General features: G+C 35.0%; 57 protein-coding genes (2 of these 57 cut by a window edge). 37 read left to right on the plus strand and 20 right to left on the minus strand.

Annotated features, from left to right (window positions below; genetic code table 11):
• A protein-coding gene (gene hisS, locus IEV50_RS02865; RefSeq protein ID WP_188411726.1) for a histidine--tRNA ligase crosses the window boundary here: on the minus strand, positions 1–46 show its 5' end (the start). Its footprint begins 1,487 nt before the window's first position; only the first 46 of its 1,533 coding nucleotides appear in the window; the start codon lies at positions 44–46; its stop codon lies beyond the left edge, outside the window.
• 479 nt (positions 47–525) lie between these two features.
• Between hisS and fumC the strand changes: the two genes are divergently transcribed.
• From fumC to IEV50_RS02895, 6 genes are all read left to right on the plus strand, one after another.
• Entirely contained in the window at positions 526–1,923 is a 1,398-nt protein-coding gene (gene fumC / locus IEV50_RS02870) for a class II fumarate hydratase (RefSeq protein WP_188411727.1), read from the plus strand.
• A gap of 284 nt (positions 1,924–2,207) precedes the next feature.
• Positions 2,208–2,759: a fumarate hydratase gene (locus tag IEV50_RS02875; protein ID WP_188411728.1), complete on the plus strand. Its 552-nt coding sequence runs from the start codon at positions 2,208–2,210 to the stop codon at positions 2,757–2,759.
• A gap of 1 nt (position 2,760) precedes the next feature.
• Positions 2,761–3,567 carry a S1/P1 nuclease gene (locus IEV50_RS02880; protein WP_188411729.1) on the plus strand — a complete coding sequence of 269 codons (807 nt, stop codon included), beginning with the start codon at positions 2,761–2,763 and terminating at the stop codon, positions 3,565–3,567.
• Positions 3,568–3,671: 104 nt separating this feature from the next.
• Positions 3,672–4,103, plus strand: coding sequence for a hypothetical protein (locus IEV50_RS02885; RefSeq protein ID WP_188411730.1), 432 nt, complete (start codon positions 3,672–3,674; stop codon positions 4,101–4,103).
• A gap of 207 nt (positions 4,104–4,310) precedes the next feature.
• Positions 4,311–4,745: a low molecular weight protein-tyrosine-phosphatase gene (locus tag IEV50_RS02890; protein WP_188411731.1), complete on the plus strand. Its 435-nt coding sequence runs from the start codon at positions 4,311–4,313 to the stop codon at positions 4,743–4,745.
• Between the two features lie 43 nt (positions 4,746–4,788).
• On the plus strand, positions 4,789–5,532 hold the full coding sequence (locus IEV50_RS02895; RefSeq protein ID WP_188411732.1) for a ThuA domain-containing protein: 744 nt from the start codon (positions 4,789–4,791) through the stop codon (positions 5,530–5,532).
• A 46-nt stretch (positions 5,533–5,578) separates the two neighbouring features.
• On the opposite strand, the gene IEV50_RS02900 is transcribed toward IEV50_RS02895, so the two are convergent.
• Positions 5,579–6,262, minus strand: a complete 684-nt coding sequence (locus IEV50_RS02900; RefSeq protein WP_188411733.1) for a hypothetical protein — start codon at positions 6,260–6,262, stop codon at positions 5,579–5,581.
• A 278-nt stretch (positions 6,263–6,540) separates the two neighbouring features.
• Here IEV50_RS02900 and IEV50_RS02905 point away from each other — a divergent pair, with 278 nt between their 5' ends.
• Positions 6,541–6,996 carry a PA2169 family four-helix-bundle protein gene (locus IEV50_RS02905; RefSeq protein WP_188411734.1) on the plus strand — a complete coding sequence of 152 codons (456 nt, stop codon included), beginning with the start codon at positions 6,541–6,543 and terminating at the stop codon, positions 6,994–6,996.
• A gap of 65 nt (positions 6,997–7,061) precedes the next feature.
• Here IEV50_RS02905 and cphA read toward each other — a convergent pair whose 3' ends face one another.
• Positions 7,062–9,677, minus strand: coding sequence for a cyanophycin synthetase (cphA, locus tag IEV50_RS02910; RefSeq protein ID WP_188411735.1), 2,616 nt, complete (start codon positions 9,675–9,677; stop codon positions 7,062–7,064).
• 293 nt (positions 9,678–9,970) lie between these two features.
• On the opposite strand from cphA, the gene IEV50_RS02915 reads away from it, so the two are divergent.
• From IEV50_RS02915 to IEV50_RS02930, 4 genes are all read left to right on the plus strand, one after another.
• On the plus strand, positions 9,971–10,846 hold the full coding sequence (locus IEV50_RS02915; protein WP_188411736.1) for a cyanophycinase: 876 nt from the start codon (positions 9,971–9,973) through the stop codon (positions 10,844–10,846).
• A 137-nt stretch (positions 10,847–10,983) separates the two neighbouring features.
• Positions 10,984–11,826: an isoaspartyl peptidase/L-asparaginase gene (locus IEV50_RS02920; RefSeq protein WP_188411737.1), complete on the plus strand. Its 843-nt coding sequence runs from the start codon at positions 10,984–10,986 to the stop codon at positions 11,824–11,826.
• 29 nt (positions 11,827–11,855) lie between these two features.
• On the plus strand, positions 11,856–12,536 hold the full coding sequence (locus tag IEV50_RS02925; RefSeq protein WP_188411738.1) for a tetratricopeptide repeat protein: 681 nt from the start codon (positions 11,856–11,858) through the stop codon (positions 12,534–12,536).
• Positions 12,537–12,855: 319 nt separating this feature from the next.
• Entirely contained in the window at positions 12,856–15,045 is a 2,190-nt protein-coding gene (locus tag IEV50_RS02930) for a carboxy terminal-processing peptidase (RefSeq protein ID WP_188411739.1), read from the plus strand.
• Positions 15,046–15,177: 132 nt separating this feature from the next.
• Here IEV50_RS02930 and IEV50_RS02935 read toward each other — a convergent pair whose 3' ends face one another.
• Positions 15,178–16,119, minus strand: a complete 942-nt coding sequence (locus tag IEV50_RS02935; RefSeq protein ID WP_188411740.1) for an SPFH domain-containing protein — start codon at positions 16,117–16,119, stop codon at positions 15,178–15,180.
• A gap of 90 nt (positions 16,120–16,209) precedes the next feature.
• Between IEV50_RS02935 and IEV50_RS02940 the strand changes: the two genes are divergently transcribed.
• Both IEV50_RS02940 and IEV50_RS02945 read left to right on the plus strand, forming a co-directional pair.
• Positions 16,210–18,252 carry a M13 family metallopeptidase gene (locus IEV50_RS02940; protein WP_188411741.1) on the plus strand — a complete coding sequence of 681 codons (2,043 nt, stop codon included), beginning with the start codon at positions 16,210–16,212 and terminating at the stop codon, positions 18,250–18,252.
• A gap of 151 nt (positions 18,253–18,403) precedes the next feature.
• Positions 18,404–18,589 carry a hypothetical protein gene (locus IEV50_RS02945; RefSeq protein WP_188411742.1) on the plus strand — a complete coding sequence of 62 codons (186 nt, stop codon included), beginning with the start codon at positions 18,404–18,406 and terminating at the stop codon, positions 18,587–18,589.
• A gap of 66 nt (positions 18,590–18,655) precedes the next feature.
• On the opposite strand, the gene IEV50_RS02950 is transcribed toward IEV50_RS02945, so the two are convergent.
• The 3 genes from IEV50_RS02950 to IEV50_RS02960 form a co-directional block, all read right to left on the minus strand.
• Positions 18,656–18,835 carry a hypothetical protein gene (locus IEV50_RS02950; RefSeq protein ID WP_188411743.1) on the minus strand — a complete coding sequence of 60 codons (180 nt, stop codon included), beginning with the start codon at positions 18,833–18,835 and terminating at the stop codon, positions 18,656–18,658.
• A 34-nt stretch (positions 18,836–18,869) separates the two neighbouring features.
• The gene (locus IEV50_RS02955) at positions 18,870–19,967 is read right to left on the minus strand and encodes a CapA family protein (protein WP_188411744.1); all 1,098 of its coding nucleotides are present in this window, start codon (positions 19,965–19,967) and stop codon (positions 18,870–18,872) included.
• 96 nt (positions 19,968–20,063) lie between these two features.
• Positions 20,064–20,621, minus strand: coding sequence for a C40 family peptidase (locus tag IEV50_RS02960; RefSeq protein WP_188411745.1), 558 nt, complete (start codon positions 20,619–20,621; stop codon positions 20,064–20,066).
• A gap of 476 nt (positions 20,622–21,097) precedes the next feature.
• Here IEV50_RS02960 and pdhA point away from each other — a divergent pair, with 476 nt between their 5' ends.
• The 3 genes from pdhA (at position 21,098) to IEV50_RS02975 (ending at position 25,978) form a co-directional block, all read left to right on the plus strand.
• Positions 21,098–22,093: a pyruvate dehydrogenase (acetyl-transferring) E1 component subunit alpha gene (gene pdhA, locus IEV50_RS02965; protein ID WP_188411746.1), complete on the plus strand. Its 996-nt coding sequence runs from the start codon at positions 21,098–21,100 to the stop codon at positions 22,091–22,093.
• Positions 22,094–22,124: 31 nt separating this feature from the next.
• Positions 22,125–23,843, plus strand: a complete 1,719-nt coding sequence (locus IEV50_RS02970) for a dihydrolipoamide acetyltransferase family protein (protein WP_188411747.1) — start codon at positions 22,125–22,127, stop codon at positions 23,841–23,843.
• 356 nt (positions 23,844–24,199) lie between these two features.
• Positions 24,200–25,978, plus strand: coding sequence for a DUF885 domain-containing protein (locus IEV50_RS02975; protein WP_188411748.1), 1,779 nt, complete (start codon positions 24,200–24,202; stop codon positions 25,976–25,978).
• A gap of 78 nt (positions 25,979–26,056) precedes the next feature.
• Here IEV50_RS02975 and IEV50_RS02980 read toward each other — a convergent pair whose 3' ends face one another.
• Positions 26,057–27,025 carry a S41 family peptidase gene (locus IEV50_RS02980; RefSeq protein WP_188411749.1) on the minus strand — a complete coding sequence of 323 codons (969 nt, stop codon included), beginning with the start codon at positions 27,023–27,025 and terminating at the stop codon, positions 26,057–26,059.
• Positions 27,026–27,186: 161 nt separating this feature from the next.
• Between IEV50_RS02980 and IEV50_RS02985 the strand changes: the two genes are divergently transcribed.
• The 4 genes from IEV50_RS02985 to IEV50_RS03000 all read left to right on the plus strand — a co-directional run bounded on the left by IEV50_RS02985 (position 27,187) and on the right by IEV50_RS03000 (position 30,205).
• Positions 27,187–27,738 carry a cupin domain-containing protein gene (locus tag IEV50_RS02985; protein ID WP_188411750.1) on the plus strand — a complete coding sequence of 184 codons (552 nt, stop codon included), beginning with the start codon at positions 27,187–27,189 and terminating at the stop codon, positions 27,736–27,738.
• A gap of 67 nt (positions 27,739–27,805) precedes the next feature.
• A complete protein-coding gene (locus IEV50_RS02990) occupies positions 27,806–29,035 on the plus strand; it encodes a serine hydrolase domain-containing protein (protein WP_188411751.1) in 1,230 nt (409 codons plus the stop codon).
• Between the two features lie 125 nt (positions 29,036–29,160).
• Positions 29,161–29,463 carry a YbaB/EbfC family nucleoid-associated protein gene (locus tag IEV50_RS02995; RefSeq protein ID WP_188411752.1) on the plus strand — a complete coding sequence of 101 codons (303 nt, stop codon included), beginning with the start codon at positions 29,161–29,163 and terminating at the stop codon, positions 29,461–29,463.
• Between the two features lie 64 nt (positions 29,464–29,527).
• Positions 29,528–30,205 (plus strand): metal-dependent hydrolase, encoded by a 678-nt coding sequence (locus IEV50_RS03000; protein WP_188411753.1) that lies wholly within the window; start codon positions 29,528–29,530, stop codon positions 30,203–30,205.
• Positions 30,206–30,258: 53 nt separating this feature from the next.
• Here IEV50_RS03000 and IEV50_RS03005 read toward each other — a convergent pair whose 3' ends face one another.
• From IEV50_RS03005 to polA, 3 genes are all read right to left on the minus strand, one after another.
• Entirely contained in the window at positions 30,259–30,582 is a 324-nt protein-coding gene (locus tag IEV50_RS03005) for a hypothetical protein (RefSeq protein WP_188411754.1), read from the minus strand.
• Between the two features lie 97 nt (positions 30,583–30,679).
• Complete coding sequence (locus tag IEV50_RS03010; protein WP_188411755.1) at positions 30,680–31,537, minus strand: energy transducer TonB; 858 nt, start codon at positions 31,535–31,537, stop codon at positions 30,680–30,682.
• A gap of 2 nt (positions 31,538–31,539) precedes the next feature.
• The gene (polA, locus tag IEV50_RS03015) at positions 31,540–34,350 is read right to left on the minus strand and encodes a DNA polymerase I (RefSeq protein WP_188411756.1); all 2,811 of its coding nucleotides are present in this window, start codon (positions 34,348–34,350) and stop codon (positions 31,540–31,542) included.
• A gap of 156 nt (positions 34,351–34,506) precedes the next feature.
• Between polA and IEV50_RS03020 the strand changes: the two genes are divergently transcribed.
• Positions 34,507–35,190: a hypothetical protein gene (locus tag IEV50_RS03020; RefSeq protein WP_188411757.1), complete on the plus strand. Its 684-nt coding sequence runs from the start codon at positions 34,507–34,509 to the stop codon at positions 35,188–35,190.
• 55 nt (positions 35,191–35,245) lie between these two features.
• On the opposite strand, the gene IEV50_RS03025 is transcribed toward IEV50_RS03020, so the two are convergent.
• Positions 35,246–35,590, minus strand: coding sequence for a carboxymuconolactone decarboxylase family protein (locus IEV50_RS03025; protein WP_188411758.1), 345 nt, complete (start codon positions 35,588–35,590; stop codon positions 35,246–35,248).
• A 59-nt stretch (positions 35,591–35,649) separates the two neighbouring features.
• Here IEV50_RS03025 and IEV50_RS03030 point away from each other — a divergent pair, with 59 nt between their 5' ends.
• Positions 35,650–36,012: a hypothetical protein gene (locus IEV50_RS03030; protein WP_188411759.1), complete on the plus strand. Its 363-nt coding sequence runs from the start codon at positions 35,650–35,652 to the stop codon at positions 36,010–36,012.
• On the opposite strand, the gene IEV50_RS03035 is transcribed toward IEV50_RS03030, so the two are convergent.
• Together IEV50_RS03035 and trmB are read right to left on the minus strand one after the other, a co-directional pair.
• On the minus strand, positions 36,002–36,334 hold the full coding sequence (locus IEV50_RS03035; RefSeq protein ID WP_188411760.1) for an MGMT family protein: 333 nt from the start codon (positions 36,332–36,334) through the stop codon (positions 36,002–36,004). The genes IEV50_RS03030 and IEV50_RS03035 overlap by 11 nt on opposite strands.
• Positions 36,334–36,984, minus strand: coding sequence for a tRNA (guanosine(46)-N7)-methyltransferase TrmB (trmB, locus tag IEV50_RS03040; protein ID WP_188411761.1), 651 nt, complete (start codon positions 36,982–36,984; stop codon positions 36,334–36,336). The genes IEV50_RS03035 and trmB overlap by 1 nt, the downstream gene beginning before the upstream one ends.
• A gap of 115 nt (positions 36,985–37,099) precedes the next feature.
• Between trmB and fcl the strand changes: the two genes are divergently transcribed.
• A complete protein-coding gene (fcl, locus tag IEV50_RS03045) occupies positions 37,100–38,026 on the plus strand; it encodes a GDP-L-fucose synthase (RefSeq protein ID WP_188411762.1) in 927 nt (308 codons plus the stop codon).
• Between the two features lie 75 nt (positions 38,027–38,101).
• Here fcl and IEV50_RS03050 read toward each other — a convergent pair whose 3' ends face one another.
• Together IEV50_RS03050 and IEV50_RS03055 are read right to left on the minus strand one after the other, a co-directional pair.
• Positions 38,102–38,884: a GLPGLI family protein gene (locus IEV50_RS03050; RefSeq protein ID WP_188411763.1), complete on the minus strand. Its 783-nt coding sequence runs from the start codon at positions 38,882–38,884 to the stop codon at positions 38,102–38,104.
• A 5-nt stretch (positions 38,885–38,889) separates the two neighbouring features.
• On the minus strand, positions 38,890–41,679 hold the full coding sequence (locus IEV50_RS03055; protein ID WP_188411764.1) for an outer membrane beta-barrel family protein: 2,790 nt from the start codon (positions 41,677–41,679) through the stop codon (positions 38,890–38,892).
• 298 nt (positions 41,680–41,977) lie between these two features.
• Between IEV50_RS03055 and IEV50_RS03060 the strand changes: the two genes are divergently transcribed.
• On the plus strand, positions 41,978–42,616 hold the full coding sequence (locus IEV50_RS03060; protein WP_188411765.1) for a GIN domain-containing protein: 639 nt from the start codon (positions 41,978–41,980) through the stop codon (positions 42,614–42,616).
• A gap of 99 nt (positions 42,617–42,715) precedes the next feature.
• Here IEV50_RS03060 and amaB read toward each other — a convergent pair whose 3' ends face one another.
• Both amaB and IEV50_RS03070 read right to left on the minus strand, forming a co-directional pair.
• Positions 42,716–44,257 carry an L-piperidine-6-carboxylate dehydrogenase gene (gene amaB / locus IEV50_RS03065; RefSeq protein WP_188411766.1) on the minus strand — a complete coding sequence of 514 codons (1,542 nt, stop codon included), beginning with the start codon at positions 44,255–44,257 and terminating at the stop codon, positions 42,716–42,718.
• Between the two features lie 45 nt (positions 44,258–44,302).
• A complete protein-coding gene (locus tag IEV50_RS03070) occupies positions 44,303–44,761 on the minus strand; it encodes a nuclear transport factor 2 family protein (RefSeq protein ID WP_188411767.1) in 459 nt (152 codons plus the stop codon).
• Positions 44,762–45,011: 250 nt separating this feature from the next.
• Between IEV50_RS03070 and IEV50_RS03075 the strand changes: the two genes are divergently transcribed.
• The 7 genes from IEV50_RS03075 (at position 45,012) to IEV50_RS03105 (ending at position 51,090) form a co-directional block, all read left to right on the plus strand.
• Complete coding sequence (locus IEV50_RS03075; protein ID WP_188411768.1) at positions 45,012–46,415, plus strand: tetratricopeptide repeat protein; 1,404 nt, start codon at positions 45,012–45,014, stop codon at positions 46,413–46,415.
• 60 nt (positions 46,416–46,475) lie between these two features.
• Entirely contained in the window at positions 46,476–47,243 is a 768-nt protein-coding gene (locus IEV50_RS03080; RefSeq protein ID WP_188411769.1) for a phosphosulfolactate synthase, read from the plus strand.
• A 110-nt stretch (positions 47,244–47,353) separates the two neighbouring features.
• Positions 47,354–48,115 (plus strand): shikimate dehydrogenase family protein, encoded by a 762-nt coding sequence (locus IEV50_RS03085; protein ID WP_308785469.1) that lies wholly within the window; start codon positions 47,354–47,356, stop codon positions 48,113–48,115.
• A gap of 47 nt (positions 48,116–48,162) precedes the next feature.
• A complete protein-coding gene (gldD, locus tag IEV50_RS03090) occupies positions 48,163–48,750 on the plus strand; it encodes a gliding motility lipoprotein GldD (RefSeq protein ID WP_188411770.1) in 588 nt (195 codons plus the stop codon).
• Positions 48,751–48,776: 26 nt separating this feature from the next.
• Positions 48,777–49,418: an MBL fold metallo-hydrolase gene (locus IEV50_RS03095; protein WP_188411771.1), complete on the plus strand. Its 642-nt coding sequence runs from the start codon at positions 48,777–48,779 to the stop codon at positions 49,416–49,418.
• 56 nt (positions 49,419–49,474) lie between these two features.
• Complete coding sequence (locus IEV50_RS03100; RefSeq protein WP_188411772.1) at positions 49,475–50,707, plus strand: ABC transporter permease; 1,233 nt, start codon at positions 49,475–49,477, stop codon at positions 50,705–50,707.
• Positions 50,708–50,709: 2 nt separating this feature from the next.
• Complete coding sequence (locus IEV50_RS03105; protein ID WP_188411773.1) at positions 50,710–51,090, plus strand: hypothetical protein; 381 nt, start codon at positions 50,710–50,712, stop codon at positions 51,088–51,090.
• Between the two features lie 132 nt (positions 51,091–51,222).
• Here IEV50_RS03105 and IEV50_RS03110 read toward each other — a convergent pair whose 3' ends face one another.
• Positions 51,223–52,911, minus strand: coding sequence for a sodium/sugar symporter (locus IEV50_RS03110; protein WP_188411774.1), 1,689 nt, complete (start codon positions 52,909–52,911; stop codon positions 51,223–51,225).
• 181 nt (positions 52,912–53,092) lie between these two features.
• Between IEV50_RS03110 and IEV50_RS03115 the strand changes: the two genes are divergently transcribed.
• The 5 genes from IEV50_RS03115 (at position 53,093) to IEV50_RS03135 (ending at position 55,527) form a co-directional block, all read left to right on the plus strand.
• On the plus strand, positions 53,093–53,428 hold the full coding sequence (locus IEV50_RS03115; RefSeq protein WP_188411775.1) for a tRNA-binding protein: 336 nt from the start codon (positions 53,093–53,095) through the stop codon (positions 53,426–53,428).
• Positions 53,429–53,442: 14 nt separating this feature from the next.
• Positions 53,443–53,919, plus strand: a complete 477-nt coding sequence (locus IEV50_RS03120) for a nucleoside deaminase (protein ID WP_188411776.1) — start codon at positions 53,443–53,445, stop codon at positions 53,917–53,919.
• Between the two features lie 205 nt (positions 53,920–54,124).
• A complete protein-coding gene (locus IEV50_RS03125) occupies positions 54,125–54,733 on the plus strand; it encodes a superoxide dismutase (protein ID WP_229746598.1) in 609 nt (202 codons plus the stop codon).
• Positions 54,734–54,824: 91 nt separating this feature from the next.
• On the plus strand, positions 54,825–55,259 hold the full coding sequence (locus tag IEV50_RS03130) for a hypothetical protein (RefSeq protein WP_188411777.1): 435 nt from the start codon (positions 54,825–54,827) through the stop codon (positions 55,257–55,259).
• 82 nt (positions 55,260–55,341) lie between these two features.
• Positions 55,342–55,527 (plus strand): hypothetical protein, encoded by a 186-nt coding sequence (locus IEV50_RS03135; RefSeq protein ID WP_188411778.1) that lies wholly within the window; start codon positions 55,342–55,344, stop codon positions 55,525–55,527.
• Here the strand turns inward: IEV50_RS03135 and IEV50_RS03140 are convergent.
• Entirely contained in the window at positions 55,524–56,456 is a 933-nt protein-coding gene (locus tag IEV50_RS03140) for a hydrogen peroxide-inducible genes activator (protein ID WP_188411779.1), read from the minus strand. The genes IEV50_RS03135 and IEV50_RS03140 overlap by 4 nt on opposite strands.
• 570 nt (positions 56,457–57,026) lie before the next feature.
• On the opposite strand from IEV50_RS03140, the gene IEV50_RS03145 reads away from it, so the two are divergent.
• Positions 57,027–57,671: the start of a tagaturonate reductase gene (locus tag IEV50_RS03145; protein WP_188411780.1), read on the plus strand. 867 nt of this gene lie beyond the right edge of the window; the window shows 645 of its 1,512 coding nt (coding positions 1–645); the start codon lies at positions 57,027–57,029; its stop codon lies off the right edge, out of view.

Here is a 57,671-nt window from a genome sequence, read left to right on the forward strand (position 1 = left end):
TAAAATCGCGTGTACCTTTTGCTAATGAGGGTTTAATAACTGACATAGCCAGCAAAAGTACAAAAAGGTTTATTAACCACGGAGGGCACAGAGAATTTCACAGAGAATTGTTGAGGTTTCATTCTCTTAGAGAATAGCCGATTAAGAGGGCAGCATCAATTCCTTGCCGTTGGTTTCAACCAACGGAATTTAAAATTAACATTAAGGGCTTTAGCCAAAATTTGCATCAAACAAATTTTATTACCTGCTGTTTCTTAGCCACATAAACCCGATGGCAGCGGAAATACTTTTGCAAACCTTATAGGTTTAATAGCGCAATGTAAAATAAAACCTATAAGGTTTAAGGAAAAGATTGCAGCGAATCAGCGGGACCGAACCCAAGCTAAAAACCACTTCAATACCTTTCCAAAATAAAAACTTAGCATATCTAAAAAATCTTCAAATCATACCTTGGTAAATATCTAAGATAATACCTTGCTTTATAGGCAAAAAACTTAAATTTGCGACAACAAAAATCAAAATATAATGAGTTTCAGAATAGAACACGATACCATGGGCGAGGTTCAAGTGCCTGCCGATAAATACTGGGGTGCACAAACCGAACGCTCACGCAATAATTTTAAAATCGGACCAGAAGGTTCTATGCCTAAAGAAATTATTCATGCTTTTGGCTATTTGAAAAAAGCAGCAGCTTTGGCTAATACTGAACTTGGTGTACTTTCTGCAGATAAGGCAGAACTGATTGCTAAAGCTTGCGATGAGATTATTGCAGGTCAGTTAGATGACCAGTTTCCACTAGTGATTTGGCAAACCGGTTCTGGTACACAAAGTAACATGAACGGAAACGAAGTAATTGCAAACCGTGCCCACGTAATAAATGGCGGTGCATTGGCTGATGATAAAAAAGTACTTCACCCGAATGATGACGTGAATAAATCGCAATCATCTAACGATACATACCCAACTGCAATGCACATTGCAGCATACAAATTAACAGTAGAAAATACCATTCCTGGTTTGGAGAAATTGCGAAATGCTTTGGCTTCAAAAGTTGAAGAGTTTAGTTCGATTGTTAAAACTGGTCGTACGCATTTTATGGATGCAACGCCGTTAACCTTAGGACAAGAATTTTCGGGTTACGTACAACAAATTGATAATAGCATTAGAGCGATTAAAAATGCTTTAGTTATGGTTGCTGAGTTGGCTTTAGGCGGAACGGCAGTTGGAACGGGCTTAAATACACCAAAAGGTTATGATGTTTTAGTGGCACAAAAAATTGCTGAGTTAACTGGTTTACCTTTTGTAACGGCGCCAAATAAATTTGAGGCTTTGGCTGCTCATGATGCAATGGTTGAACTCTCTGGCGCTTTAAAACGTACTGCAGTTGCCTTGATGAAAGTAGCAAATGATGTACGTATGTTAAGTTCTGGTCCGCGTTGTGGCATTGGCGAAATCGTAATCCCTGATAACGAACCAGGTTCTTCAATTATGCCGGGAAAAGTTAACCCAACTCAGCCAGAAGCTTTAACCATGGTTTGTGCACAAGTTATGGGTAACGACGTTGCAGTTTCAATTGGCGGCATGTCTGGCCATTTTGAATTGAATGTTTTCAAGCCATTAATTGCTGCAAACGTATTGCAATCAGCTCGTTTAATTGGCGATGCATGCGTTTCTTTCACCGAAAAATGTGCAGAAGGCATCACTGCCAACTTACCAGAAATTGAGAAACATTTACAAAACTCATTGATGTTGGTTACAGCATTAAACCCCCATGTGGGTTATGAAAACGCCGCTAAAATTGCAAAAAAAGCACATAAAGAGAATAAAACTTTAAAAGCAGCAGCGGTAGAGCTGGGCTTATTAACGAACGAACAATTTGATGAATGGGTTCGTCCGGAAGATATGGTTGGAAGTTTGAAATAATAGCCACACCTATCGGAGGAATACCTTTCTAAGCTGATAGGAAAAGTCGCTTTAGAGATTTTATGAAAGCAGGGCTATTCGTTCTTCGGCTCCGATAGCCCCGCTTTTTGCTTCAAGTTTTTTCAACTTCTGTTATGCTGAGGCACAAGTCATCTGTTTCATCGGTTGCAGATGCTTCGTGCCTCAGCATGAATTATTTAAAGTTAGTGCAATAAAAAGCTTTACGCTGCAATCGGGTTTATTTAACTCAAAACTTGCTTAAAAATTAATCGCTCTGCGAACAAATGACAATATCAATAAATAAACTTCTTGATTTAAGAATAACCAAGCATTACTCAAGGTTAAGGTTTTTGTACATCATCCTTTTTACCTTTTCCATCTTACAGCTGGCTTGTTCCCCTCGCCCCAACATTCAAGGCAAAGGTGCAGATTTTTTACAGGGTGTTTGGAATGAAGATTCTGTTGCTTTTAGCGATAAATTAAACAATTACACCCAACACCATTTTAAGTTTACCTGTGATTCCGTTTACATTGATTTAGTTACCCATAGCAAAGTAAATTTTTATGAAGATTCTTGCTACAACAATGGTGTTTGGAAAGAATATGCAAAAGGTGTTTACGCTATTAAAGGAGATACATTATTTGTAGGCGCAACTTTTACCCATGCAAATTATAAACAAAAGATTTCTGGCTGTTACCGCATCGGCAGATATGATAAAGGCTTCCTGATTAAGAATAAAACTTCTGATACGTTACATTTGGAAAGCCTTAGCGATAGACGAGATATTAAATTGGCATTAAAAGAAAAAATTATCTGCGTACAAAAAGAACTATAATATGATATTGAAATCAATTAAAAAAAAGATAATTACAGTTGGAGTAATTGGCTTACTAGCTTATCTACCAATACAGGCAAATGCATGGGGAATGATTGGTCATCGAGTTGTGGGTGAAATTGCCGATAGTTATTTGAAAGCCAAAACACGCAAAGCCATCCAAGGCATATTAGGATATGAAAGCCTGGCGATGTCTGCAAACTGGGGCGATTTTATAAAATCCGATTCAACTTATAACTATATGTACAACTGGCACTTTGTAAATCTTCCGGGTGGATTAAACAAAGATGGCATTTACAGTATTTTAGAAACAGAAAAAGGAACCAATCTTTACAATAAAATCCCCGAATTAATTGCCATATTAAAAAATGGAAGCAGCACAGCTGATGAAAAAAAATTAGCATTGCGCATGTTGGTACATTTAGAAGGCGATTTATCTCAGCCGATGCATGTTGCCCACAAAGATGATTCAGGTGGAAACCGGGTTTCTGTTTTATGGTTTAACGAAAAATCTAATCTTCACCGCGTATGGGATGAGCAATTAATTGAATATCAGCAATTAAGCTATACAGAATTTGCTAAAGCAATAAACCATCCTTCGTCAGTGCAATTGTACAATTGGCAAAACACAAGTTTAAAAGATTGTATATACGAATCATACTTAATTTGCAGCAAAATTTACGACAAAACCAAACCCGATTCTAAATTAAGTTATCGCTACAATTTTGATTGGGTTGATACTTTAAACGAACAATTACTTAAAGGTGGTATCAGGTTAGCTAAAGTGTTAAATGATATTTACGGATAGCTATCAGCTCAATTAATTTAAACGCCTCAATATTGAGGCGTTTGTTTTTATACATGTAGCGTTAATTAGTCTCACCACGTTTTAGGATTAAAAACCAAAACATCATGAAAAAACTGTTCCTTATTTTAGTACTCTTTACTGCATTTGGCTGTAAAAAGAAATCCATTAACCCGGAAGATATTACACAATATAACTGGTTGTTGTCGTCTGCTACCATCAGCCCAGCAATGGTCGTTAATGGAAAGCCTGAAACCAATTTTAAAACAATGGCTGGCCCATCGGGCTGCTTAAATAATAATTACACCCTTTCTTTTTCCAAAGATGGCACTTATGCTTTTAGTTCAAATGGGCCACTTTGTGATATGATTTCTTACAAAAATGCAAAGTATGCCCGCAATGGAAATGAAATTATCCTGAATGATGGCTTGAATCACAGCAGCATTTATATTTTAAGTGGCAATAGCATTACTAATAAATATACATTTGAGCAAAATAACGTGAGTTATACCGTTACTTATATTTACAATCCGAAATAATTGAGTTTTTACTCCTTGATTTGAACTTTGTGGTAAAAAATTGCCGTCATTTCTTTTACTGCGCATATTTCGCAGGTAAGAAAATTCAAAACTATTTAGCTACTGATGCGATTTGTACATTTAATGGAAATCTTCTAACTTACGGGCTAATATATCCGGGCACGGTACATTAGCCCGGTTCTTAAAAGTATAATACAATAACATATTTTGAAAATTTTGATGGTTTGCCTGGGCAATATCTGCCGTTCACCTTTGGCTGAAGGGATAATGCGCCATTTGGCTAGTGAAAAAAAATTAAACTGGGAGATTGCATCTGCAGGCACTGGGAACTGGCATATTGGCAAAGCACCCGACCATAGAAGTGTTGCCGCAGCAAAGGCAAATGGTTACGATATAAGCAGTCAGCGGGCGCAGCAATTCAGCCATAGTATGTTTGCCGGATATGATTTGATATTCGTGATGGACAGGAATAATCTTGATGACGTACAGGCATTGGCAAAAACTCCGGAAGAGCGTAAAAAGGTGAAGTTATTTTTAGATAACGATGAAGTTACAGACCCATATTGGGATAATGCTTTGTTTGAGCCGGTTTGCAAGCAAGTGGAAGAACGATGTAAAGAAATTATCAAACAACTTTCTTAAATTAGTGCATCATTCAAGAACATAATCACGCTAACCACTTATCATGAAAAATCTATTTTCAATTTGCTTGTTAATTATTGTAGTTTCTTTCTTTCAGAGTTATACCGTTGTTAAGAAAAATCCAAAAGTATTAGTTTTTTCTAAAACCAAAGGTTATCGCCACGCATCTATCGAAAAAGGTAAAATAGCACTTATAAAATTAGGTGTTGAACATAATTTTTCAGTTGATACGACAGAGAACTCAGCTTTATTTACCGAAGAAAATTTAAAGAAATATGCTGCTGTGATTTTTTTAAGCACAACTGGTGATGTTTTGGATGATAAACAACAATCTGCGTTTGAAAAATACATTCAAGCGGGAGGCGGTTATGTTGGTGTACATGCAGCAACAGATACAGAATATGATTGGCCTTGGTATGGAAAACTTGCTGGTGCTTATTTCTTAAGCCATCCAGAACAGCAAAATGCCAGATTTGTAATTAAAGATAAGAAACATCCTTCTACAAAATTTTTTACTGATTCTGTTTGGATGCACCGTGATGAACTGTACAATTTCAAAGATATTAATCCTGACATTAAGGTTTTAATAACCATTGATGAATCATCTTACAAAGGTGGTAAAAATGGAAATTTCCATCCATTTAGCTGGTATCATAACTTTGACGGAGGCAGATCATTTTACACCTCAATGGGCCATACCGATGAGTGCTGGGTTGACAATTTGTTTTTAAAACATTTATACGGTGGTATTAAGTATGCAATGAGCCGACAAAAGAAATTGGATTAATCCAAAGCACATTCTAAATTGCCTTAAATCTACGATTACTTTTAAGCTACTTCTTAATTTTAAACTGATTATTAGAATTAACCAGGTAAATATAATTTAGCATACAAAACGATGCTATGGCACCGAAAGTATGCCACAGGAAATGTGTACCAACAATTAATATTTCCCACTTATCTGCAATACGAAAAGTTAAGGCAAATATAAATGCAATCAAGGCAAAGCCAACCCACTTTCCATTTTTCCATTCTGTTTTAAGCAAATATCCAAAAACAGGAAAAAGAACTAAAGCAGCCATAAATGCATAATTAATATTGATAAAGATCTGGAAATCGCCACCCGTGAATTGTCTCCTTAAAAAGATCTGAAATAAAGCATATAATACAACAATTAATGCTGCAAAATACCACTTTGTAATTTTAGCCAAAAAATATGTTCCGGCAGATAGACATAACAACATTATCGGAACCCAGTCCATCATTATAAATATTGGCCATCTTCTTAAACCATGATAAGTTGTCCCGCCGATGCCTCCTATGTATAACAATACCAATGCGAAACTTAAAAATGTATGTAATTTAAAATTTCCCCAAAGTTTAAAAGTAAAATAAACTGCAATTGCTAAAAAGAAGCAGCTCGTAATTGTATTCAAAGGCTCAGGAAATAATTGAGAGAGATTTGTTTCGGTGTACATGGTGCCACCATCGGGAGGATTCTGGGCGAAAGCATTCATAATTTTAAAACATGTGATGGTTTTGAAAGCTTGCAATCTGCATTTATAAAACCATTATATTAGTCTTTTAGGTGTGGATTTTAAGTAAAAAAAATGCGACTGTAGCTTAACGAATTAGTAACATACATCGATATTATTGAGTTCCACCTGATTAAACCAGAAATTGTAGTTAAATTAATCTTAGTATAGCTAAGCGTTGTGAGCATTTATAAAAGATGAAAAACCTTTTTTTAATTGGCTGTGTTGAAACAATACATCGAAACTGTAAATAAAAAAACATGAAAACTATAACAGCAACAACAGAAATTTTAAACGACTTAGTTCAAATTAATAACGACCGCATAGAAGGTTATGAAAAAGCTCGTCAGGAATTAAAAGATAATGATGCAGATTTAAAATCTTTATTCTTGAATATGATTGAAGAAAGTCAGAAATATAAAATGGCTTTAGCAACAGAAGTAGCTGCTTCAGGTCAAGACATCGAAACTGGCACAACAACGTCAGGTAAAATTTATAGAGGCTGGATGGATGTGAAGGCTCTATTTACAGGCCATGACCGTCAAACTGTTTTAAACAATTGTGAGTTTGGCGAAGATGCAGCTCAAAATGCATATAAATTGGCTTTGGAAGAAGAAGATTTACCTTCAAACATCAGATCATTAATTTCTGATCAAAAAGCTTCTTTAAGACAGTCGCATGATGAAATTAAAAGATTACGTGATGCTCAAGCTTAAAATTTGATATCATAAAAAAACCTCCTGATGAATCGGGAGGTTTTTTTATGCTTTTTATTTCTTATTTAAGATTCCAGTTCCCTATCCAAATGCTCTGTAACTCTTTGAATGGTATTATCTATAGTATTACTTAAAATGGTTAGATAAGAACCTTTTTTGGCATGGTCAATTGCGATTTGTAAACACTCCGTACTCTTGTTATTGATAATAATTTCCTTGTTCGGATCAACCTCTTTAATACCTTTTACCAACAAATCTATTAATTCATCTTGAGTACGTCCGCGTAAATATTTTTCCTGGCAGATGTAAATTTTATCAAACATTTGTGCAGAAATTCTAGCCGTTTCCATAATATCCTCGTCACGTCTATCTCCTGTTCCCGAAATAATACCAACATGTTCAGTTGCTTCCACGCTGTGCAAATACGCTTTAACACCATTAAAGCCATCAGGATTGTGCGCAAAATCTACCAACACTTTAAAATCTTTAAATCTAAAAATATTCATCCTACCGGGAGTATGTGCTGCCGATGGAATAAAGGTTTCGAGCGATAAACGAATATCATCTGTTTTATAACCCCACAAATATGCCGCTAGCGTTGCTGCTAAAACATTCTGAATCATGAAATTTACTGAACCACCAAAAGTCAACGGTACGTGGGTTGCTTTATCAACACGTAATTTCCAATCGCCTGTTTTAATCGTTATGTAGCCATTCTCATAAATTGCTGCAATACCACCTTTTTTGCAATGCTCTTTAATAACCGGATTGTTCTCATCCATACTAAAATAAGCAACATTACAACGGGCATCTCTGGCTATTTTAACACAATAACCATTATCAGCATTTAAAACAGCCCAGCCTTTACGCCTAACCGCACCAATTACTACTGCTTTTACACGTGCTAAATCATCAAGATTATGAATATCTGATATACCTAAATGGTCTTCCTGAATGTTAGTGATAACACCAATATCACACTGGTTGAATCCTAAACCTGCCCTTAAAATTCCACCACGGGCGGTTTCTAATACAGCAAATTCAACCGTTGGGTCTTTTAAAATAAACTCTGCACTAACAGGCCCCGTAGTATCGCCTTTCATCAACATTGTGTTGTGAACGTAAACGCCATCAGAAGTTGTAAAGCCAACTCGTTTACCATTACTACGAATAATGTGGGCAATTAAACGGGTTGTTGTAGTTTTTCCATTTGTACCTGTAACCGCAATTATCGGAATTTGGGATAATTTTCCCTGTGGATAAAGCATATCGATAACCGATGCAGCAACGTTTCTTGGCAAGCCTTCGCTTGGAGCAAGGTGCATCCTAAAACCAGGTGCTGCATTTACTTCTAATACAACGCCTCCATTTTCAGTTAATGGTTGAGTTAAGTTCTGCGCCATAATATCAATACCGCAAATGTCCAATCCGATAACTCTCGAAATTCGTTCGCAAATAAAAATATTTTGTGGATGAACAATATCGGTTACATCAATGGATGTTCCGCCAGTGCTTAAATTTGCAGTAGATTTTAGATACACTATCTCTCCCTTTTCAGGAATCGTTTCTAAAGTATATTCTTTTTTTGCAAGTAAATCTAAAGTATCTCTGTCAACCGAAATTTCTGTTAAAACGTTTTCATGGCCATAACCGCGACGAGGATCTTCATTCTCCTTATCAATTAATTCTTGGATGGTATGAATGCCGTTACCTTTAACATGTGCAGGATCACGTTGTGCAGCTGCAACAACTTTATGGTCAATAACCAAAATACGGAAATCAAAGCCTGTTATAAATTTCTCGATAATTACCTTGCGAGAATAGGTTTTGGCATATTCAAATGCTGCTTTTGCAGCCTCTAATGTTTTTACATTTATAGTTGCACCCTTACCGTGGTTACCATCTAAAGGTTTAAAAACCAAAGGAAAGCCAACTTTTTTAACAGATGCTTCTAAATCATCTGGATTGGATATGGTTACACCAGATGCTACAGGAATTGCTGCTTCGGTTAATAAACGTTTAGTTTCTTCTTTATTACTGGCAATATCAACTGCAATACTACTTGTTTTCTCAGTCATGGTAGCTCTAAAACGAACCTGGTTTTTGCCATAACCCAGCTGCACCAAAGAACTTTTATTTAACCTAATCCAAGGTATGCTTCTGCTTACAGCTTCCTGAACAATAGAACCTGTACTTGGCCCTAATGCTTCCAACTCACGAATTTCCTTCATCCGTCGGATATCGTGATCTAAATCATATTCTTCATTATCAATCAAAGCCTGCGCTATTTTTACCGATGCTTCAGCAGCATAAACACCAACTTTTTCTTCTAAATAACTAAATACTACATTATATATGCCATCAGTTTTAGTTTGGCGTGTACGGCCAAAACCGGTTTCCATACCAGCAATGGTTTGAATTTCTAAAGCGATATGCTCAATAACATGGCCCATCCATGTGCCTTCTTTTACGCGGGTAAAAAAGCCTCCTTCAACACCTTTGGAACAGCGGTGACTAAACATGCTTGGCAAAAGCTTTTCTATTCTTTCGCTAAATCCTTCGATCGTATTTGTTGGTCTTTGCTCTAATTCTTCTAAATCAAGTCGCATTTGAATTAGTTTTTTGCGATTGATAGACCATATATTTGGCCCTCTTAATACTTGTATGTTTGATATCTTCATGTAATATTTTGTAGTTTTTTGTTAAACAAGGGTTTGGGATAGCTTATTTAATTCAATTCGAGATTGTAAAATTGATGATTGTAAAATATGAATTTATTTTTAAAATTGTTGCTGCATTTACCTAAATCAATTTTTTGGTACAATTGTTTTATTTTCAGCGCAAAACAACTTATTTTTTATATAATTAATTTTAACGTTTGTTAATAAAGTGAATATTATTGACAAAAAAAGTCGTAATTTTTATCTTATCCTGATATATTTGGGTTTTTCGATACAATAATAATACACAAAGAATGGTTCCGAAGGGTAAACTCATCATCATAGGTGGCGCAATAAACACAGGTAGCTTTGCAGAAACACAGTTCGGATTACCCGAAAACATGAATTTCTTTGAGCGTGGAATTTTAAAAAGAATTACTACCGAATCAATTAAAGATATAGAATCACGTTTCGAAATCATTACAACGGCTTCACTTATGCCTGAAAAAGTTGGTGAAGAATATATTAAAGCTTACGCCCAATTAGATGTTCATAATGTTGGTGTGTTAAATATAACCAACCGCGAAGAAGCAAATAGCGAAGAAAATTCTGAACGTATAAAAGCTGCAGATGTAATCGTTTTTACCGGAGGCGACCAATTGCGTTTATCTTCCATTTTCGGAGGAACTAAAATTCATCAAATTCTTTTAGATAAATATAAAAATGAACCTGTAGTTATAGCTGGGACTTCTGCAGGTGCCGCTGCAAGCTCAAAAAATATGATTTATCAGGGAAGCAGTAAAGATGCGTTATTAAAAGGTGAAGTTAAAATTACAGGCGGATTAGGTTTTATTGATGATGTTATTGTTGATACACACTTTGTTCAACGTGGAAGAATTGGCCGTTTGTTGTATGCTGCAGCAAGTAATCCTGGTATTTTAGGTATTGGTTTAGGCGAAGATACAGGTCTTTTTATTTCTGACGGCCATGTTATGGAGGCCATTGGTTCGGGTATGGTAATACTTGTTGATGGACGCCAAATGGCAGATACAAATTTAACCGATGTGGAAATGGGCCAACCTGTATCAATAAAAAATATGGTTGTACATGTAATGTGCGATGGAGATGTGTACGATTTAACAGATCATAGTTTGGTTATTCATCACCCAAAAGTTGTTCCTATAGGATAGAAGGTTATATTGCTTAATCTTGATACTTACTACTAGATACTTGATACTAAATACTTACTACTAGATACTAAAATCTTACTGCTTAATACTTGATTTTAATTACTTGATACTCGCTATTAAATCTCGATACTTACAAAATGAAACTAATTATACATGGTGGCTTTTTCAGCGAGTCATCTACCAATCAGGAAACTAAAAAAGCTAAGCAAGATGCTTTATCCCAGATAGTTACGTTTGGTTACGAATATTTAAAAAGCCACACAGCCTTAGAAACTGTGGTTTATACCGTTTCCTTGCTGGAAGATAATGATTTATTTAATGCAGGAATTGGCTCTCAAATTCAGAGTGATGGAAAAGTTCGTTTAAGCGCATCACTAATGGATGGTAAAACAGAAAAGTTTAGTGGCGTAATAAATATTGAGGATGTTAAAAATCCGGTTGAAATTGCTAAAAATCTTTTAAACTATGATGACCGGGTTTTAAGCGGCGAGGGTGCACAGCTTTTCGCAAGAAATAAAGGATTTGAATATTTTAATCCGATAACCAAACAACGTCAATCAGAATACGAGGCAAAATTAAACCAGCAAAATAATAAAGGTACCGTTGGATGTGTTGCTTTAGATGATAGTGGCAATTTAGCTGCAGCCACTTCAACAGGCGGAAAAGGTTTTGAAATTCCTTGTCGCGTTAGCGATTCTGCTACTGTTGCTGGCAATTACGCAAATCAATACGCTGGCATCTCTTGCACAGGCGTTGGTGAAGATATTGTAAGTGGTGCTTTGGCGGCTAAAATTGTAACCAGAGTTACAGATGGTTTTACCTTAAAAGCAGCTACTGATAAATCATTCGCAGAACTTAAATCTTTCGATGGCTTTGCCGGAGTTGTAGGAATTAGTGCGGAAGGTGAAATTTATCATTGCGATTCGCATCCTTACATGGTTTGGGCATCTTTTGATCTTAATTTACAGGTATTTAGCTAAAAATTCATTTAAAGTATTATTTTTGTTGCATGACTAAAATGGTTCTGGCTCTTTTTTGCCTTTTTGCCTCTCTACAACTTTACGCTCAAAATATAGATAAAGCCGACCAAGAACCTGGGTTTGGTGGAAGTGCAATTAATATTGCGGTTTCTAAATACGATCTTGCCGAAGGAACCAATTACTTTGAAGATGCTCAAAGCCTTGAAAAGAAAGGTGATTTTAATGAAGCATTAACCCTATTTGGCAAAGCAGCTTTTGAATTTAATGCCGTAAAAAACTTTAATCTGTATTGCCAGGCACTTATAAAAATGAGCAATATGCATTATCAACTCGGGCGTTTTATGGATGCTGAACAAATTTTGCTTAATGTGGTGCTTAAAAATTATTCTAAAATGGGCAGTCGCGTAGGGCAAATGAATACTTACAACATTTTAGGAAAGGTTTATCTGGCTGATAGTAAATACACACAATCTATGTGGTTTTATACTCAACAGGGTATTTTAGCCAAACAACTTAGAAGTAATAGTTCTTTTATCGAATCGGTATTAGGGCTTGCGCAAGTAAAAATCAGGAAGAAGGATTTTACGCTGGCATCAAAAGATTTAAAGCAGGCGGAGCTTTTAGCCAATGCCATAAAAAGTTCTCAATATAAATCTCAAATAAAAGATGCCCGCGAAATGATTGCATCTAAAACAACTCCTAAAAAATAACCTTTTGCTTTAAGAATGCATTTATTAGGATGCCTGTCAGGCATCATTATTTCAGCAGAAAATTAGGATTCTCTAATAACTGACATCTATAATTATATAATTTCTTCACAATAAACACAAATGTTAATTTTTGTTAAAATATATTACGCCTAAAGGCCTGATATTAAAACAAAAAGTGCTGTGTTGGGTTGTTTTATAGCAATTGACAAATAAAAACCTTTTAGTTAGATTTGAACCATTTAACAAGAGACGGTAATAATGCTGTCTCTTGTTTGTTTATTTGATAAAATGGTATCATATTGGCTATATAGAATTAGAAATGGATTTTAAATTATTTAAAGAGATGTTGAAGAGAATATTTTTTGTACTTTTTACAGCCGCAGTGCTAGCTTGCCATGCCGCTCCAAAAACTCAACCTGTTGTTGAAGGCGTTACAAATGTAAAGCCAGATGAACAACAGCAGTTGGTTATTAAAGAAGTTGTTAATCTTATCGAGAGCTATAACTATAAAAAACTGGAAATCAATGATTCTATATCTTCTATAATTTTAGATAAATACATAAAATCATTAGATCAAGGTAAAAACTACTTTCTAGCATCTGATATTAAAGAATTTGAAAAATATAGGTTTACACTTGATGATGATTTTAAAAATGGCGATTTAAGCGGTCCGTTTTATATCTACAATGTGTACGCTAAACGCTTAAACGAGTATTTCAACTACTCTTTAGCTCAGATAAAAACTAAATTCGATTTCAACCAAAACGATACTTACACTTACGACAGAGAAAAAATGCCTTGGGCTGCATCAAGCACCGCATTAAATGAAACCTGGAAAAAACGTGTTAAATACGAACTGGTAAATTTAAACTTAGCAGGAACCGCACAGGCAAAAAATGTAGAAACGTTAACCAAACGTTATCAAAATTTGCAATCGCAAACGTCAAAAACTAATAATCAAGATGTATTTCAAATTTTGATGGATGCTTTTACAGAATCTATTGACCCACATACAAATTACTTCAATCCGGTAAATGCAGTAGCTTTTAACGAAGATATGTCTCGCTCATTTGAGGGTATTGGTGCCAGATTACAATTAGAAAATGAAGTAGTTAAGATTTCGGAAATTATAGCCGGCGGACCAGCTTTTAAAGATAAACAATTAACTCCAGGCGATAGAATTATTGCAGTTGCTCAAGGCGACGCTGAATTTGTTGATGTTGTAGGCTGGAGATTAGATGCTACCGTATCAAAAATTAAAGGTGCCAAAGGAACCAAAGTCCGTTTAAAAGTAATTCCTGCCGGCAAAGAAATGTCTTCTAAACCTGTCATTATCTCTCTAGTACGGGATAAAGTAATTTTAGAAGAAACTTCAGCTAAAAAAATGGTAAAAACCATTAATATGAATGGTAAAAGCTATAAGATGGGTGTAATTACTTTACCTGCATTTTATGCTGATTTTAAAGCTGCAAACGCAGGCGATAAGAACTACAAAAGCACAACACGTGACGTAAGAAAACTTATCGATTCTTTAAAAACTTTTGATAAGGTTGATGGAATTGTTATGGATTTACGTGGTAATGGTGGTGGTTCTTTAGTTGAAGCAATTTCATTAACTGGTTTATTTATTGATAAAGGCCCAGTTGTTCAGGTAAAAGATTTACGCAACAAAATTGAGGTTGATGAGGATGAAAATACAGGTGTAGCTTGGGATGGTCCTTTTGGTGTGATGGTTGATCGTTTAAGTGCTTCTGCCTCTGAAATTTTTGCAGGTGCGATTCAGGATTATGGTCGCGGTATTATTATGGGTAGCCAAACTTATGGCAAAGGAACAGTTCAATCATCAATCGATTTAAATAAACTGGTAAACCCAAGTATGCTTCAAAGAATGGCAGGATTAATTACAAAAAACAAAACAACATTAACTTCACCAACTAATGTAACCGCTGCAGATATTAATCTAGGTCAGATAAACCTTACAATGGCTAAATTCTACCGCGTTGCCGGAAGTAGCACCCAACATAAAGGTGTAACGCCCGATGTTATTCTCCCATCTTTATATCCAATGGATAAAATTGGAGAAGATACAGAGCCATCGGCATTACCTTGGGATGTGATTCCAAGTTCGAATTTTAAAGCAGTAGCAAATTTAACAGCTGTTAAGCCTAACCTGATAAAAAATAGCGAACAACGTATTGCCAACTCCTTAGATTTTAAATATTTAAAACAAGATTTTGCAGAAATGAAAAAACGCGATGCCGAGGTTTCAGTAACATTAAATGAAGCTAAACTTAAAGCAGAACGCGAGGCACAGGAGGTAAAGAGTCTTGCCAGGATTAATGAGTTAAGAGCAGCAAGAGGTTTACCCGCAATTAAAAAAGGAGAAAAGCCAACAAAACAAGATGCATTCGACTTTATTGAAGATGAATCATTACATGTAATGGGCGATTTTATGCAGCAATCGGGTAACTATGTTATGAATCTTGGTTTAATGCCAAAGAACAATTAATAAGAATTTTAATCAGTAAAAAGCCTGCTAAAATTAAAATTTTAGCAGGCTTTTTTGATCCATGGTAAAACATACGAAGTCAAACAGGCTAAGAGCAGAGGAGACTTCGTAAGTTTAGATGAAGCGCCAAACCTATTTCGCTTGCTGTCCAGGTTGGTTTTGTCTGTTTAACTGCATAGCCATCATTTCTTTCATGGTTTTATTCATGCCTTCAGTACTTCCATCCAAGAAAATAATGTTGCCTTCGCCATATTCAGCAAATTGCTTAATTGCTTCGGTCCACATCGTGAAAAGAATTACTGAAGTATCTAAATTGGCTTGTTGCATTTCATGAGCAGCATTTGTCATACCCTTTGCAACTTCCTCTCTAAACAAAGCAATACCTTGTCCACGTAATTGAGCGGCTTCACGTTCGGCCATTGCCGCTATTTTAATTGCATTACCATCAGCCTCTGCACCTTTTGTTTTTGTAATCAATAAAGCTTGTCCTTCATTTTCTGCCGCAGCTTTTAAATTATTTGATGCTACCACGCGGCTCATAGATCGCATAATTTCTTCATCAAAAGTTATATCATTCAACTGCAAATCTTGCAAATGATAACCCCAGCCATCTAAAACCTGATCGATTTGTTCCTTTACATGGAGAACAATCTCATTACGCTGCGCTAAAACATTTGCTTGTTTCTGCGTTGCAACATACGCTCGAATAGAACCTTCTATGGTTCTTATTAATGCTTGCATTAAGTTCGTTGCATCAACAAATTTAAAGGCTACGTTTTTAATGGTTTCTTCATCCTGATTAACTACAGAATATAAAAGCATTGCCTTAAAATAAACATTTGCCTGATCTTGTGTTACTGCCTGAAAAGACAATTCTACTGAACGATTTTGAATAGAAATACGTGAATAAATCTGCTCAATTAGTGGGATTTTAAAATTTAAGCCTGGTCGTAACTGCCGTTGGTATTTTCCAAAAACCGTAATAACAGCTATTGTACCTTGCTTAACAGTAACAAAAGAACTTAAAAGGATGATGATCCCAAAGAAAACTAGAATGTAAATTATGTATTGCATCTTTTTAGATTTTTTATGAAGTTATAAAAAATTCATACAAACTACATCATGCTTTTCGTAGCTTTAATTTTCTTAACTAATTACAACCCCATGAAAAGAAAATTATTTCTGCCAGCGGCAGCATTATTGTTACTTGCCGCCTGCCAGAACGATAAAAATCATCAAGCAGCAGAAGCAGATCAAAGAACTGTATTTTTTGATGCAGTCGGTATGGACACAACCATAAAGCCCGGCGATAATTTTTTCCTGTACGCCAACGGAAAATGGATGAAAAATACGCAAATCCCCAAAACCGAAACTGGTTGGGGTTCATTTTATATGCTTTACAATGATAATATTAAAAACCTAAGGAGCATTTTAGAACACGCAGCTAAGAGTAGCGTAAGCAAAGGGAGCGCAGAGCAAAAAGTTGGAGATTTTTACGCAAGTGGAATGGACTCTGTAACGATTGAAAAGTTAGGAATAGAGCCTATTAAACCCTTATTATCAAAAATTGATGCCATTAAAAATGATAAAGATTTAATCAATTTTATTGCGGAAGGATTTAAAGATGGCGAAGGCGATTTATTAGGTTTTGGTATCGAACCAGATGATAAAATGAGTTCAAAAAATGCTTTGGTTTTCTCTCAATCGGGAATAAATTTACCTGAACGTAGTTACTATTTAGATAAAGATGAAAAAGCAAAAAAAATCAGAACAGAATATGTAAAATACATCAATAAAATATTTAGTCTTGCAGGCGATTCACTAAATGCCGCTAAATATGCTGATGATATTTTGAAGTTAGAAACAGCAATTGCAGAATCTCATTCAACTCCTGTAGAACTTCGCGACCCGCAAAAAAACTATAATAAGTTTGCTGTTGCAGATTTTCAAAAACAAATGCCAAACATCGATTTTAAATCTGTTTTAAGCAAACTTGGGGCAAATACTGATACAGTCATCGTACGTCAACCGAAATATTACCAGGAATTATCTAGTTTATTAAAGAATCAGCCGATTAACGTTTGGAAGGAAAAACTAAAATTCGACGCATTAAATACTTCTTCTAATTCACTTACAAAAGCTTTCAGAACAGCAAGATTTGATTTCTTTGGTAAAACGCTTTACGGTCAGCCATCGCAAACAGAAAGATGGAAAGCAATGGTGAGCAATACTGATAGAAATCTTGGTGATCTTTTAGGCCAGTTATATGCCGAACAATATTTTAAGCCTGAAGCCAAAAAACGTATGCTTGAATTGGTTAATAACCTTCAAAAAGTTTATGAAGGCAGGATTAAAAAAGTTGACTGGATGACTCCTGAAACGAAGAAAAAAGCATTAGAGAAATTAAATGCTTTTGTTAAGAAAATCGGTTATCCTGATAAATGGAAAAAATATGATGATGTAGAAATTTCTAAAAACACTTATTACGCAAATCTTCAATCGGCTAAAAAGCACGATTATAAAGAGATGATGGATAAGTTAGGTAAACCTGTTGATAAAACCGAATGGGGAATGACACCACCAACTGTAAATGCTTATTACAATCCTTCGTTTAATGAAATTGTATTTCCTGCCGGAATCTTGCAGTTTCCTTTCTTCGCCTTTAATGCCGATGATGCGATTAATTATGGCGGTATTGGTGCGGTTATTGGACACGAGATGACTCACGGTTTTGATGATCAAGGTCGCCAGTACGATGCAGCAGGTAATTTAAAAGAATGGTGGACAAAAGATGATGCTGCTAAATTTAAAACCAAAGCCGATAAAGTGGTTGCATTTTACAATAACTTCTCTTTATTAGATAATCAGCATGTAAATGGCGCACTAACATTAGGCGAAAACTTGGCCGACATTGGTGGATTAAATATTGCTTATGATGCATTTAAACTTACTGAACAAGGCAAAGGAGATAAAAAGATTGACGGTTTTACACCCGACCAACGTTTCTTTTTAAGCTTTGCACAGGTATGGAGAGTGAAAAACCGCGATGAAAGCATGCGTGTTCGTTTAAAAACAGATCCACATAGCCCTGAAATGTTTCGTGTAAATGGTCCTGTTTATAACATGGAAGCTTTCTATAAAGCCTTTAACATACCAGCAACCGCAAAAATGTATGTTGTACCGGCCAATAGACTAGGGGTTTGGTAAAAGATTAGTTTAATTAGTTCAATTTAAAGCCACAGATTACCAGATTTTAAATCTGTTAATCTGTGGCTTATTTTTTTGATTAGCTTATCTTTTTATTCAAATGAAAACAAAAATCAAAAATTATTGTCTTTACTCTGATAATTTTAAAACTATGAACGTAAAACGCACTTTTGGAACGGTCCTGACTATTTTAGGTATAATTGGATTAGTTTATGCCGGTTATGGTTTCGTTAACCATAGCCAGAATAGTAGAGGATTGTTAGTTTATGGTATAATTGGATTGATATTCTTTGTTTCTGGAATTGGTTTGGTAAAGAATACTAAGGATGAGGTGTAATTTTAGCTACCAGCCTATCTATTTTAACAAATACTACTTAGTTTCTTCTTGTGGGATAAACATATATTATTTTTTATTTCTTCTAATTATCAAATACTGGCTAAAAGCAACCAGCGAACCTGCCAAAATTATTATTCCGGCAGAAACTATATTCTTTGGGTTTTGATTGATGTAGTAAGCTGCCGCTAAAACTAAAATTGCTGCTGCAATACCAACGATATAGTGAAGAGTTAATCCTGTTTTCATGTTTTGAGGGTTGAGGTTAAGGTCGAGATTGAGATTATGGCTGAGCTGTTATCCTATTATTTTCGAATTCAAGTTTGTGCCCAACAAAGTCTTCATCTGTTAATTGTTTAATTCTTTTGAATGCGGTATGATTTTCATCCACTGTTAATCTGCTTATTTTTTCTTGCTTAACCGAAATTACATCAGCATATAAAAAATCGCCCTTGCCATTAACTTTAACTTGAAACAGTGGGGCAAAACCATTGTTTCCCTTTAAGCTAAACATGCCATAGGTACAAAAATTCCCCATGCTGTAAGCAATAAATTTATTTTTGTAAACTTCCACAGCACGGCTTACATGGGGGCCATGACCTAAAACGATATCCGCCCCAGCATCAATAACTGCATGTGCAAAAGCATAAACATTCCCCCGGTTTTCGTTATAGAATATTTCATTTTTGCGTGTTACATGTTCAAATCTTGCACCTTCACCTCCACCATGAAAGGAAACAATAACAATATCTGCCATCTTTTTTAATCTGCTAACTAATGCTTTGGCACTATCAATTTTATTAATTGAAACGGTATTTTCATTCGGGGCAAAAGCACAAAAAGCATATTTTATACTATCTTTCTCAAATACATCGAAAGGTTTATTTAATTGGCCTGCATAGTGAATTTGTAAGGAATCTAAAATTCGGACTGTATTCTTCCTTCCTTTAGCATCAAAATCACCAACATGATTATTGGCAATGCTCATAACATTGAAGCCTGCCTTTTTATAAATTCCAGCGTAGCGTTCTGGCATCCGGAAAGCGTAGCAGTTGTTTGGGTTGATGCCATTACATTTTGTAGAGTTTCCGGAGTTCAAAAAACAGCCCTCTAAATTGCCAAAAACGATATCTCCTTTCAATAAACTATCAACCGCTGCGAAACTATTTACCGCATCATCTGAAGGAAGATTACTCGCAGATGGAAATGCCGAACCGAGCATCATATCTCCAACGGCTGTTATCGAAATTGTATCCTTAATCTTTCTAAGAATAGTATCTACCTTCATACCATTAACTACTTCCTGAGCGCTATTGCTGGTGCAGCTAATAAATATAATTAAAAAGAAGAATGGCAAAATTATGCTATTGGCTAATTTCATTAATTGATTTTATGGTATAAAAAAATCCTCCAAAATTGCTTCAGGAGGATTATATCTATTCAATCTACAATCGTAAATCTACAATCGTAAATTTTTTTATTCTACGGTAAAGTCCTTTTTAAAAGATTCTAAAATTCTTCCACCTTTATAAAAATAACGACTGTAATATGGCTCGTTTAAATTGCTGATAACCACACCACGAGAACTTGATGCATGAGCAAATCGGTTGTCGCCAAGGTAAATACCAATGTGTGAAATACTTCTGCTTTTGATTTTGAAGAAAACCAAATCACCTTCCTTTAAATCTTCTTTAGATAATGGGTCAACCATGCTAAATATATCGCGAGAATTTCTTCTAATGGTAGTGTTGAAAACTTTATCGTAAATCGCTTTTGTAAAAGCCGAACAATCTATTCCTTTTTTAGTGTTTCCACCGAAACTATAAGGTGTTCCAATCCATTCGTAAACAAACTTATATAATTTTAAGTTCGAAGTTGCATCTACAGCAACGCCCATTACTTGCGAGAAATATTGAGATGCAAGATTATCTGGATCTGTTAATTCTTTGCCGGGTTCTTTTGTTTTTGTTTGCGCAAATGCGGCAGAGAGCGTGCAAATAGCGATTAGGGATGAAAACAAAAATTTTTTAATCATGTTATACAGTTATGTTTGGGTAATTCACTTACACAGTAACGTAAACCACATGGGCTTATTATTGAGTTTCAAAAGTATTGATAATACAAATGTTATCCAAATGTTTTGTTGTAAAACTCAAAAGTTATTAACATTTTTAATTTTTCATCTCGGTTTCTACGCTTAAAATCAGATTTATTACACATATAACTTTAAATTAATATTTTAACGATATTTAAATTAAAAATTAGGGAAATATGGTTCAAAACAGAATTAAATTTTACAAAAAAATAATTCTCAATCTTGATAAACTGCAAAGTTTTGAATTTGAAAAATTGCAGCTAATTGCTTAACAGGCGATATTTTAAGCATATAACCGTAAAACAACTGTTAAAACTATAGCAAAGGGAATTACTACGATGTTTTTACACTAAAAAGTGCCAAAAATTACAATAAAAAAATTAGATTTGCTGTCGCAAAAAAACAAATATCCTAAAATGAGTGCAGTAGAAATAAATAAAGATACGTGGTTAAAGTGGTTCGAATCGATGTTGCTTATGCGCAAATTCGAAGAGAAAACAGGCCAGTTATACGGACAACAAAAAATTCGTGGCTTTTGTCATTTATACATTGGGCAAGAGGCTGTTGTTGCAGGTGCAATATCTGCAATGCAAAAAGGCGATTCTATGATTACTACTTATCGTGATCATGCTCATGCTTTAGCTTTGGGTGTAAGTGCAGATAGCATAATGGCAGAGATGTATGGTAAGGCTACTGGTTGCTCTAAAGGAAAGGGTGGTTCGATGCACATGTTTAGCAAAGAACATAACTTTTATGGTGGCCATGCAATTGTTGGAGGTCAGATTCCATTGGGTGCTGGTGTTGCATTTGCAGAAAAATATAAAGGAACAGATAATGTTAATATTTGCTATATGGGTGATGGTGCCGTTCGCCAGGGCGCATTAAACGAAACTTTTAACATGGCCATGCTTTGGAAATTGCCCGTAGTTTTTGTTTGCGAAAACAATGGTTACGCAATGGGAACATCGGTACAGCGTACTACAAACATGACTGATATTTATAAAATTGGTTTAGGATTTGATATGCCTTGCGGTCCGGTTGATGGTATGGATCCTGTTGCTGTACACAACGCAATGGACGAAGCTATTCAAAGAGCTCGCAAAGGTGAGGGACCAACTTTCTTAGAAATGAGAACTTATCGTTATCGCGGTCACTCCATGTCAGATCCTGCAAAATATCGTACTAAAGAAGAATTAGAAGATTACAAAGCGAAAGATCCGGTTGAGCATGCCAGAGAAACTATCCTTAAAGAAAAGTATGCAGATCAAGCCTGGATTGAAGAAGTTGAAGCTAAAGTAAAAGCAACTGTAGATCAGGCTGTAAAATTCGCTGAAGAATCTCCTTGGCCTGATGCTTCTGAATTATATAAAGATGTATACATGCAGAAGGATTATCCTTATGTAATGGATTAATAAATTTAAGATTTTCAATTAATAATATATAATGGCTGAAGTAGTAAGAATGCCTAAAATGAGCGATACCATGACTGAAGGGGTATTAGCAAAATGGCATGTTAAAGTTGGCGATAAAGTAAAAAGTGGCGATGTGCTTGCTGAAGTAGAAACCGATAAGGCAACTATGGATCTTGAATCTTACGAGGAAGGTACTTTATTACATATTGGTGTTGAAGAAGGCAAAGGCGTTCCTATTGATGCAATTATAGCCGTAATTGGAAAAGAAGGAGAAGACTTCCAGGCAGCTATTGACGCTGCAGGCGGTGCTAATAAGGCAGAAGAAAAACCTGCTGAAAGTACAGAAGCTCCAAAAGCTGAAGGTGAACAACCAAAAGCTGAAAGCGAACAACCAAAGGATGAGACTCCTGCTCAAGGTGGTGGCTTAAGTGAAGAAGAATTAGCAGAAAAAGGCGTTACCGTTATTCGTATGCCTTTGTTAAGCGATACTATGACTGAAGGCGTTATTGCCGAATGGCATAAAAAAGTAGGCGACAAAGTTAAGGATGATGATGTTTTAGCTGATGTAGAAACCGATAAGGCAACTATGGAAGTTATGGGTTACGCAACCGGAACTTTATTACACATTGGTGTAGAAAAAGGTGCTGCTGCTAAAGTTAATGGCATTATAGCTATTGTTGGTCCAGAAGGTACTGATGTTAGCGGAATTTTAGCTGGAGGAACTCAAAGTTCGAAACCTAAAGCTGAAAGCGAAGCAGGAGCAGATTCTTCAAAAGAAGAAAAGCAAACTGCAAATGCTGATGCAAACTCATCTGTACCAGTTGCAGAAAGTTCTTCTGATAGCCGCGTTAAAGCATCGCCTTTAGCTAAAAAAATCGCAAAAGATAAAGGTATTGATTTGGCACAAGTTGCGGGTAGCGCAGAAGGTGGTCGAATCATTAAAAAAGATATTGAGAACTATAAACCAGCAGCTCCAAAAGTAGAAAGTGGAAATGCTAAAGCCGAAAGCGCTCCATTAACAGAGAAAGCTACTGCCGCAGCTCCAGCAATTCCTACTTATGTTGGTGAGGTTAAATTTACTGAGCAACCTGTTTCGCAAATGCGTAAAGTAATTGCAAAACGTTTGGCTGAAAGTTTATTTACTGCTCCACATTTCTATTTAACAATCAGTATCGATATGGATAATGCAATGGCTGCTCGTACAGCAATCAATGCAGTTGCTCCTGTTAAAGTTTCTTTCAACGATATCGTAATTAAAGCAGTTGCAGTTGCATTGAAAAAGCACCCGGCTGTTAATTCATCATGGGGAGGTGATAAAATCCGCTTCAATGAACATACAAATATTGGTGTTGCCATGGCTGTTGAAGATGGTTTGTTAGTTCCTGTGGTTCGCTTTGCTGATGGTAAATCTTTATCTCACATTTCTGCTGAAGTAAAAGACTTCGGTGGTAAAGCGAAAGCTAAAAAATTACAACCAGCAGATTGGGAAGGCTCAACTTTTACCGTTTCTAACTTAGGTATGTTTGGTATTGATGAATTTACATCAATTATCAACTCTCCAGATGGTGCAATTTTATCAGTAGGTGCTATTCAGGCTGTGCCAGTTGTTAAAAATGGCGCTGTTGTTCCAGGTAATGTTATGAAATTAACGTTAGGTTGCGATCACCGTGTGGTTGATGGTGCAACAGGAGCTCAATTTTTACAAACTTTGAAAGGTTTATTAGAAGAGCCAATCAGGTTATTAGCGTAATAATTTCTCATCCTGAGTTTATCTAAGGATAATATTAATATTAAAGCCAATTCGTTTAAAAGGATTGGCTTTTTTGATTAAACGGTTTTTGGTTCTGCGGAAAGCTTCTTGATTTGCAGGAGAAAAATTAAGATTCTGTTAGAAAATATCTCCCGCTGATTTCGCAGATCTACGCTGATTTTACAGCTCATAACTACAGACCATTAACTTTTCGGTAAATTGAGTTCTTGATATCAACGGTGTTAAAGTTAACGAGTAATCCCAATCTATAATCTGCGAAAATCTCTTTGATCTGCGGGAGGTAAAAAAATCATCTGATTTTTACTATTTTTGATTAGAACCCTAAACCAAATTCAATGAAGAAGATAGTTCTTTTGGCTGTATGTGCAACTGCTATTATAGCCTGTAAGCAAAGCAATAAACCTGAAAATACAGAAGCAAATAAAAAATTTGCATCAATGTGCGAAACCTACTATCAGGATGGATTAAAATTAAATCCCATTTCTGCAACTTTTATAGGAGATGAGCGCTACAACGATCTCCTGCCAAATGATGGGTCAGAAGCATTTATCAGAGAATATAGAAGCTTTAATGAGCGTTATCTGGATAGTTTGGGTAATTACGATAGAGAAAACCTTAATAAGAACGATAAACTATCTTTTGACTACCTGAAAGATCAGCTGGGTATGAATATCGAAGGGTTAAAATACCACTTCGAATATTTTCCTTTTAACCAGATGTTTGCTTTGCCGTTGATGTTTGGTCAATTAGGTTCAGGTACGGGCGCCCAGCCTTTTAAAACCATCAAAAATTACGAAGATTGGCTTAAGCGAGTTAATGCATTTTCCATTTGGGCCGATACAGCAATTGGCAATTTCAAAAAAGGAGCAGCTGCAGGTTTTGTACTTCCGAAAGCTTTGGTGGTAAAAATGATTCCTCAAATGCAAAGTATGGTTGTAGCAACACCAGAACAAAGTTTATTTTATGGCCCTGTTAAGTCAATTCCGAACACTTTTTCTTCTGCCGAGAAACAAAAAATGACAGAAGAATATCGCAATGCGATAACAAATGTGATTATCCCAACTTACAAAAAACTGGGCGACTATTTAAAAAATGAATATTTACCTAAAGCGAGATCTACATCTGGTTATTCGGCTCTGCCGGGTGGTGCTGAGTGGTATGCTTACCTGGTACGACAACAAACAACCACAAACAAAACACCTGAAGAAGTGTATCAAACAGGTTTAAAAGAGGTTTCCCGTATTAAAGGCGAAATGGATAGCATTAAAAACCTAGTCGGATTTAAAGGTGATTTAAAAGCCTTTTTTGAATACATGAAAACGGATAAAAAGTTTATGCCTTATAAAAATCCACAGGAGATTTTAGCTGCTTTTGAAAACATACACCAGCGTATGAAGCCGAACTTAAAAAAAATGTTTGAGAACGAGCCTAAAACTCCTTTTGAAATTCGCCAGACAGAAGCTTTCAGAGCGGCCTCTGCAAGTGCAGAATACAATCAGGGTTCGGCAGATGGTAAACGACCAGGTATTTTTTATGTGCCAATTTTGGATGCAAAAACTTTCAACACCACTTCGGGAATGGAGTCTCTTTTTCTGCATGAGGCAATTCCTGGACATCACTACCAAATTTCCTTAACACAGGAAAATACGCTGCTTCCTAATTTTCGCCGATTTGGTGGCCATAATGCTTATGTAGAAGGCTGGGCTTTATATTGTGAATCTTTGGGAAAAGAACTTGGATTGTATCAAGACCCATATCAGCACATGGGTGCTTTGGGCGATGAAATGCACAGGGCTATTCGTTTGGTTGTTGATGTTGCTATTCATACCAAAAATATGAGCCGAGAAGATGCGATAAAGTACATGACAGATAATGAAGCGATAAGTACTGAAGGTGCGACGGCAGAAATTGAACGTTATATGGGTATTCCTGCTCAGGCTTTAGGCTACAAAACAGGTGCAATGAAAATTAGAGAATTGAGAACTAAATACGAAAAAGAACTCGGTGCTAAATTTAAACTTTCTGCCTTTCATACAGAGGTTTTAAAAGATGGTTCTTTGCCACTATCTGTATTTGAAGCTAAAATGGATGCATGGGCTGAGGAACAGAAATAATCACAATTAGTTAGGGAATGATGATGTAAGCTATAAAAAGCACAAACTTTTATTTTAGTAGCAAATATGTTCATATTATCATTCTAACAACCATTTATTAAGTTCATAATTTAGCATCTTCATAGAACAGGTGGATACATCAGGAGAAATACCATTTGGGTATGTTTGCCCTTTTAAATCAGCCATAAATCCTGTTGTTAAAACTAAAACTTCTTTATTTCCAAAGTATATAGTTTCATTTGATGTTGCAAATCCATGAGTTTGTAAACCGAATAATTTAACATTATTTAGAGACTTTAAAGCGAGAACTATTGCTTCACCAGCACTTTTTGTACGATGATTTATTAATACTGCAATCTTTGCATTTTTGTTAATTATCTTATATTTAATTTTACCTACTCCCAGCCTTATATTCTGAGAATTATCACCAAGCCAAATTTCATTATTATCTAAACGCCAAGTTAAATTTCGGTTTTCTTCTTTAAAAGAACCAAGTATTGAAGGTAATAAAAATGGAGTTGTTGCCACTAACATCGGCCACATATCCCCCCCAGAATTATATCTTAAATCAATTATCCAGCCTCTCAAATTATCTCTATCTTGTTTTCGAATAGAATTTACTATATCATTAATATAATTGCTAGATAACGTATCCTTTCTATAAGATTCAGAAGTATTAGTATTAAAACCATCAACCCTAACATAACCTATATTTTCCAATAAATTCTTATTTAAATTTCCAAACAGATGACATGTATCTATGGGTATATTTAAGGCATAGTTTCCTTTCAGAATCTTTTTGCCCTTCAGAAAAAATGTATGAGGATTATTATTTAAAGTTAGGGAAGTAATGATTGCTGAATCTTTTGATATTATTGCGCTTTTTAGCACCTCCCTTTCAAACATATCCCAGTCAATCTTGCGCTTATTAATGCTTTTTGTTTTGAATACATTAACCAGTTTTTGACCAAATTGGGAGTCAGATTCTTTACATGAAGAAAATAGGGTTAAACTTATTAAGGCAGATAGGATTGAGCGTTTCATCATACAAAATAGGATATATTTATTGTAAAATAAACTTAAGATAGCATTTGTTGATGTAATTTAAAAACCTCATTCAACAATTATTTCTAAATTATCTATTCAATACAATGAAAATTGTAAACCCTTTAAGCAATCTTTTGTTAGATAATAAAAAAACTTAAATCATGGATAAAGAAAAATTAATTCAGGAAGCATACTTGGTTTCGCATAAAATAGAAGAGAACGGAAATTTTCCCAACAATCCTTTTTATCCGTTAATGATTTACAAAGGTGCATTTTTAATTCATCCTGATGATAAAATTGATATAATTAAAACTGTTTTTGCACAAAATGGATATGGCAATTTTTGGGTAGATGGAATTTTTGATTATCACCACTACCACAGCAATACACATGAAGTTATGGGCGTTTACTGCGGCAATGCAGATGTACAATTTGGGGGCGAACATGGTGTTTGTATCGAACTTGACAAAGGCGATGTTTTGGTAATTCCGGCCGGCGTTGCACATAAAAGGCTTAGAGCCAGCGATGACTTTACTGTTGTGGGTGCCTATCCAAAAGGGATTGGTTATAATATGAAGTATGGAGAAGCTGGCGAACGCCCTGAAACTGATGAAGATATTGCAAAAGTAGAAAAACCAGATAACGATCCGGTTTACGGCAAAAGCGGCCATTTATTTGAATGCTGGTACAACCAGCAATGTAAAAATGTTTAAAACTCTTTGGCTTTTACGCGTCAAAATTATTTAATTTTCGGGTTTTAAATCTAGTCTGCCCGAATAAATGAATTTTAAATATATAATCTCTGCATTTGCCATCTCTTTAACCCTCTTAACAGCTTGTAATAACAAAAAATCAGAAGAAAAAAAAGCTGCTGATGCTAAAATCAGAACTAAAGAAGATGATAAAGCCGACAGTTCACTGTTAGTTTATAATCCGGCAAAAGGAGATAAGTGGATAGCAGACTTCGTTGATAACCTGCATAAAAAATACGGTTTCAATGGAAATATGCTTGTGGCAAAAGACGGCAAAATTTTGTATGAAAAAGCCATTGGCTGGGCAGATTACCTTCATCGCGACAGCCTTAAAATAAATTCAGAATTTGAACTTGCTTCGATTACCAAAACCTTTACCGGAACAGCAATTATGCAGTTGGTTGAGGCTGGGAAACTTTCTTTAAATGATAATGTTAAAAAATTCTTCCCTAACTTCCCTTATGAAGGTATAACTGTAAAATTGTTGCTTACTCACCGTAGCGGTATGATGAATTATGTCTATTTCATTGATGATATCTGGAGGAAAGAAAAACGTCCGATGAAAAAAGGCGTAACTAATCAGGATGTGATGAATGTTATCGCCGAGAAAAAACCTAATCCGTATACGAAACCAGATAACCGCTTTCATTACAATAATTCAAACTTTATGGTTTTGGGCGCAATTATAGAAAAAGTTACAGGTCAGCGTTATTCGCAATACATGATGGAACATGTTTTTAAACCCGCTGGATTAAAACATACCCACGTTTACAGCACTTCGGAGTATGAAAAAATACCTGTTGATGTTGTTGGTCACGACCGCTCATGGCGTTACTCCGTAGCTCAAAACTTTTTAGATGGACCTGTTGGTGATAAAGGAATTTATAGTACAGTACACGATTTAGTACTTTTTGATAAGTATTTGAAAAACGGTCGCTTACTAACCAAAAAGAGTTTAGATTCTGCTTACACCGGTCATAATAAACCGGTTAACGGACACTTTAATTATGGTTATGGATGGCGAATGTTCGATGGAGAAAAGATGGACAAAGTGGTTTACCACACGGGCTGGTGGCATGGTTTCCGCCACATTTATGTTCGTGATTTAGACAAAAATATTGTTATCATCTTTTTAGGAAACTTAACCAACGGGAGTTTAATGCATCTTGATGATTTGTACAAGCATTTTAATATGCCGATAATTCGCAAAGGTGCTTACAAAGGCAATGGCAGCTTACCAGGAAGCGACGAAGATTAAATACATATTCTAAACCCTACAGCTTTAAAAACCTGTAGGGTTTAATTGTTATCTTCGATCCTAAAAAAATTACATTTAAAAGAAAACAAATAGCCTTAATTTCGTTTTATAATAAAAACAAAATTATGTTCGATAAGTTATTTGCGGCTCAACAAAAAGCCGAAGAAATTAAAAAACGCCTGGATACAATTTCGGTATTTGGTGAGGTAGAAAATGGTGCTATCAAAATTACAGCAACTGCAAATAAAGTAATTGCAGCTGTAGCAATTGATGAGGAATTTTTAAAGAAAGCAGACAAAGAAGAGCTTGAAGAACTTTTGCTTACTGCAATAAACAAAGCTTTGGCTAATGCAGAAGAAGTAAGCTCAACTGAAATGCAAGCCTCTGCGAAAGATATGCTTGGTGGTTTAGGCGGCATGTTTGGGTAGTAATATAAGAGCTTAAAGCAAGCATACGAAATATCTCTTTTTCACAAGTTAAAATCTCAATATTATGAAATTTACATATTATGGTCAATCGTGCTTTTTATTAGAAGGTGCAGGTAAAAAACTTTTGTTCGACCCATTTATCACCCACAATCCATTAGCTAAAGACGTTGATGTTGCCGCAATTGAAGCTGATTATATCCTGGTAAGTCATGGCCACGGCGACCACGTTGCCGATTTGGCAATGCTTGCAAAACAAACAGGCGCTACGGTTATTGCCATGCCCGAAGTTGTTACATGGGCGAAAAAACAAGGTATAGAAAAATTCCACGAAATGAATTTTGGCAAGTTTACATTCGACTGGGGAACGGTTAGAATGGTTGTTGCTACACACTCTTCTAGCTTGCCAGATGGTGGCTATGGCGGTAATCCTGCTGGATTTGTTTTAGAAATTGATGGTAAGCAAATTTACTTTGCTGGAGATACTGGCTTAACTATTGAAATGAAAGTTTTAGCAGATATTTATAATTTAGACTACGCAATTTTGCCAATTGGTGGGAATTATACTATGGATGTTGATGATGCTTTAATTGCTACAAAATATTTTGACTGCGATAAAGTGATTGGTGTTCATTACAATACTTTTCCGGTTATCGAAATTGACACAAAAGTAGCTCTAGATAAGTTTAGTAGAGAAAATAAAACTTTGTTATTGCCAGAAATTGGTGAGACAATAGATTTATAAAACAAAAAAAGCGTCTTGATTTCCATCAAGACGCTCAAATTAAAAACCTAAAACTAATTCTTTTTATTTGCTTTGTAACGCATATCTGCTGTACCATCTTTTTTAGTTGGCCCTGCAACTTTTGTTACTGCTTTAGCCTTGTTATCTTTAAAACGCATATCAGGTGATCCATCTGCCTTCATTTTCGAAGCCGTGGTAGTTGTTTTGGTTTCTACCTTTTTAGCTTCCATTTTTGTTGCCGCCTTTGCTGGTGCTACAGTAGTTTTCACCTCTTTTTTTACTGCTTTTTTAGCTGGAGTTGCTGTAGCAGGTGTTTGAGCAAATGCTGTTGTTAAACCAAATGCTGCGATTGCGATTAAACTCAATAATTTTTTCATGTTCTTAATTTTTTGTTTTACTCGTTTATTTGTTGATATAAAATTGATTAATCGGGATGAAGATTTAATGAAGATAGGAAAAAATTATATGCAGATATTAGTTTAAAGAGAAATTTATATTCAAAGTTTGCTTCATATCAACAGGCTTACCATCTTTAGTTGCAGGTATCCATTTCGGCGAATTCATTACCACTTTTTTAGCTTCTTCTGTAAGGACGTCACCCGGTGAAGATATAACCTTGAAATCTTTTGCTTTGCCTTCTTTATCAATAGTGATAAGAAAGTAAACTTTTCCCGTTAACATTGCATTACGTGCCTCTTTTGGATACCTAATATTTCTACCGAGGTACTGATAAAACATTTTTATACCTCCAGGGAATTGAGGAGGTGTTAGATTTAACAATTTAACGTCACTCATCTCAGAACCAGAAAGAATTCCATTTTTGAAAATCTTAACAGATTTTAACCCGCCGTCTTCTCCGTATAATTTCCAATCGCCATTCATTTTGCCATGTTCGTAATTACCTTGTTCCATTATTTTTCCATTAGGATAATAAGAATTAAAAGGGCCACTCAATGTATCTTGATTATATGTTTCGGTTTCCATTATTTGTCCTTCCGGATAATTTCTAGTCCATAACCCAGTCTTACTACCTTTTATATAAGAACCAAAAAAACTTATTTTCCCATTTTGATATTCAATATAAGAGCCATTTAATGTGATTAATTTTGAATCAGTAAATGTTTCCTTTTTAAGTAAATTCAGACTTTTATCAGAAGTTATTCTAACCCATCCTGCGCTATCACCTTTGTATATTTTATAAATATTTACAGCCATATCGATTTTCTTAAGCGCTTTACCGCCAATATTTGTATAACTATACAAAGTATCGCTCTGTTGTGCAAAGCTTGATATGGAGATAAAAATAAAAAGAACAAAAATTATATTTTTCATAATTAATGTGCAGCTAGCCAATTTTCACCTTCACCAATTTCAACTACAATTGGCACAGTAAGTTTAATTGCATTTACCATTTTATCCTGAATGATGGCTTTCATAACTTCCTTTTCCGATTTCAAAACATCGAAAACCAACTCATCATGCACTTGCATTGTCATGGTAGATTGCAGATTTTGAGCTTTCATTTCTTTATGGATATTTATCATAGCAATTTTAATCATATCTGCAGCAGAGCCTTGAATTGGAGCATTAATTGCATTTCGTTCTGCAAAGCCACGAACAGTTTGATTGGCCGAGTTAATATCGCGTAAATAACGTCTTCTACCCATAATTGTCTCTACAAATCCATTTTCACGTGCAAAATTCATGGTATCACTCATATAGCGTTTTATACCAGGATATTGAGCAAAATATTGTTCAATAATTTCAGCTGCTTCTTTACGGGGTATGCCCAGATTTTGTGATAAACCAAAAGCCGACTGACCATAAATAATACCAAAGTTAACTGCCTTAGCATTTCTTCTTTGCGTACCGTCTACCTCTTCAATTGTAATTCCGTAAACTTTTGCTGCGGTTGCCGTATGAATATCGATGCCTTTGCTAAACGCATCGAGCATATTTTCTTCTTTACTAATTTCGGCAATAATGCGTAGCTCTATTTGAGAATAATCGGCAGATAACAAAATATGATTTTCATCTCTGGCTATAAATGCTTTTCTAACCTCTCTTCCTCTTTCTGTACGGATTGGGATATTCTGTAAATTCGGATTGTTGGAGCTTAACCTCCCGGTAGCTGCCACCGCCTGGTTGTATGATGTGTGAACACGACCCGTTTTCGGATTTACCATAAGTGGCAAAGCATCAACATAAGTAGATTTAAGTTTCTGCAACTGTCGGAAATCTAAAATATCCTTTACAATATCGCTTTTACTTGCTAAGGCAGTTAAAACATCTTCTCCAGTTTGGTATTGGCCCGTTTTGGTTTTCTTAGCTTTTGGGTCTAACTGTAGTTTATCGAATAAAACTTCTCCAAGTTGTTTTGGTGATGCAAGGTTAAATTTTATACCTGCTTTATCGTAAACGTTCTGCTCAAATTTGATGATATCTTTTTCAAGCTCTTTAGAATATGCTTTCAAGGTTTCCATATCAATTCTTACACCTTCTTTTTCGATATCGGCCAAAACATAAACTAAAGGATTTTCAATTTCTGCTGCCAGTTTAGCAGCGTTTAATTCTTTTAATTTAGGTTCGAAAATATGGGCAAGTTGTAAGGTAACATCTGCATCTTCTGCAGCGTAATCTACAACATCTGCAACGGGAACATCACGCATAGTTCCCTGATTTTTACCTTTAGGCCCGATTAATTTTGTAATGGAAATTGGCGAATAACCTAAATAATTCTCAGATAAAACATCCATTCCATGTCTTGTATCGGGGTCTATTAGGTAATGAGCCAGCATGGTATCGAAAAGCTTTCCTTTAACCTGCAAACCATACCATTTTAAAACTAAGATATCGTATTTGGTATTTTGCCCAATTTTTTCAATTTTATCATTCTCCAAAACCACTCTAAATTCATCAACAACTGCCTGTGCTTCTTCTCTAATTGCCGAAACTGGGATATAATAACCCGAACCTGGTTTAATAGAAAAAGATAAGCCAACCAAATCTGCCATATTTGCATCTGTACCGGTTGTTTCTGTATCGAATGAAATTCTATCTTGTGTAAGTAAAAGCTTGATCAAATCTGCACGCTGGTCTGCTGTTTCAACTAATCGATAGTCATGTTCGGTATTGTCTATCGTTTTAGCAGGAAGCTTTTCTGCTGGTTCCTCTTCTAAATTATTTGTATATTGAATGGTTTCTACCGAATGGTTTCCAAACAAATCGGTTTGCGCACCTTCTTCAAATCTTGCTGTAGTAACAGAAAATCCATCTCCAAAAACCCTTCTACCTAAAGTTCTGAATTCTAATTCTGTAAAAAGTGGCTCTAACAAATCACGGCTTGGGTCGCAAAGTTCTAAACTTGCCTCGTCTAATTCAACCGGGACATCTAATAAAATTGTAGCAAGCTTTTTTGAAAGTAAGCCTTGTTCTGCAAAATTTTCTACGTTTTCGCGCTGTTTTCCTTTTAATTCGTTCGAATGGGCAATGATATTTTCCATCGAACCGTATTGCTTAATTAAAAGTTTCGCTGTTTTCTCCCCAATACCCGGAATACCTGGAATGTTATCTACTGCATCGCCCCATAAACCTAAAATATCAATAACCTGAAGTACATTTTCAATTTCCCATTTTGCCAGAATTTCTTTAACACCGAGTATTTCCATATCATTCCCCATTCTTGCTGGCTTATAAATGAAAATATTCTCAGAAACGAGTTGAGCAAAATCCTTATCAGGTGTCATACAGTAAACCTGATAGCCTTTTAACTCTGCCTTTTTAGCCAATGTACCAATAATATCGTCTGCTTCATAACCATCGGAAGTAATAACAGGAATGTTGAAGCCCGTAATTAGTTTAATAACATAAGGCATCGCCGCGGCCAAATCTTCGGGCATGGCCTGGCGTTGTGCTTTATAAGCTTCGTAAGTGGTATGTCTTTCGGTTGGTGCTTCTGTATCAAAAACAACCGCAATATGTGTTGGTTTTTCTTTCTTCAAAACATCAAGCAAAGTATTGGTAAAGCCCATTACTGCCGATGTGTTTATACCAGAGGAGGTGAAACGTGGATTTTTACTTAACGCAAAATGCGCTCTGTACATTAGCGCCATTCCATCCAAAAGAAAGAGTTTTTTATTATTCATGTGATTACACAGATTTAATGATTACCGATAAACTGAATTTATCAGGTTAGTAAATTAACCAAAGTTAATAATCTGACGAAACTAAAACGCATGAAATTTTAGGAATGATGTGCCAAAAGCATTAAAATTGCGTTATCCTAAACATTAGCCTTTACTATGAAGATTTTTAGCTTTTTTACTGCGTTTTTTTTATTCAGCATTTTTTCGGTTGATGCACAAGACTTTATTGTAAAAAATAATGATGATGTAATTCGTGGAACGATAAAGGGAACGGATTACTTCTCCGTTTTTATAAGTGCAAATGACCAGACTGATGTAATTCTTCCGGCAAGGGATGTAAAGAATTTTTTCTGGAATGGAAATAGCTATTTAAGCAAGGGCTTCGCAACTGGTAAAAATTTAGAATATCGTTTTGTTAAGTTAATTGAAATGGGCGCTGTAAACTTGTATTCTTTTGGGGGCGAAACATTAATGCCTCCTGTAAAGCAGAAAAATGTAAGGTTTAGGCCCTCAATTGGAATTGGCACAGGTACTGGCGGCTATGGTAGCGGCATGGGTTTAGGCGGCGGATTAAGTATTGGTGGTGGCCGAAATACACCTGACCGACCAGCTGGTGCACCAGTGGTAAGATATTTTATCGAAAAACCTGGCGCCGGACCACTTCAGGAAATCCCGATTAAAGCCATTACCAATGATATTAAAAAAGCAGAAGTAAAAACGATTCTACTTCAAAAACTGGGCGATGAACCTAGTATTAAATCACAGATTGAGGCAAACACAGCACTAAACAGCAATGATGTTAGCAATATGGTTAAAGCTTACAATGCGGCTAAAAAATAAGGCAAGGATTTTGGGGATTTAAGGATTGTAAAATAATTGTGTAAAATACATCTTTTTAAATCGCATTCAACTCATCCCAGTATTCAACGGCTCTTCTGTAATGCGGAATAACAATACTTCCTCCAACCAAGTTTGCAATCATAAAAATCTCACTCATTTCTTCACTGTTAACGCCGGCATCATGGCATTTACCTAAATGATACTTAATGCAGTCATCGCAACGCAAAACCATTGAAGCAACCGAGCCTAACATCTCTTTAGTTTTAACATCTAAAGCGCCATCGGCGTAAGAGGTTGTATCTAAAGCAAAGAAACGTTTGATATTGGTATTCGCGGTTTCCATTATTCTATCGTTCATTTTTTCGCGATAGCCATTAAATTCTTCTACTAATTTTCTCATTATAATTTAGTTAAATCTTTTTTACAAATTATTTGTTTACATCAAAAGCAACAATCAACATGAAAATTATTACTCCTAAATTTCACGCAATATTAGATTTTGTTCTGATTATTTTATTATTGGCATCGCCCAACATTTTTCATTTAAGCGATACCGCTTCTACCCTATGTTATGCTTTGGCTGTAATCCATTTTTTATTAACAATAATTACCGATTTTAGCGGCGGCATTTTTAAAATTGTGCATTTAAAACTGCACGGACTAATTGAACTGGTGGTGAGTATTTTACTTGTAATTCTGGCCTTTACTTTCTTTAAAGGAAATCTAGTTGATGAAATCTATTTTGCCTGTTTGGGTCTTTTAATTTTGATAATTTTTACCCTTACCGATTACCAGAAAGCACCTCCATTAATTACAAGGTAATTTCATCCATCGGATTCCAGAATACCTTCTTAAAATCTACAACCTTATCATTTTTAACTTTTATGCCTTCCTGATCTAACATTTCTTCCATCAGTTCTGGCGGACTAAAATGAAATTTACCCGTTAATAAGCCGCTACTATTTACAACCCGGTGTGCCGGAACTTTAGGATGAGCTGTACCTGCGTAAGCCATTGCATGACCAACCATTCTGGATGATTTTGATGCACCCAAACTTTTAGCGATGGCTCCATACGAAGTTACTCTTCCCTTCGGAATAAGTCGAGCTAGCTCATAAACCTGTTCGTAAAAGTTGGTATCCATTACTCAAATGAAAATTGAATGTAGTTTATATTTTTATCGTGCAACAAATACTTTTTCTCGTAATATGTTTTAATAGACAAAACCTCATCAGCAAATTCTGATGCATATAAATGGTCAGTATTTTTATGAACTTTCAAACCTAATTCTTCTACTTTACCACAAGTGTAAAGATAAAGCAGGTCGTTATCTGTTTTAAGGTTAACCTTGCCACCTTGCTTTAAAACTTGCTTGTATCTGCTTAAAAACGCTGGAAAAGTTAACCGTTTTTTCTCGCGACTATCCTGCGGTTGTGGATCGGGGAAAGTTATCCAAATTTCATCAATTTCTCCATCTCCAAAATAATCCAACAGGTTTTCTATCTGAATTCTTAAAAAAGCAACGTTATCAATGCCCTCTTCAACTGCCGTTTTAGCACCACGCCAAATACGGTTCCCTTTGTAATCAATTCCTATAAAATTTTTTTTAGGGAACAATTTAGCAAGGTTAACAGAATATTCACCTTTACCACAGGCTAATTCCAGCACAATAGGATTTTCATTTCTAAAATGTTGAGCTGCCCATTTTCCCTGTAATGGTTTTCCTTCTTCTAATTGATATACGTTTGCAAATGTTTCTATTTCTGCAAAGCGTCTAAGTTTATCTTTACCCAAAAGTTTTTTTTCAGCAAAAATACAAAAATCATTTATCTACTTATTTTTTTGTTGCCAGTATTTATGGCTTTATTCATAATTCGTTGTACTTTTGCCAATATTTAATAAAGTCTCATTGGAAAAAAATGCTAAAATATATGTTGCGGGTCACCGTGGCATGGTTGGTTCAGCCATTTATCGCAAATTACAAAAAGAAGGATATACAAATCTTTTAACAAAAACTTCAGCAGAATTAGATCTTCGTAATCAGCAAGCCGCCACTGATTTTTTTGAAACTGAAAAACCTGATTACGTATTTCTGGCAGCAGCTAAAGTAGGTGGCATTATTGCTAATAATACTTACCGTGCCGATTTCCTTTTTGAAAACTTAGCCATCCAAAATAATGTAATTCACAATGCTTATTTAACGGGCGTTAAAAAATTAATGTTTTTAGGTTCGAGTTGTATTTACCCAAAATTAGCGCCTCAGCCACTAAAGGAAGATTATCTTTTAACCGGTATTTTAGAAGAAACTAATGAACCTTATGCCATTGCAAAAATTGCCGGTATAAAAATGTGTGATGCCTATCGCGACCAGTATGGCTGCAATTTTATATCCGTAATGCCAACCAATTTATATGGCTATAATGATAATTATCATCCAGAGAATTCGCATGTATTACCTGCTTTAATTAGAAAAGTTCATGAAGCAAAAATTAACAACGAAAAGCAGGTTACAGTTTGGGGATCGGGTTCGCCAATGCGTGAGTTTTTATTTGCTGATGATTTAGCAGATGCCTGTTATTTTTTAATGCAAAACTATAACGAAGCAAATCTAATTAACATTGGTGTTGGCCATGATTTAACCATTAAAGATTTAGCACTTCTAATTGCAGCTGTTTTGGGTTTTGAAGGTGAGTTAGTTTTTGATGCAAGCAAACCTGACGGCACACCACGAAAATTAATGGATGTTACCAAGCTTCATAATTTGGGTTGGAAACATAAAATTGAATTGCCTGAAGGAATTGCTTTGGCCTATGATGATTTTATGAGTAGATATTAGCAAAGCCAAGTAACCAATATCTAATTTCTCCATAAAGTTTTTCATGCGATAATTTACATTTTAGTAATAGAATTTCTAAAGAGAAAAAGCTTTGAGATCAGGCTGTGCATACTCACCCCAATCTTTCATTGCTGCCATTAAAACCTTTCTTAATGCAGCATTATCTACGGGTTTGCCTTTTGTTGGTGGTAGTAACTCTTTTTCCGGCACTACAGTTTCAGTAACCTTTGTTGCAAACCATGTTATATTTTCATGAGGCAATGCTAAACCCAAAATCATTCCTGGTAAACCAGCAAAAGATTCTGGCCCTCCCGATACGGCAATTTGATTACTGTAATAGGCAACAACATACACCGAATCCATAATTATTGCATTTGCTCTTCGGCACTCATAACCTGCAATGTCACGGGTTTCATCGGTAATTTTCCAGTTTATTTTGCGGATACTATCTTTAACAAGATAAGTTGCTTCATAAACGCTTTTTTGAATGGTATTGGTTTCAGTTTTAAAATCAGTTGCAACAACGTTTTTTAAATCAGCAATCGGATTATTCGCAAGCCAGTTGTTGTTAGCGGGTGATGAATCATCCTCAAATTTATATAATCCCTTGTCACTATTAAATTTAAGTAAGCTTTTTGCCGCTTTAAATTGAGGATTACTCTTTTTATAATTATCAAAAGCCTGATTCATATAACTTTCATTATTTTTAGTTATTCGCTTTTTAATAAGTGCGTACATATTCGACCTTTTTTCGAATTCGATAACACCATTTTTTATAAAGTGTACATTTTGCGCAAAGCAACTATTAGCTATAAAAATAATTGTGCAAATGATTGTAAGTTTTAATACTGTTTTCATGGTTATTAGTTTTGAGGTTTAGCGCCACCGCCCATTTTTGTAAAGTCCCAACTTAGTGAGAACATAAAATATCTTTTTATTGTTGTATAACTACTTTGTGTAATATTACCGTTTGAAGCTGAACGGTCAAACCCTTGGTTTTGGTTTAAAAGATCAAATCCAGTAATAGAAGTTTTCAAATTTTGTGCTTTAAAGAATTTCTTACTTATAGTTGTGTTCCATAAAAAGCGTGTAAACGACTCGTTAAAAGCTTGCGTTTTTCCGCGGTAAGTATATTCCCCATCAGTATTAATTTCAAATTTACCAGGCAATTGAATGTTTCCCGAAAGGTAACCCGAAGCCCCCCATCCATTACTATTAAAAGCTTGTTGAACTGACGCTTCTGTTGTAGAATAGCTAGGGCCGAAATAGGCATAAAAACTAAATTTTTTCTCAACATACTTTTGGATATTAATTGTTGGTGAGTAGGATGCATATTTAGTTTCATTCAAAACACTGTTTATGTAGTTATAAGAATTACTTCCATTCATATTAAATCCTATACCCATGGTAATACCTAAAATCTTCCTATCAATACTGGAGTAAACACTGAAATTTGTCGGTGTTTTGCTTGAAATATTAACAGATTTAAAAGTGCTTTTACCTGCGGCATCCGTAAATACATCGCTTACAATAGGGTTGTTTGTAAAACTATAATTTCCGCTGATGTATATAGATTGACTTGTTAAAACCTTGTATGAGTTATAGCGTGCATTCAAGCTACTTCTAAATGACGGCCTTAAATCAGGATTACCAAGGGTGATATTTAGTGGATCGTTATTTACTCTGATTGGTTGAATTTGTTCTAGAGATGGTTGGTTTGTATTTCCGTTGTAATTTAATCTAAAAGATTTTTGTTGAGAAAAGTTGTATTGATACATTGCCTGTGGCATATAATTTATAAAGTTTCTATTGTATGTTTTATTATTATACAAATCTTCTTGTTTAAATCTTACCCCGCTAAATTTAGAACCAGCATTAATTACAGTTTTACCCCTTTTATAGTTAAAGATTGCACCACCCTGATTTACAGTTTGATCCAATTGATAATCATTACTAAACTGTGTATCAAAAATATCATACTTTCCTGGCGCAGATTGGTTAAACGATTTCCTATCTGAACGACCATTGATTAAATTTAAACCATAATTTATAACCACTGTTAATGTTTTACTAATGGGTTCTGTATAAGCAAGGTTTGATTTAAAAACATTATTTTTAATGTCATTAACCTTATATTGATTTACATTAGCAATACTATCTAACGAACCGGTTGTACTATAAAAGCTATTTGAAGAATTTAAGTAGCCTTCTGTTTTACTGTCAGACACGGATTGACTTAAATTAAGTGATAACGTACGGCCTTTTTTCTTAAGCCTTTTTGTAAGAAAAGCATTGATGTTAAAAATTTTATCATCACCATCGTTAATCAAAGTTCTTGCACTCGTATTAAGTAAACTGTTATCACCCCTGGTACCTAAAGTCGAATAATCGTTAAATGTGGTACTGTTTTTTAAAGTTCCGTCTACATTTACTTTTAAAGTTAAAGTCGAATCCAGTTTAATTTCATACATCGCATCAAGTTTCTGTCTGAATATATCATTATCGTAAGTTTGATTCGAGGTGTTGTTGATAATACCAGTTGAAAGGTTGTTTTGGCTAATTGTACTTCTATCACCAACTACTTTTAACGAGCCGATTTTATAATTTGTATTTAAAGTTTCTTTATCATCGTTCCATTTATTGTCAAAATGCAAACCACCGGTTCTTGCAACCGGAATACCTTGCCCGTTATATTGGCCACCCCATCCCTCAAATTCATCGCCGCCACCGGTAAAATATATTCCGCCATCATCACTAACCGTAGTGCCGCCCGATGCACCAAGTTTTTGGCTATCTTCCCAGCCTAAACCTATCTGACCGTTATTACCTAATATACCATAGGCTGAGAATTTCTTTTTGCCAGCAAACTTATTAAATAATAACTGTCCCTGATAAAAACCATCTGTACCAACGCCGCCAACGGCTTTCCCAAAATAGCCATTTTTTGCATTTTCCTTAAGCTTAATATTTAGCGTTTTTGTTTTTTCGCCATCATCAATATCGGTAAATGTTGCCTGGTCACTTTTTTTATCATATAACTGAACTTTATCAACCATATCAGCACGAATGTTTTTGGTTACCAGTGTTGGGTCGTCTCCGAAAAATTCTTCACCATCTACTAAAACCTTAACATTTTTTTGGCCTTGTGCTGTAATTTTACCGTCCTTATCAATCTGGATTCCGGGAAACTGTTTAATCAAATCTTCTACTTTGGCATTTGGCTCTATGGTATATGCCTGCGGGTCGAATTCTGTTGTATCGCCTTTAATTTTAATTGCAGAGCGATTACCTTTAATAATTACATCGGCTAAAATTTGTGCTTTTCCCGTTAAGCTAATCTTTCCGTAATCAATATCTTTCTTTGTAGAATCTAACGTAAAATAATCTACAAAGTCTGCGTATTTAGGGTAAGAAACCAACAAAATATATTTACCGTTCTTGATATTGCTAATATCGAACAATCCATTTTCTGCAGACCGGGTGAATTTTACCAAAGTTGAATCTTTAGCATTTAAAACAGCAATTGAGGTTCCTCCTAATATTGCTGTTGTAGTGGTATCAATTACACGCCCTTTAATTGCGTGCAGGTTTTGTGCTTTTGCGGTTAAGAGACAAAAAAATAGAAAGCACACTGAGAGTAGTAATCTTTTCATAGATGAAATTAGGTTTATTGTCCGAATATAAAACTAATTCATTAGTTTAAAAGCATATTAACTCTTTTTAACAAAAATGTTATACGGATTTAATAACCCTTAATTCTTTTATTATTTTTTCACGCAGATAAGTCCTTTTTCGTATAGATATTACTGGCGTTCGTCTATAATATTATGGCTGTGGTATAATAGCGAGCTTTCCGCTGAAACGTTTTCCAGTTGTTGTCGTCTTATATTCAAAACAACCTAATAATTAGGGATTTAAAAAAAGATTTATAACATATAAAATATTAAAGTCATGAAAAATTCTATCAAAAACTTATTCGTTGCCTCTTTAACAATAGTTGCTTTAAGCAGCGCAACAATAGTAGCAAATGCTACAGAAGTTAATTCAAGCTACACAGCTCTAACTCAAGTTAGAAACATTACAAAAATTGCAGTTAGTGGAAATGTTAAACTTATCCTAGTTCAGGATGGTAAGGAAAGTATCGAAGTTTTCGATAAGTACTATGCAAACAATGCATTGGTACAACAACAAGGCTCAGAACTTCGCGTTAGCTCATTCAGTAAAGATGCGTTAACTGTTATTGCACACGTTAACAATATTTCATCGATCGAAGCTTCAAATACTTCTACCGTATTAACTTCTGGAAAATTCAATTTATTAAATCTTAATGTAGTTTTAAAAGATAGAGCATCGGCTAGCATTAATGCAAACACAATTAATTTAACAACAACAATTAATGATGGAACGAGCTTAAATTTAGAAGGAACAACTGAAAGCCATACAGCAGTTTTAGGTTATGAAGCTAAAATTAAAATGGACGATTTTGCTTCTGACAACACAAACATTAGCATTGTGCCAAAAGCAGTCTATGCAAATAACTTATCTCGATACGAAGATCTAAAAATCGACTTGTTAGAAAAACTTTTCTAACAATCAACATACATAGTTTAGTTTTAGTTAATGATGACAGCGAAGGAGCGATTCCTTCGCTGTTTTTTTACTATTAAATTTTAAAAGATGTTCCCTTTCCTACAAATCAAACTTTATACCTTGTGCCAATGGCAAAGTATGCGAATAATTTATGGTATTTGTTTGTCGACGCATATAAGCTCTCCAAGCATCAGAACCACTTTCTCTTCCGCCACCGGTTTCTTTTTCACCTCCAAAAGCACCACCAATTTCAGCGCCAGATGTACCGATATTAACGTTGGCAATACCACAATCAGACCCCTGATTTGAAAGAAAATGCTCTGCTTCCCTCAAGTTCAAAGTCATAATTGCTGATGATAGACCTTGCGGAACGCCATTCTGAAAAGCAATTGCTTCATCCAATGTTTTATATTTTATTAAATATAAAATCGGCGCAAATGTTTCATGCTGAACAATTTTATAATCGTTTTTAACCTCTGCAATACACGGTTTTACATAGCAGCCACTGCTATAATTTTCGCCTTTTAAAACACCACCTTCAACAACAAAATTTCCACCCTCAGCTTTACACTTTTCAATTGAATCCAAATAAGCTGTAACAGCAGCTACATCAATCAACGGACCAACATGATTATTTTGATCCAAAGGATCGCCAATTCTCAATTGCCCATACGACTTAACTAGTTTTGCTTTAAATGCATCGTAAATATTTTCGTGAATAATTAATCGTCGTGTAGAAGTACAACGTTGCCCAGCAGTACCAACTGCACCAAAAACGGCACCAATTAAACTCATATCCAAGTCTGCATGCTCAGAAATAATAATTGCATTGTTTCCGCCAAGTTCTAATAAACTTTTTCCTAAACGAGCACCCACAGCCGCAGCAACCGCTTTACCCATTCGTGTAGAACCTGTTGCAGAAATTAAAGGTACACGAATATCATTTGTCATCAATTCGCCAATCGATTTATCGCCAATAATTAGGTTTGAAACACCTTCAGGCATATCATTATCTGCCAAAACTTTTGAAATAATTTTCTGACAGGCAATTCCGGTTAAGGGCGTTTTTTCTGATGGTTTCCAAATGCAAACATTACCGCAAACCAAAGCTAGAGCGGCATTCCAACTCCATACGGCCACAGGAAAATTAAAAGCAGAAATAATGCCGACAATGCCAAGTGGATGCCATTGCTCGTACATCCGATGACTTGGACGTTCGCTGTGCATGGTTAAACCATATAGTTGACGGGATAAACCAACGGCAAAATCACAAATATCTATCATCTCCTGCACTTCGCCGAAACCCTCTTGCAAACTTTTACCCATTTCGTATGAAACCAGCGTTCCTAAAGCTTCTTTGTTTTTACGCAACGCATCGCCAAGTTGCCGAACAATGTCGCCTCTTTTTGGAGAAGGAACTGTTTTCCAGAAAAGGAAGGCTTCTTGTGCTTTTAAAATCACCCCTTCATAATCTTTTTGACTGGCGACACCAACAGAAGCTATTTTATTTCCATCAACTGGAGAAAAACTGTTTATAGTTTCTGAATTTAAAGAACCTCCCCAGTCGTTTCCTGTACTAAATGCCGCGTTATTAGCTTCTATTCCTAACTTATCTAATATAGATTGAATATCTGTTTTCATAATATATTTGCTCTTGATATTTTATTTTTGGTCAATACTTCAAAGCTAAGATTTACAATCATCTTTTCTTCTGGTATCAATAATATAAACGATTTGCCAACCCTTTTTGCCCTTAACAAGTTGAAAAGAATTCACTCCACAATGACTAAATTTATCATCAACGTAAAACTTATAGTCGGCCCAAACACTTGCCAATGGGCCATCAATTAATATCTTGGTAAACACTATTCGCTGATCATATTTTTGAGAATGAGGTGTGCCGATAAACTTAATAAATTCAGAAACAGATTCTGTCCGTACCATACTTTCACCATCTTTACTAACAATGGTTTGCAAAATACTATTCATTGCAAAAGCGGACGAGGATAATGTGCTATCACCATTCTTCATTCCTAGAAAAAGATTGTTGACTACTTTTTTCACTGCATCTTCATGAAAGCTTTGAGCCACCAGTTTTTCACTAAAAAATGCACATATTAGTGCTAAAACGAATACTCTTTTCATGACTTATTAATTACTATTGATAAGATAAATTTATAGTATTTTTGTAAAAGAAGGGAAAAGGAACCGCGATACCGAATAAAGTTGTTGATTATTCACACATCAAAACACAACTAATATCGTTTATTTTCAATGATTTACGTTGATTTAAACATCCAATGTTAGTAATTATTTTTAAACTACATTGGTAAATATTGTAAACTTATAATGTGTTTTTCTGCTAAATGGCACGGTTCTTTAATAGTATAACAATATGGAAGAAGAATTCTTTTTTGAATCCAATGAAGATGCACAACGTTCGATAGAACGTTACGAAGAAATGATCCGAAATAAGGATCAGTATTTTTTCGATGCAGGTGCTTTTGAATACATTGTAGATTTTTACATCGAAAAAAACGACCCTGTAAAAGCTTTACAGGTTGTGGATTATGCCGTTAGTCAACATCCGTATGCAACCGTTTTTTTAATAAAACAAGCGCATCTATTTATCTTAACAAATAATAACGAACAAGCATTTCTAGCTTTACAAAAAGCTGAACTTTTAGAACCATCCGAGCCTGACATTTATTTGCTTCGTGGCAATATTTATCAGAATACAGAACGCTACAGCGAAGCGCTTGAAAATTATGAAAAGGCTTTGATTTTAGCTGAAAACACAGATGAAATTTTATTGCAGATAGCTTATGTTTATCAAAGCATGTCTGATTATGAAAGTGCCATTACTTATATTAAAATGAGTTTGGAGCAAAACATGGAAAATCAGGACGGCTTATACGAATTGGCTTTTTGCTATGATGTTTTAGATAAACAAGAAGAAAGCATTAAATTTTACCAACAATATATTGATACTGACCCATACTCTTATGCAGCATGGTATAATTTGGGTAACAGCTTTCATAAACTTAATCTTTTCGAAAAGGCAATTGATGCTTACGATTATGCCATTTTAATTAAAGAGGATTTCAGTTCTGCATATTTTAACAAGGGCAATGCCTTGGTTCAGTTGGATAAATATGATGAGGCAATAGAGGTTTACAAACATACTTTCGAATATGAACAACCAAATGCAGATACTTATTGCGCAATTGGAGAGTGTTATGAGAAGTTAGAAAAGATGGATGAAGCCCGCTCCTATTACAAAAAATCGGTAAAAATGGATCCAAAAATGGCTGATGCCTGGTTTGGAATTGGTGTAACATTAAATCACGAAGAGCGTTATTTCGAATCCTTGCATTTCTACAAAAAAGCAATTGATTTAGAAGGAGAAAACCCTGATTTCTGGTTCGCAATGGCTGATGCTCATTACAAACTGAATCAAATTGAAGAATCTATTGCTGCTTATGAGAAAGTTTTAGAGTACAATCCGTTAGATATTGAAGCTTGGTTAGATTTTAGCACCGTTCTTTATGAGCAAGGAAAGCTTTTGGAGGCATCAGAAACAATGGCAGAGGCGATTAAGAATAATCCAGAAGCTGCAGAATTGTATTATAGAATGGTTGCCTATCTGTTTGCATTAGGAAGTTATGCAGATGCACTTGGTTATTTAGAAACCGCTTTAACAACTGACCCCGATAAACATTACATTTTATTTGAATATTTACCGCAGTTGCAAGATAACAGCGCCATTATCAACGTTATAAACAGATATATCAGGTAATAACCTTGTGAGAAAAATTTAACAAATAAATCTCAAATTTTTTTTCACTTTTGTACGTATATGAATTACCCATTATTAAACGTTCCCGAACGTCCTGCTAAACCACGCCAAAAAGGCTTAACAATGGTTATGGATAAGGGATTAAGCCTTCGCCAGGTAGAAGATTTCATTGAAGTCGCCGGCTTACATACAGATATTGTAAAATTAGGTTGGGCTACATCACATGTTACACCTAATCTGAAAGAGAAATTAGCTTTATATAAAAGCGCAGGTATCCCAACTTACTTCGGAGGAACGCTTTTCGAAGCCTTTATCATTCGTAATCAGTTCGAAGATTATCAACGCATTTTAGACCAATACGGAATGGAATATGCCGAAGTTTCGGATGGCTCTATAGAAATTGAACACGATATAAAATGTGATTACATCAGTAAATTAGCCAAACAGGTTACTGTAATTTCTGAAGTGGGTAGTAAAGATGCCGCAAAAATATTTGCTCCGTACAAATGGATTAAATTAATGAAGGCTGAAATGGAGGCCGGTTCATGGAAAGTAATTGCCGAAGCACGCGAGGGTGGAAATGTTGGTATTTACCGTGGTAGCGGTGAAGTTAGAGAAGGCTTGGTTGATGAAATCCTTACCCAAATTCCTGAAGATACAATTATCTGGGAAGCACCACAAAAAGAACAGCAAGTTTGGTTTATTAAACTTATCGGGTCAAATGTTAACCTTGGAAATATTACTCCCGCAGAAGTTATTCCTTTAGAAACCATTAGATTAGGATTACGTGGCGATACATTCGACCACTTTCTTAACTTAGGAAAATAATTCATTGCCGCCGACTTCAGTAGACGGTTAAAAATAAAGCAAAAATGGCTTTAGCCAAAACAGGCTGAGTCATTTTGTTTTTTCAGAAATGGCAACATTGAAAGGCCAAAATGAAAACTAAAATGAAAACTTACGGCTTAATAGGTTATCCGCTTTCTCATTCTTTCTCTAAAAAGTATTTTACCGAAAAATTTCTTAACGAAGGGATTACAAATCATCAATACGAACTTTTTCCTATTGAAAACATCAAATCTTTACCCGATTTGTTGGCAGAACAAACATCACTTTACGGCCTGAATGTAACCATTCCACATAAGATTACAGTTTTACCATTTCTAAATGATATAGAAGAAGCTGCAGAAAAAATTGGCGCTATAAATTGTATTGCCATAAGAAGCTTTGAAGGAGAGACGTATTTAAAGGGATTTAATACTGATGCCTACGGTTTTGAAGCTTCATTAAAACCATTAATTGAACCTCAACATACCAAAGCATTGATTTTTGGTGATGGTGGCGCAGCAAAAGCAGTAAAATATATATTAGAAAAGTTAAATATCGAATACAAAGTTGTTGTACGTAAAGCGGTTCCGGGTACAATTTTATACAGCGATATTACTGCAGAAATTTTACAATCGCACAAATTATTAATTAATACAACACCTTTAGGCATGTCGCCTAATGTTGATACTTGTCCTGATATCGATTATTCTCAATTAGATGAAAGCCATTTAGCCTACGATTTAGTGTATAATCCTTTAGAGACTAGTTTCTTAGCAAAGGCTGCAGAGCAAGGCTCAAAAATTAAAAACGGTTTAGAGATGCTACACAAACAAGCAGAAAAAGCCTGGTGCATTTGGAATAATATGTTGTAACTATCGTTAATGCAGTAGTATAAAAGCAACAATGTAAAGAAGCCAATATGAAAATAAAACACCTGTTTTTTCTTACTTTTATGCTTCTATTATTCGTGGCAGCTTGTCAGAATAACGATTATAGTCCAAAACCTAATGGTTATTTCCGAATCATTTATCCCGAAAAGAAATATCAGACTTTTGATAATGCAGCCCCATTTAGTTTTGAATATCCAGTATATGCAAAAATGGAAACTGATCGTGGTAGAAATGTTAAAAAAGATTGGTATAATTTGCATTTTACACAGTTTAATGGCTTTTTACACTTAACCTATTATGATGTTGCGAACAAAGCTGAATATGATGAAATGGTAGAAGATGCTAGAAAACTAGCATTTAAACACACCATCAAAGCAACCGCAATTGATCAGAAACTGATTAATTATCCTGACAGAAAAGTTTATGGCATTTATTATGCTATTGAAGGTAATACCGCTTCATCAGTGCAGTTTTTTTTAACAGATAGCACGAAACATTATTTTAGAGGAGCATTATATTTTAATGAGCGACCCCAGTACGATTCCATTGAGCCTGTTGTAAAGTTTATAAAAAAAGATATCGATAAAATGATATCTACATTTAAATGGAAGGATTAATTTCTTTCTCCAAAATATTTAGAAACATGATTAGCATAAAAATATTTACGTTTAACACCTATAGTGAGAATACTTATGTTTTATTTGACGAAACGAGAGAATGTGTAATAATCGACCCTGGCATGTACGAGGGCGCAGAGCAGAATAAACTTGTTACTTTTATAAAAGAAAACGAATTAAAACCTGTCCTGCTTCTAAATACACATTGCCACTTAGACCATATTTTCGGAAATAAATTTGTTTTTGATACATGGGGATTGAAGCCACAATTTCATAAAGGCGAATTGCAAATTCTACAAGCTGTACCAGGTTATGCACCTCAAATGGGTTTTACTAAATATGAACTTTCTCCCGAGCCAGAAACCTTTTTAGGCGAAACAGGAACAATAACCTTTGGAAATAGTAGTTTAGATTTAATTTTTGCTCCTGGACACTCGCCTGCGCATTTGTGCTTTTACAGCAAAGCTGATAACTTTTTAATTGGTGGTGATGTTCTCTTTTATGGAAGTATCGGCCGTACAGATTTACCAGGAGGTAATCATCAGCAACTAATCAATAATATTGAAACGAAGTTGTTTCTATTACCTGATGATTGCAAAGTTTATCCCGGGCATGGGCCAGCAACCACAATTGGTTTTGAAAAACAAAACAACCCATTTTTTAGTTAGTTAGTTAGAAAATCCAGCAACCTTAAATAGCATACTCTTTTCTTTATCTTTAAATCGTGAATACACCATTCTATATTGCCAAAAGGTATTTGTTTGCAAAAAAATCAACAAATGCCATTAATCTGATTTCGGGGATTTCTATGGTTGGTGTTATGGTTGGTAGCGCCGCTTTAATAATAATTCTTTCTGTATTTAACGGCCTTGAAGTAACCATATTAAATATGTTTAATACGGTTACTCCTGAATTAGCAATTTCACCCGTAAAAGGTAAAACCTTTAACCCAGATACAAAATATTTTAATCAGCTGAAAAACAATAAAGATGTTTATTCCTTTACAGAAGTTCTGCAAGAAAATGCCTTATTAAAATACAACAATAAGCAAGCTGTAGGATTGGTTAAGGGAGTGAGTTATGATTACCTGAAAAATTCAAAATTAGATAGCACTATAAAAGAAGGTAGGTTTGTTTTAAATAATAAAAGCGGTTATACTTCAGTTATTGGGTCGGCATTACAAAGTTATTTAGCAGTAAATACGGTAGATCCTTTTACTGAATTAGAAATTTTTTCTCCAAAAAAAAATATATCAACTAGCACGTTAAATCCTGCTGATGATTTTGTAAACAAAAGTATTCGAGTTAGCGGAGTATTCGAGGTTCAGCAGGAATTTGACAACGGAATTATAGTACCACTCGGTTTTGCAAGAGAACTTTTAGGCGAAGATAAAAATGTTTCATCAATAGAAATAAACCTCCAACCTGGGGTAGATATTGATAAATTTCAGGAAGAAGTTGCAGAGAAAGCTGGCTCGGCCTTTGAAGTAAGAAATCGTGCCGAGCAGAATCGTTCGCTTTATCACATCCTATATACAGAAAAATGGGCGGTTTACATTATCCTTACTTTTATCTTAATAATTGCTATATTTAATATAATAGGGTCTTTAACAATGCTTGTAATTGATAAAGTAAAAGATATTGCAATATTAAGCAGCTTGGGTGCTAGTAAAAAGTTAATCAAAAGAATCTTCCTGTTAGAAGGAATGATGATAACCATGTCAGGATGTGTGCTTGGATTAATAATTGGAATCATATTCTATTTTTTACAACACAATTTCGGATTGATTAAAATGGGAGAAGATAATATGACGCTTATAAGCTCCTATCCCATAGGCTTAAAGTGGAAAGATTTTATTTTAGTTTTTGTAACGGTTGGCATTTTCTCATTTTTGGCATCGGCTTTGTCATCTAATTTAAGCGTAAAGAATATAGAACAGATTAATCAATCATTATAATCATGAAATTATTTAAACAAGCAACTGTATTCGTTATGCTAACCGGCGTGGCCATTACCGCTTGTAACAGAACAGAAAGGGCAGAATCGACAAGTAATATTAAAACCGTTAAAGGCTTATATAGTTTTGGCCCTGAAATGAAATCATTTACACTTTGCGAAGATGGAAGAGAATATTGGGTTGCTGACAGTGTTAAAAACCTTGAACTTTCTTATAGTAACCTAAACTTTGAGAAACCATACGAGCCTGTTTATGTAGAACTACAGGGTTACTTTGCAAAATCTGATACAGCAACAGTAGCTGCTGATTTCGATTCTACATTAGTGGTAACTAAAGTTATAAAAATCAGCAAAGAAATCCCGGAAGGACCTTGTGCCCAGTAGTTATTTTTAATAACTACACTATCAATTACTTTTTGCAGAACATCATCTATAGCATAAGTGATTATCCATAACGAAGCAAAAAAAAGCTTTTCAATTTCCCGAAAAGCTTTTAAAAAACCATTTTAATTTTATTTACCAGTAAATGCTGTAAAGCGCAACCAATAAACCAAGAATTAACAAGGCTCCAACTGCAAAACCGGTTGATGTTTTAAACATCTTCGAATCAATTTCAAGTCCTTTGCTATTTACACCTTTTCTGCCTTCAATCATACTAATAATAAACATTCCAATTATACAGAATATAAACACAAAGCCCATCCTGTCTAGAAATGGAATTTCATATAGCATGCTTCCATTTTCCTGCTTAACAAGCTTCGAGAATCCCATACCTGATAACCAGGAAAGATCTGACCATTTCGGAACAAATTTAAGAAACAATGACAAGGCAAAGCCGCCAATTGTGGCGAACAAAGCAGCATTAGATGTTGTTTTTTTCCAAAAGAATCCTAAAATAAACATGGCAAAAATACCAGGCGAAACAAAACCGGTATATTCCTGAATATATTGGAAACCACCTTTTTTATCGATACCTAAATGCGGGGCAATTAAAACCCCTAAAACCATCGCAACTACAATTGCTATTTTACCGGTTAAAACTAGATTTTTCTCCGTTGCATCTATATTTAAAACCTTTTTATAAATATCTAAAGTAAATATGGTTGCAATACTATTGGCTTTACCAGCAAGCGAAGCCACAACTGCTGCGGTTAATGCCGCAAAAGAAAGTCCTTTTAATCCGGCAGGCAAAAGATTAAGTAAAACAGGGTACGCTCTGTCGGGATTTACCGAACCATCTTGAAGCATTTCTGATTGGAATGCACCATCTTTATATAGGACATAAGCTGCGATACCAGGTAGCACAACAATAATCGGCATTAATAGCTTTAAAAAAGCTGCAAATAAAATACCGCTCCTGGCTGTTTTCAAATCTGCTCCCAGCGCTCTTTGGGTAATGTATTGGTTACAACCCCAGTAATTTAAGTTCACAATCCACATTCCACCAATAAGAACACTAATACCCGGTAAATCAATATAGTTTTCGTTCTCTGGTTTTAAAATCATGTGGAAATGCTCTGATGCTTTTGATGTCATCAAACTATATCCTTCAAAAACCCCTTTAGTGCCGTAATGATCAGAAACTAAGTTTAGGGCTAAATAAGTTGTTGCTAGGCCACCCAAAATCAGGAAAAACACCTGAATAACATCTGTATAACCAATCACTTTCATCCCGCCAAGGGTAATAATAATTGCAAAACCTGCTATGGCATACATACAGAGATCGAGGCTAAAACCCGAAATACTGCTTACTGCCAAAGCACCCAAATACAGAATCGAAGTAAGATTTACCACAACATAAAGCAACAACCAAAACACCGCCATTATCATTGCTACTGTACCATTGTACCTTTGATGTAAGAATTGCGGCATTGTTGAAATATTATTCTTCAGGTAAACCGGAATAAAGAATACCGCTACAACAATTAGTGTCGCTGCCGCCATCCATTCGTAAGTAGCAATTGCAAGGCCCATTTTAAAGCCTGAGCCACTCATACCAATAAATTGCTCGGCAGATATGTTTGATGCAATTAGCGATGCACCGATTGCCCACCAGGTTAAAGAACCTTCTGCCAGAAAATAATCTTTCGACCCCGTTGATGCAGATTTTTTCTTGTTGTAAATGTACAGACCGTAAGCGGCAACAATTACGAAATAGATTAAAAATACAATGTAATCTTTCGTATCCAGTAAGTTATTTTTCATTAATTATTCAATATTATTTGGTTCAGAACTCTAAATGTAATGAATCAAAAAAATAAATCCAGATTTTTAACAAAATAAATACGTTGATAAAGCGTATTCCGAATGTACGAGCATATCATTTAGAGATAAATATTAAATTTTAACGCTTATATTTTAATTTTAGCAAAAAATATTGTTAATCATGAAGGAGATAACTTGGGATGATTTTGAAAAAATTGAATTGCGAATTGGAACGATATTAGAAGTTTTCGATTTCCCTGAAGCGAAAAAACCTGCATACAAATTAAAGGTAGATTTCGGTGAATTTGGCATAAAAATGAGTAGTGCGCAAATCACTAAACTTTATAACAAAGAAGAACTAACCGGCAAACAAATTATTGGAGTTATTAATTTCCCGAAAAAACAAATTGGCAAGTTTATGTCTGAATTTTTGGTTACAGGTTTTGCAGATGAAAATGGAGATATTGTTTTATCAACATCGAATGGCAAAGTTCCAAACGGTAGTAAAATGATATAACCTATATTTGAACCATGAGTTTTTATAATTTCGAAAATAAAGATCCCGACGCAGAAGATATTCACTATATGAAACTAGCTTTGGCAGAAGCAAACAAAGCTTTAACAGAAGATGAGATTCCGATTGGCGCAATTGTTGTTTCAAAGAATAGAATTATTGGCCGCGGTTATAATTTGACCGAGCGCTTTAATGATGTTACCGCACATGCAGAGATGCAGGCCTTTACCTCAGCAAGCCAAACAATCGGTGGTAAATATTTAACTGATTGTACTTTGTACGTAACCATTGAGCCATGCGTAATGTGCGCAGGTGCAAGCTACTGGACACAGATAAGCAGAATCGTTTACGGCGCCCGGGAAGAAAAAAGAGGCTTTCTATCTAAGGGAGCTAATTTATTACACCCCAAAACACAATTAAAGGGCGGCATTTTGGCTGAAGAATGTGCCGAACTTATGAAGAGCTTCTTCGCAAAGAAAAGAGAAAACGGTTAATTCTGCTAGCATTCACCTACAATTGCCAATAACCCTACGCCCATTTTTTTAACATCAGTTTAAAAAATAAAGACGTTCAAATAAATTCAGAATTGCGGATACCAAGCTAAAAAAATCATTTGATGATAATAACATGAACAAAACTTAACCTTCGAGTGTTATATTTGTTTCAATAAAAATTTTAAACTTTAAACATATAAATATTATGGCTTTTGAATTACCTGCGTTACATTACGCAACCGATGCATTAGAACCGCATATTGATAAAATGACCATGGAAATCCACCATGACAAACATCATCAGGCTTATGTTACCAACTTAAATAAAGCATTAGAAGGTAAACCTGAAGCAACTTCTAGCATCGAAGATATTGTGAAAAATATTTCAAAATATCCTGCAGCGGTTAGAAATAATGGCGGTGGACACTATAATCACTCGTTATTCTGGAATGTCTTAGGCCCGAATAAAGGTGGCGAACCAACCGGCGATTTAGCTAACGCAATTAATTCTGCTTTCGGTTCATTTGCTGATTTAAAAACTAAAATGCAAGAAGCAGGTGCAACTCGTTTTGGTTCTGGCTGGGCTTGGTTATCAGTTGGTGCCGATAAAAAATTGCAAGTTTCATCCACTCCAAACCAAGATAACCCTTTGATGGATATAGCTGAAGTAAAAGGTACCCCAATTTTTGGTATTGATGTTTGGGAACATGCGTACTACCTGAAATATCAAAATAAGCGTCCTGATTACTTAGCTGCAATCTGGAATGCAGTTAACTGGGATGCGGTTGCAGAGCTTTACAAAAAAGCGTTATAATGTAACCAAAATTTAGATAATGTAAAGCCTGCAAACACAATTTGCAGGCTTTCTTATTATTTGATACCTTCGTGTTATTATATTTGAACTTATGAAAAAGCTTATATTCTTATTCTTTCTGGTTATCGGTTTAAGCAATTTGTCTTTTGCACAACAAAAAGCGCCAACCCCAGCTGATATTGCAAAGAAAAATGTTGAAGATTTAGATAAAAAACTTAAACTGAATGATACTCAAAAAAGTATTATTTACAGCTTAACCTATAATCAAGCTAAAGAACAATCTGACTTGGTTAAAAGGCAGCAAGCTGGCAACACCAAAGAAGACGATATAGATAAATACTATAAGCTACAAAACGAAACATCAAAAGGAATTCGTAATGTTTTAAAGGGCGAGCAACAGGCTCAATACGATAAAATTATTGAAGAACGTTTAAGTGGCAAGTCAAATAAAAAAAAGAAAAAAGGTGACGAAGAGGTTGAAGCTGATATAAATGGCTTACTCATAAAACCTGAAAAAGTAAACTAAGCTTTAATATAAATGCCTGAAATATTAGTCTGAATTTTTGTACTCTGCCTTTTATTATCAGCTCAACTTTTAGCTGGTTTTCTTGCAAAAAGAACAGGAAGAAGCTTTTGGTTTTAATTTTTTCATTTCCTTCCTTATCCTAATTATTTCATTAATTATCCTGATATTTTTAGAAGGTAGAAATCCTGAAACACAGCGTTATGAGTTAGCTCATTATGTTGATAAAATTAATCAGGCTAATAGAATTGAAGCTTCTACTGCCAACTAAATTCCAACGATATCTTTTTTCTTTTTTTGTTTCATTGATTTGGGAATAATTTCCAAAATTTCATCTTTCAATGCATTAAGCATTCTTTTTTTAATGAAATTTTTGTTTGTAACGAGGCTAATCTCACGAACAGGTTCAGGAGATTTAAAATGTCTTATTTTATTGGTTTGCTTTGCATTTAATTCAGCTATTGCAAGTTCAGGAAGTAAGGTAGCTCCCCCATTCAAATCAACCATTCTAACTAATGTTTCTACGCTGCCAGTATTATATTCCAAACCCTGAAGCCTGTTATTTTTTGTAGATCGGCAAATATTTAAAACTTGATTCCGCATGCAATGACCTTCGTTTAAAAGCCATATATTTTCATCATTTAAATCATCAGCATCTAAAGCCTTTTTTTTATATAGCTTACTATTTTTACTAATATAACTCACAAAATTTTCATAATAAAGAGGTATTTCTATTATATTAGCATCTGTTAACGGTGTTGCCAAAATTCCACAATCCAGTACACCAGTTTTTAAATGATGAATAATATCCTCTGTAGTGTATTCCCAAATCATTAATTTAAGTTCGGGGTATTTTTCTAACATTACAGAAATAACTTCTGGCAATAAATATGGAGCAACGGTTGGGATAACACCAATTCGCAATTCACCTAAAACATCATGTTGCTGGCTGCTAATTAACTCTTTAACTTTTCCACTTTCCTGAAGAATAATTCTGGCTTGTGCAACAATTTGAATTCCAATTTCAGTAGGACTTACCGGTTGTTTACTTCTATCAAATATTTTTACACTAAGTAACTCTTCGAGCTTTTGCACCTGCATACTTAACGTTGGTTGGGTAACAAAACACTTATCAGCAGCGGTAACAAAACTCCTGTAAGTATCTACTGCAACAATGTATTCAAGCTGAACTAAAGTCATATAGGTAAAATTGATTTATAATTTCAAATATATAAGTTTTAACTATGAAAGCCTTTTTTTCGTTGTTAAATAATTGTTTAAACTTGATTGATTTTTAATGCTTCCGATAACAAACTTTAGTTAATAAGTTAAGGGATTTAGCAAGGTGAAAGCCAAATCGATATTAAAAACAGACTTTAAACTTACTGATCCGGCAAAAGTGGAAACATAAACTATGTGCTTTGGCAACGATTGCATAGATTTACTTTTGGTTTTACCTTTAAACATCGTAAACTTGTTTTAATAATAACCAAGTATATTTTAACAAAAGCTAATTCATTACTTCTTTTTAAAAATTTTAGCCCTATTTTATATTTATTTATATACCACATTGTTAATCTTTATATTAATACAGATTTTAAATAAATTCGCTTCTAGCTTTTAGAAAAAACACTTGGTTATCAGATGTTGAAACATAACGTCTAGAAAACAAACAACTTAAACCTTAAAAAAACATTATTTCTACACCTTTTAAGGTAAAATACATAAGAAATAAGTCTAAAATTATATTTGACGAAAAATGAATAACAAATGATTTTAAGTAAAGAAAATTTAAAAAACATAAGCGGAGTAAGTGTAAAAATACCTGCAGCAGAACTTCTAGAATTGCCTGAGAAAGTAATTCAATTTGGTACTGGCGTTTTGCTAAGGGGCTTACCCGATTATTTTATAGATAAAGCGAATAAAAAAAGTATTTTTAATGGTCGTATTTTGGTTGTTAAATCAACATCGCAAGGTGGTGCCGATGCTTTTTCTAAACAAGATAACCTTTATACACTTTGCGTAAAAGGAATTGAAAATGGTGTAAACATTGAAGAAAACACAATCAATTCTTCAATAAGCCGTGTTTTGTCAGCTTCGCAAGATTGGACTGAGATTCTAATGGCAGCGCATAATCCTGCAATGCAGGTGGTAATTTCAAATACAACGGAAGTTGGAATTGTGATGAGCGAAGACAAAATAACAGATAATCCTCCTCAATCTTACCCAGGGAAATTGCTTGCATTTTTACATGAAAGGTTTAAAGCCTTTAATGGCTCTGCAGAAAGTGGAATGGTTATCGTACCTACAGAATTAATCAGCGACAATGCCGATAAATTAAAGGAAATTTTGCTGAAGTTATCCATCCAAAATAAGTTAAGCTGGGATTTTGAACAATGGTTAAAAACTGAAAAT

Source organism: Pedobacter mendelii (genome assembly GCF_014635725.1).
Taxonomy (GTDB): domain Bacteria; phylum Bacteroidota; class Bacteroidia; order Sphingobacteriales; family Sphingobacteriaceae; genus Pedobacter; species Pedobacter mendelii.

Excerpts from the sequence above, each read along its gene's own strand:
- fumC (WP_188411727.1), top strand. The coding sequence starts at position 526 with ATGAGTTTCAGAATAGAACACGATACCATGGGCGAGGTTCAAGTGCCT.
- IEV50_RS02875 (WP_188411728.1), top strand. The coding sequence starts at position 2,208 with ATGACAATATCAATAAATAAACTTCTTGATTTAAGAATAACCAAGCAT.
- IEV50_RS02880 (WP_188411729.1), top strand. The coding sequence starts at position 2,761 with ATGATATTGAAATCAATTAAAAAAAAGATAATTACAGTTGGAGTAATT.
- IEV50_RS02885 (WP_188411730.1), top strand. The coding sequence starts at position 3,672 with ATGAAAAAACTGTTCCTTATTTTAGTACTCTTTACTGCATTTGGCTGT.
- IEV50_RS02895 (WP_188411732.1), top strand. The coding sequence starts at position 4,789 with ATGAAAAATCTATTTTCAATTTGCTTGTTAATTATTGTAGTTTCTTTC.
- IEV50_RS02900 (WP_188411733.1), bottom strand. The coding sequence starts at position 6,262 with ATGAATGCTTTCGCCCAGAATCCTCCCGATGGTGGCACCATGTACACC.
- IEV50_RS02905 (WP_188411734.1), top strand. The coding sequence starts at position 6,541 with ATGAAAACTATAACAGCAACAACAGAAATTTTAAACGACTTAGTTCAA.
- cphA (WP_188411735.1), bottom strand. The coding sequence starts at position 9,677 with ATGAAGATATCAAACATACAAGTATTAAGAGGGCCAAATATATGGTCT.
- IEV50_RS02915 (WP_188411736.1), top strand. The coding sequence starts at position 9,971 with ATGGTTCCGAAGGGTAAACTCATCATCATAGGTGGCGCAATAAACACA.
- IEV50_RS02920 (WP_188411737.1), top strand. The coding sequence starts at position 10,984 with ATGAAACTAATTATACATGGTGGCTTTTTCAGCGAGTCATCTACCAAT.
- IEV50_RS02925 (WP_188411738.1), top strand. The coding sequence starts at position 11,856 with ATGACTAAAATGGTTCTGGCTCTTTTTTGCCTTTTTGCCTCTCTACAA.
- IEV50_RS02930 (WP_188411739.1), top strand. The coding sequence starts at position 12,856 with ATGGATTTTAAATTATTTAAAGAGATGTTGAAGAGAATATTTTTTGTA.
- IEV50_RS02935 (WP_188411740.1), bottom strand. The coding sequence starts at position 16,119 with ATGCAATACATAATTTACATTCTAGTTTTCTTTGGGATCATCATCCTT.
- IEV50_RS02940 (WP_188411741.1), top strand. The coding sequence starts at position 16,210 with ATGAAAAGAAAATTATTTCTGCCAGCGGCAGCATTATTGTTACTTGCC.
- IEV50_RS02945 (WP_188411742.1), top strand. The coding sequence starts at position 18,404 with ATGAACGTAAAACGCACTTTTGGAACGGTCCTGACTATTTTAGGTATA.
- IEV50_RS02950 (WP_188411743.1), bottom strand. The coding sequence starts at position 18,835 with ATGAAAACAGGATTAACTCTTCACTATATCGTTGGTATTGCAGCAGCA.
- IEV50_RS02955 (WP_188411744.1), bottom strand. The coding sequence starts at position 19,967 with ATGAAATTAGCCAATAGCATAATTTTGCCATTCTTCTTTTTAATTATA.
- IEV50_RS02960 (WP_188411745.1), bottom strand. The coding sequence starts at position 20,621 with ATGATTAAAAAATTTTTGTTTTCATCCCTAATCGCTATTTGCACGCTC.
- pdhA (WP_188411746.1), top strand. The coding sequence starts at position 21,098 with ATGAGTGCAGTAGAAATAAATAAAGATACGTGGTTAAAGTGGTTCGAA.
- IEV50_RS02970 (WP_188411747.1), top strand. The coding sequence starts at position 22,125 with ATGGCTGAAGTAGTAAGAATGCCTAAAATGAGCGATACCATGACTGAA.
- IEV50_RS02975 (WP_188411748.1), top strand. The coding sequence starts at position 24,200 with ATGAAGAAGATAGTTCTTTTGGCTGTATGTGCAACTGCTATTATAGCC.
- IEV50_RS02980 (WP_188411749.1), bottom strand. The coding sequence starts at position 27,025 with ATGATGAAACGCTCAATCCTATCTGCCTTAATAAGTTTAACCCTATTT.
- IEV50_RS02985 (WP_188411750.1), top strand. The coding sequence starts at position 27,187 with ATGGATAAAGAAAAATTAATTCAGGAAGCATACTTGGTTTCGCATAAA.
- IEV50_RS02990 (WP_188411751.1), top strand. The coding sequence starts at position 27,806 with ATGAATTTTAAATATATAATCTCTGCATTTGCCATCTCTTTAACCCTC.
- IEV50_RS02995 (WP_188411752.1), top strand. The coding sequence starts at position 29,161 with ATGTTCGATAAGTTATTTGCGGCTCAACAAAAAGCCGAAGAAATTAAA.
- IEV50_RS03000 (WP_188411753.1), top strand. The coding sequence starts at position 29,528 with ATGAAATTTACATATTATGGTCAATCGTGCTTTTTATTAGAAGGTGCA.
- IEV50_RS03005 (WP_188411754.1), bottom strand. The coding sequence starts at position 30,582 with ATGAAAAAATTATTGAGTTTAATCGCAATCGCAGCATTTGGTTTAACA.
- IEV50_RS03010 (WP_188411755.1), bottom strand. The coding sequence starts at position 31,537 with ATGAAAAATATAATTTTTGTTCTTTTTATTTTTATCTCCATATCAAGC.
- polA (WP_188411756.1), bottom strand. The coding sequence starts at position 34,350 with ATGAATAATAAAAAACTCTTTCTTTTGGATGGAATGGCGCTAATGTAC.
- IEV50_RS03020 (WP_188411757.1), top strand. The coding sequence starts at position 34,507 with ATGAAGATTTTTAGCTTTTTTACTGCGTTTTTTTTATTCAGCATTTTT.
- IEV50_RS03025 (WP_188411758.1), bottom strand. The coding sequence starts at position 35,590 with ATGAGAAAATTAGTAGAAGAATTTAATGGCTATCGCGAAAAAATGAAC.
- IEV50_RS03030 (WP_188411759.1), top strand. The coding sequence starts at position 35,650 with ATGAAAATTATTACTCCTAAATTTCACGCAATATTAGATTTTGTTCTG.
- IEV50_RS03035 (WP_188411760.1), bottom strand. The coding sequence starts at position 36,334 with ATGGATACCAACTTTTACGAACAGGTTTATGAGCTAGCTCGACTTATT.
- IEV50_RS03050 (WP_188411763.1), bottom strand. The coding sequence starts at position 38,884 with ATGAAAACAGTATTAAAACTTACAATCATTTGCACAATTATTTTTATA.
- IEV50_RS03055 (WP_188411764.1), bottom strand. The coding sequence starts at position 41,679 with ATGAAAAGATTACTACTCTCAGTGTGCTTTCTATTTTTTTGTCTCTTA.
- IEV50_RS03060 (WP_188411765.1), top strand. The coding sequence starts at position 41,978 with ATGAAAAATTCTATCAAAAACTTATTCGTTGCCTCTTTAACAATAGTT.
- amaB (WP_188411766.1), bottom strand. The coding sequence starts at position 44,257 with ATGAAAACAGATATTCAATCTATATTAGATAAGTTAGGAATAGAAGCT.
- IEV50_RS03070 (WP_188411767.1), bottom strand. The coding sequence starts at position 44,761 with ATGAAAAGAGTATTCGTTTTAGCACTAATATGTGCATTTTTTAGTGAA.
- IEV50_RS03075 (WP_188411768.1), top strand. The coding sequence starts at position 45,012 with ATGGAAGAAGAATTCTTTTTTGAATCCAATGAAGATGCACAACGTTCG.
- IEV50_RS03080 (WP_188411769.1), top strand. The coding sequence starts at position 46,476 with ATGAATTACCCATTATTAAACGTTCCCGAACGTCCTGCTAAACCACGC.
- IEV50_RS03085 (WP_308785469.1), top strand. The coding sequence starts at position 47,354 with ATGAAAACTAAAATGAAAACTTACGGCTTAATAGGTTATCCGCTTTCT.
- gldD (WP_188411770.1), top strand. The coding sequence starts at position 48,163 with ATGAAAATAAAACACCTGTTTTTTCTTACTTTTATGCTTCTATTATTC.
- IEV50_RS03095 (WP_188411771.1), top strand. The coding sequence starts at position 48,777 with ATGATTAGCATAAAAATATTTACGTTTAACACCTATAGTGAGAATACT.
- IEV50_RS03105 (WP_188411773.1), top strand. The coding sequence starts at position 50,710 with ATGAAATTATTTAAACAAGCAACTGTATTCGTTATGCTAACCGGCGTG.
- IEV50_RS03110 (WP_188411774.1), bottom strand. The coding sequence starts at position 52,911 with ATGAAAAATAACTTACTGGATACGAAAGATTACATTGTATTTTTAATC.
- IEV50_RS03115 (WP_188411775.1), top strand. The coding sequence starts at position 53,093 with ATGAAGGAGATAACTTGGGATGATTTTGAAAAAATTGAATTGCGAATT.
- IEV50_RS03120 (WP_188411776.1), top strand. The coding sequence starts at position 53,443 with ATGAGTTTTTATAATTTCGAAAATAAAGATCCCGACGCAGAAGATATT.
- IEV50_RS03125 (WP_229746598.1), top strand. The coding sequence starts at position 54,125 with ATGGCTTTTGAATTACCTGCGTTACATTACGCAACCGATGCATTAGAA.
- IEV50_RS03130 (WP_188411777.1), top strand. The coding sequence starts at position 54,825 with ATGAAAAAGCTTATATTCTTATTCTTTCTGGTTATCGGTTTAAGCAAT.
- IEV50_RS03140 (WP_188411779.1), bottom strand. The coding sequence starts at position 56,456 with ATGACTTTAGTTCAGCTTGAATACATTGTTGCAGTAGATACTTACAGG.